The sequence below is a fragment of the Nonomuraea cavernae genome, from assembly GCF_014646355.1.
Lineage (GTDB): Bacteria > Actinomycetota > Actinomycetes > Streptosporangiales > Streptosporangiaceae > Nonomuraea > Nonomuraea cavernae.
The window spans coordinates 190,102-240,431 of the sequence record NZ_BMNH01000009.1; the positions used below are offsets into that span (position 1 = coordinate 190,102).

General features: G+C 70.8%; 44 protein-coding genes and 1 other RNA gene (1 of these 45 running past the window's edge). 27 read left to right on the forward strand and 18 right to left on the reverse strand.

Going from position 1 to position 50,330, the window contains the following annotated elements; all coding sequences use genetic code 11:
• The 4 genes in view from IEY82_RS17640 to IEY82_RS17650 are tightly spaced (at most 59 nt apart) and all read left to right on the forward strand, a layout consistent with a single transcriptional unit that may run on beyond the window.
• Positions 1-350, forward strand: partial view of a GntR family transcriptional regulator gene (locus IEY82_RS17640; protein ID WP_189125212.1) — the end only. 439 nt of this gene lie to the left of the window's left edge; 350 of the gene's 789 nt are visible here — the last part of the coding sequence; its start codon lies beyond the left edge, outside the window; its stop codon occupies positions 348-350.
• Positions 351-409: 59 nt separating this feature from the next.
• Positions 410-841: a replication initiator gene (locus IEY82_RS39180; protein WP_373291467.1), complete on the forward strand. Its 432-nt coding sequence runs from the start codon at positions 410-412 to the stop codon at positions 839-841.
• Entirely contained in the window at positions 838-1,014 is a 177-nt protein-coding gene (locus IEY82_RS17645; RefSeq protein WP_189125213.1) for a helix-turn-helix transcriptional regulator, read from the forward strand. Before IEY82_RS39180 ends, IEY82_RS17645 begins: the two co-directional genes overlap by 4 nt.
• Positions 1,011-2,162 (forward strand): tyrosine-type recombinase/integrase, encoded by a 1,152-nt coding sequence (locus IEY82_RS17650; RefSeq protein WP_189125214.1) that lies wholly within the window; start codon positions 1,011-1,013, stop codon positions 2,160-2,162. The genes IEY82_RS17645 and IEY82_RS17650 overlap by 4 nt, the downstream gene beginning before the upstream one ends.
• A gap of 54 nt (positions 2,163-2,216) precedes the next feature.
• On the opposite strand, the gene rnpB is transcribed toward IEY82_RS17650, so the two are convergent.
• The 4 genes from rnpB to IEY82_RS17670 all read right to left on the reverse strand — a co-directional run bounded on the left by rnpB (position 2,217) and on the right by IEY82_RS17670 (position 5,533).
• Positions 2,217-2,607, reverse strand: an RNA gene (gene rnpB, locus IEY82_RS17655) — RNase P RNA component class A.
• Positions 2,608-2,775: 168 nt separating this feature from the next.
• Complete coding sequence (locus IEY82_RS17660; RefSeq protein ID WP_225263286.1) at positions 2,776-3,993, reverse strand: bifunctional RNase H/acid phosphatase; 1,218 nt, start codon at positions 3,991-3,993, stop codon at positions 2,776-2,778.
• A complete protein-coding gene (locus IEY82_RS17665; protein ID WP_189125216.1) occupies positions 3,990-4,730 on the reverse strand; it encodes a zinc ribbon domain-containing protein in 741 nt (246 codons plus the stop codon). Before IEY82_RS17665 ends, IEY82_RS17660 begins: the two co-directional genes overlap by 4 nt.
• 2 nt (positions 4,731-4,732) lie before the next feature.
• A complete protein-coding gene (locus IEY82_RS17670; protein ID WP_189125217.1) occupies positions 4,733-5,533 on the reverse strand; it encodes a Nif3-like dinuclear metal center hexameric protein in 801 nt (266 codons plus the stop codon).
• 124 nt (positions 5,534-5,657) lie between these two features.
• Between IEY82_RS17670 and IEY82_RS17675 the strand changes: the two genes are divergently transcribed.
• The 6 genes from IEY82_RS17675 (at position 5,658) to IEY82_RS17700 (ending at position 12,604) form a co-directional block, all read left to right on the forward strand.
• A complete protein-coding gene (locus IEY82_RS17675; RefSeq protein WP_189125218.1) occupies positions 5,658-7,109 on the forward strand; it encodes a flavin-containing monooxygenase in 1,452 nt (483 codons plus the stop codon).
• Positions 7,110-7,184: 75 nt separating this feature from the next.
• Positions 7,185-8,213 carry a dipeptidase gene (locus IEY82_RS17680; RefSeq protein ID WP_189125219.1) on the forward strand — a complete coding sequence of 343 codons (1,029 nt, stop codon included), beginning with the start codon at positions 7,185-7,187 and terminating at the stop codon, positions 8,211-8,213.
• The gene (locus tag IEY82_RS17685) at positions 8,210-9,286 is read left to right on the forward strand and encodes a M20 family metallopeptidase (RefSeq protein ID WP_189125220.1); all 1,077 of its coding nucleotides are present in this window, start codon (positions 8,210-8,212) and stop codon (positions 9,284-9,286) included. Before IEY82_RS17680 ends, IEY82_RS17685 begins: the two co-directional genes overlap by 4 nt.
• Positions 9,287-9,296: 10 nt before the next feature.
• The gene (locus IEY82_RS17690) at positions 9,297-10,073 is read left to right on the forward strand and encodes a GNAT family N-acetyltransferase (RefSeq protein ID WP_189125221.1); all 777 of its coding nucleotides are present in this window, start codon (positions 9,297-9,299) and stop codon (positions 10,071-10,073) included.
• Between the two features lie 66 nt (positions 10,074-10,139).
• Positions 10,140-11,576: an Nramp family divalent metal transporter gene (locus tag IEY82_RS17695; RefSeq protein ID WP_189125222.1), complete on the forward strand. Its 1,437-nt coding sequence runs from the start codon at positions 10,140-10,142 to the stop codon at positions 11,574-11,576.
• Positions 11,577-11,635: 59 nt separating this feature from the next.
• A complete protein-coding gene (locus IEY82_RS17700; RefSeq protein WP_189125223.1) occupies positions 11,636-12,604 on the forward strand; it encodes a helix-turn-helix transcriptional regulator in 969 nt (322 codons plus the stop codon).
• A 60-nt stretch (positions 12,605-12,664) separates the two neighbouring features.
• Here the strand turns inward: IEY82_RS17700 and IEY82_RS17705 are convergent, their stop codons facing one another.
• The 3 genes from IEY82_RS17705 to IEY82_RS17715 are packed head-to-tail and all read right to left on the reverse strand — an operon-like array spanning position 12,665 to position 16,386.
• The gene (locus IEY82_RS17705) at positions 12,665-14,158 is read right to left on the reverse strand and encodes an AMP-binding protein (RefSeq protein WP_189125224.1); all 1,494 of its coding nucleotides are present in this window, start codon (positions 14,156-14,158) and stop codon (positions 12,665-12,667) included.
• Complete coding sequence (locus tag IEY82_RS17710) at positions 14,159-15,208, reverse strand: acyl-CoA dehydrogenase family protein (RefSeq protein ID WP_189125225.1); 1,050 nt, start codon at positions 15,206-15,208, stop codon at positions 14,159-14,161.
• On the reverse strand, positions 15,205-16,386 hold the full coding sequence (locus tag IEY82_RS17715; protein ID WP_225263285.1) for an acyl-CoA dehydrogenase family protein: 1,182 nt from the start codon (positions 16,384-16,386) through the stop codon (positions 15,205-15,207). The genes IEY82_RS17710 and IEY82_RS17715 overlap by 4 nt, the downstream gene beginning before the upstream one ends.
• Positions 16,387-16,543: 157 nt before the next feature.
• Here IEY82_RS17715 and IEY82_RS17720 point away from each other — a divergent pair, with 157 nt between their 5' ends.
• The 5 genes from IEY82_RS17720 (at position 16,544) to IEY82_RS17740 (ending at position 21,333) form a co-directional block, all read left to right on the forward strand.
• Positions 16,544-17,893, forward strand: coding sequence for a sensor histidine kinase (locus IEY82_RS17720; protein WP_189125226.1), 1,350 nt, complete (start codon positions 16,544-16,546; stop codon positions 17,891-17,893).
• 66 nt (positions 17,894-17,959) lie between these two features.
• Complete coding sequence (locus IEY82_RS17725) at positions 17,960-18,559, forward strand: TetR/AcrR family transcriptional regulator (protein ID WP_189125227.1); 600 nt, start codon at positions 17,960-17,962, stop codon at positions 18,557-18,559.
• 66 nt (positions 18,560-18,625) lie between these two features.
• The gene (locus IEY82_RS17730; RefSeq protein WP_189125228.1) at positions 18,626-19,570 is read left to right on the forward strand and encodes an AurF N-oxygenase family protein; all 945 of its coding nucleotides are present in this window, start codon (positions 18,626-18,628) and stop codon (positions 19,568-19,570) included.
• Between the two features lie 81 nt (positions 19,571-19,651).
• Complete coding sequence (locus tag IEY82_RS17735; RefSeq protein ID WP_189125229.1) at positions 19,652-20,299, forward strand: copper resistance CopC family protein; 648 nt, start codon at positions 19,652-19,654, stop codon at positions 20,297-20,299.
• Positions 20,296-21,333: a CopD family protein gene (locus tag IEY82_RS17740; RefSeq protein WP_189125230.1), complete on the forward strand. Its 1,038-nt coding sequence runs from the start codon at positions 20,296-20,298 to the stop codon at positions 21,331-21,333. The genes IEY82_RS17735 and IEY82_RS17740 overlap by 4 nt, the downstream gene beginning before the upstream one ends.
• On the opposite strand, the gene IEY82_RS17745 is transcribed toward IEY82_RS17740, so the two are convergent.
• On the reverse strand, positions 21,291-22,460 hold the full coding sequence (locus IEY82_RS17745; protein WP_225263283.1) for a hypothetical protein: 1,170 nt from the start codon (positions 22,458-22,460) through the stop codon (positions 21,291-21,293). The two genes, IEY82_RS17740 and IEY82_RS17745, sit on opposite strands and share 43 nt — an antisense overlap.
• A gap of 260 nt (positions 22,461-22,720) precedes the next feature.
• Between IEY82_RS17745 and IEY82_RS17750 the strand changes: the two genes are divergently transcribed.
• The 3 genes from IEY82_RS17750 (at position 22,721) to IEY82_RS17760 (ending at position 28,492) form a co-directional block, all read left to right on the forward strand.
• Positions 22,721-25,255, forward strand: coding sequence for an alpha/beta fold hydrolase (locus tag IEY82_RS17750; RefSeq protein WP_189125232.1), 2,535 nt, complete (start codon positions 22,721-22,723; stop codon positions 25,253-25,255).
• Positions 25,252-26,115 carry an ABC transporter permease gene (locus tag IEY82_RS17755; protein ID WP_189125233.1) on the forward strand — a complete coding sequence of 288 codons (864 nt, stop codon included), beginning with the start codon at positions 25,252-25,254 and terminating at the stop codon, positions 26,113-26,115. Before IEY82_RS17750 ends, IEY82_RS17755 begins: the two co-directional genes overlap by 4 nt.
• Before the next feature lie 331 nt (positions 26,116-26,446).
• Positions 26,447-28,492 (forward strand): ATP-binding protein, encoded by a 2,046-nt coding sequence (locus IEY82_RS17760; RefSeq protein WP_225263281.1) that lies wholly within the window; start codon positions 26,447-26,449, stop codon positions 28,490-28,492.
• Here the strand turns inward: IEY82_RS17760 and IEY82_RS17765 are convergent.
• Entirely contained in the window at positions 28,402-29,412 is a 1,011-nt protein-coding gene (locus tag IEY82_RS17765) for a terpene synthase family protein (protein ID WP_189125235.1), read from the reverse strand. The two genes, IEY82_RS17760 and IEY82_RS17765, sit on opposite strands and share 91 nt — an antisense overlap.
• Positions 29,413-30,044: 632 nt before the next feature.
• Here IEY82_RS17765 and IEY82_RS17770 point away from each other — a divergent pair.
• Positions 30,045-30,944: a proteasome assembly chaperone family protein gene (locus IEY82_RS17770; RefSeq protein ID WP_189125236.1), complete on the forward strand. Its 900-nt coding sequence runs from the start codon at positions 30,045-30,047 to the stop codon at positions 30,942-30,944.
• A gap of 21 nt (positions 30,945-30,965) precedes the next feature.
• A complete protein-coding gene (locus tag IEY82_RS17775) occupies positions 30,966-32,006 on the forward strand; it encodes a Gfo/Idh/MocA family protein (RefSeq protein ID WP_189125237.1) in 1,041 nt (346 codons plus the stop codon).
• 7 nt (positions 32,007-32,013) lie between these two features.
• On the opposite strand, the gene IEY82_RS17780 is transcribed toward IEY82_RS17775, so the two are convergent.
• Positions 32,014-32,853: a tyrosine-protein phosphatase gene (locus IEY82_RS17780; protein ID WP_308425840.1), complete on the reverse strand. Its 840-nt coding sequence runs from the start codon at positions 32,851-32,853 to the stop codon at positions 32,014-32,016.
• Between the two features lie 112 nt (positions 32,854-32,965).
• On the opposite strand from IEY82_RS17780, the gene IEY82_RS17785 reads away from it, so the two are divergent.
• The gene (locus tag IEY82_RS17785) at positions 32,966-33,742 is read left to right on the forward strand and encodes a hypothetical protein (RefSeq protein ID WP_189125239.1); all 777 of its coding nucleotides are present in this window, start codon (positions 32,966-32,968) and stop codon (positions 33,740-33,742) included.
• Here IEY82_RS17785 and IEY82_RS17790 read toward each other — a convergent pair.
• The 3 genes from IEY82_RS17790 to IEY82_RS17800 form a co-directional block, all read right to left on the reverse strand.
• Positions 33,723-35,000: a tetratricopeptide repeat protein gene (locus IEY82_RS17790; RefSeq protein ID WP_189125240.1), complete on the reverse strand. Its 1,278-nt coding sequence runs from the start codon at positions 34,998-35,000 to the stop codon at positions 33,723-33,725. The two genes, IEY82_RS17785 and IEY82_RS17790, sit on opposite strands and share 20 nt — an antisense overlap.
• A 32-nt stretch (positions 35,001-35,032) precedes the next feature.
• A complete protein-coding gene (locus IEY82_RS17795) occupies positions 35,033-35,536 on the reverse strand; it encodes an ATP-binding protein (protein ID WP_229697607.1) in 504 nt (167 codons plus the stop codon).
• A gap of 69 nt (positions 35,537-35,605) precedes the next feature.
• Positions 35,606-37,711, reverse strand: a complete 2,106-nt coding sequence (locus tag IEY82_RS17800) for a M6 family metalloprotease domain-containing protein (protein ID WP_225263279.1) — start codon at positions 37,709-37,711, stop codon at positions 35,606-35,608.
• Positions 37,712-37,811: 100 nt separating this feature from the next.
• Between IEY82_RS17800 and IEY82_RS17805 the strand changes: the two genes are divergently transcribed.
• A complete protein-coding gene (locus tag IEY82_RS17805) occupies positions 37,812-38,975 on the forward strand; it encodes a PucR family transcriptional regulator (protein WP_189125242.1) in 1,164 nt (387 codons plus the stop codon).
• On the opposite strand, the gene IEY82_RS17810 is transcribed toward IEY82_RS17805, so the two are convergent.
• Positions 38,936-39,409 (reverse strand): MarR family winged helix-turn-helix transcriptional regulator, encoded by a 474-nt coding sequence (locus IEY82_RS17810; protein ID WP_189125243.1) that lies wholly within the window; start codon positions 39,407-39,409, stop codon positions 38,936-38,938. The two genes, IEY82_RS17805 and IEY82_RS17810, sit on opposite strands and share 40 nt — an antisense overlap.
• Positions 39,410-39,480: 71 nt before the next feature.
• Between IEY82_RS17810 and IEY82_RS17815 the strand changes: the two genes are divergently transcribed.
• Positions 39,481-41,214 carry an ABC transporter ATP-binding protein gene (locus tag IEY82_RS17815; protein WP_225263277.1) on the forward strand — a complete coding sequence of 578 codons (1,734 nt, stop codon included), beginning with the start codon at positions 39,481-39,483 and terminating at the stop codon, positions 41,212-41,214.
• Positions 41,215-41,315: 101 nt separating this feature from the next.
• Positions 41,316-41,642: a DUF5709 domain-containing protein gene (locus IEY82_RS17820; RefSeq protein ID WP_189125244.1), complete on the forward strand. Its 327-nt coding sequence runs from the start codon at positions 41,316-41,318 to the stop codon at positions 41,640-41,642.
• On the opposite strand, the gene IEY82_RS17825 is transcribed toward IEY82_RS17820, so the two are convergent.
• Positions 41,635-42,288, reverse strand: a complete 654-nt coding sequence (locus IEY82_RS17825) for an HAD family hydrolase (protein WP_189125245.1) — start codon at positions 42,286-42,288, stop codon at positions 41,635-41,637. The two genes, IEY82_RS17820 and IEY82_RS17825, sit on opposite strands and share 8 nt — an antisense overlap.
• A 98-nt stretch (positions 42,289-42,386) precedes the next feature.
• Here IEY82_RS17825 and IEY82_RS17830 point away from each other — a divergent pair, with 98 nt between their 5' ends.
• A complete protein-coding gene (locus tag IEY82_RS17830) occupies positions 42,387-42,578 on the forward strand; it encodes a hypothetical protein (RefSeq protein WP_189125246.1) in 192 nt (63 codons plus the stop codon).
• 126 nt (positions 42,579-42,704) lie between these two features.
• Positions 42,705-43,313, forward strand: a complete 609-nt coding sequence (locus IEY82_RS17835) for a Uma2 family endonuclease (RefSeq protein WP_189125247.1) — start codon at positions 42,705-42,707, stop codon at positions 43,311-43,313.
• On the opposite strand, the gene hrpA is transcribed toward IEY82_RS17835, so the two are convergent.
• Both hrpA and ppgK read right to left on the reverse strand, forming a co-directional pair.
• Positions 43,303-47,184, reverse strand: coding sequence for an ATP-dependent RNA helicase HrpA (hrpA, locus tag IEY82_RS17840; protein WP_189125248.1), 3,882 nt, complete (start codon positions 47,182-47,184; stop codon positions 43,303-43,305). The two genes, IEY82_RS17835 and hrpA, sit on opposite strands and share 11 nt — an antisense overlap.
• Positions 47,185-47,457: 273 nt before the next feature.
• Positions 47,458-48,195, reverse strand: coding sequence for a polyphosphate--glucose phosphotransferase (gene ppgK, locus IEY82_RS17845; protein WP_189125249.1), 738 nt, complete (start codon positions 48,193-48,195; stop codon positions 47,458-47,460).
• A gap of 119 nt (positions 48,196-48,314) precedes the next feature.
• Between ppgK and IEY82_RS17850 the strand changes: the two genes are divergently transcribed.
• Positions 48,315-49,433: a TIGR03118 family protein gene (locus IEY82_RS17850; RefSeq protein ID WP_189125250.1), complete on the forward strand. Its 1,119-nt coding sequence runs from the start codon at positions 48,315-48,317 to the stop codon at positions 49,431-49,433.
• Positions 49,434-49,638: 205 nt separating this feature from the next.
• On the opposite strand, the gene IEY82_RS17855 is transcribed toward IEY82_RS17850, so the two are convergent.
• The gene (locus IEY82_RS17855; RefSeq protein ID WP_189125251.1) at positions 49,639-50,214 is read right to left on the reverse strand and encodes an HAD family hydrolase; all 576 of its coding nucleotides are present in this window, start codon (positions 50,212-50,214) and stop codon (positions 49,639-49,641) included.
• Positions 50,215-50,330 lie beyond the last annotated feature (116 nt).

A 50,330-nucleotide genomic window follows, 5' to 3' on the forward strand; every position in this document is an offset into this window, starting at 1 on the left:
TTCGACGATCTCGCCGCTACTTGATCAACGGACAACCGGTGGAAACGGCGATCTCGTACATCCCTGCAGAGATCGCCAAGGGCACTCAGATCATGCAGCCGGACAGTGGGCCGGGCGGGATCTACGCACGGATCGAGGAGAAGGGCTACCGGCTCGATCGCTTCGTAGAGGACATCAAGTCGCGGATGCCGCTGCGGGATGAGCTCCGAGCGCTCAAGCTCGCTCCAGGCGTGCCAGTGTTTCACCTGGTCCGTACGGCTTATACGACGGACGGCACGCCGGTAGAGGTGTGCGACACGGTGATGTCGAGCGACGCCTACGTACTTTCGTACGAACTTCCTGCGCGGTAGGGCTTTACAAACTCGTCTAGAGGAGTACAAAGGAGGTAGAGGAAATCTCCTCTACGGCGCTGCGCTACGAACCGTGTTCGCCGACCTGCTCGAACTGGCTGCGCTACGGCGTACAGCCCAAGAACGCCAAGCAGGGGCAGGCTCCCGGACGATGCCGGGGCAAGGCACACAAGCCCGAACACCTCGGCTACGCCGGCCGCCGCGTCACGGTCTCCCGCAAGTGGTCGAACAAGACCCTGACCGATCACCGCGCCGACCGCCGCGCCTGGGCACTGGAAGCGCTCGGCCTTTCGGCAACGGAGAACACCGACCGCGACCGCTACACCTGGCGGCCGATCCCTCCCGGTGACCCCGACCTTCCGCCACTCGGCCAACGCCTCCTCGCAGAGATCGCCAACCGCCAACGCTGGCGCGAACTCATGGCCGAACACCAGGCCAGAGCAGACGGGACGGATCTTCCGGCAACCCGAGACCAGGAGGTGGCGGCATGACACGGGATGAACGCCTGTGGACTCCTGAGGACGTGTCGGAGTTCCTCGGGATTCCAATCGGGACGCTCTACCAGTGGCGCACCCGGCGAACTGGTCCGCCTGGTCGGCGCGTCGGCAAGCACCTGCGGTACGTCCCTGGTGATGTCTTGGCGTGGGTCTTGGAGCAGTCGTGACGGTCTACGATCGCTGGCGCAAGTCACGGCCGAAGCCGGAAGAGGTCACGTGCTCCGAGCATCGGAAGGTCCCGACCTCGGATCATGGCGTCGGGGATCGCTGGCAGGTTCGGTATCGGGACGGCGGAGAGCAGCGCAAGAGGAACTTCACCAGGCGTGCCGACGCTGACCGTTTCGACGCCACACGAAAGGCTGACGAGTCTCGGGGAGAGTGGATCGACCCTCGCTCGGGCCGCACTCGCCTTGCCGACTACGCGCTGACGTGGATGGCCTCGCGCCTGCACAAGCCAGGGACGGCTGAGCGGTACGCGATCATCATCAAGAACCACATCAACCCGACTTTCGGCAACGCGGGTGTCGGCGCCATCCGTCCCACTGCGGTGCAGGCATGGGTCAAACAGTTGCAGGTGAACGGGCTCGCTCCCCGTACGATCGAGACCATTTATACGATCTTCGCGAGCATCATGCGCGGTGCCGTCCGTGACGAGCTGATCCGCAAGACGCCGTGTGTTGACATCCGCTTGCCTCATGCGCGCAAGACCGTGATCCGGCTCCTCACGCCTGACCAGGTCGCCTCACTGTTCAAGGCCATGCTCCCGGAGTACGCCGCGTTGGTGCTGGCCGGCTCTGGTTCCGGTCTCCGTCAGGGAGAGGCGTTCGGACTGGCCAGAGACCGGCTCGACTTCGACGCGGGCATGATCACGGTGAACCAACAGGTAGTCGTGATCAAGAGTCGGCCCACGCTCGGCACGCCGAAGAGTCCGGCGTCGGTGCGAGAGGTGCCCATGCCCGCGTTCCTCGCTGCTGCTCTGGCCAAACACATCGCCAAGTACGATCCCCCCGACGTGCTGTTCCGCACGGGCTTGCGAGACAACCTGATCCGCCGCGACTACTTCAACGCGAAGATCTGGAAGCCCGCGATCAAAGCCGCTGGGCTGCTCCCTGACACGACCTTTCATGACCTCCGGCATTCCTTCGCCAGTACGGCTCTCGCTGAGGGTGTCCCGATCTCTGAGGTCTCCAGGTGGTTGGGGCATGAGTCGATCACCACGACCGTGGACCTCTACGGCCATCTGGTTCCGGAAGCCTCCGCCAGGGCCAGAGACGCGCTCGATAAGGCGTTCCGGACGGCGCTGAATGTGCCCTGAGCGTGCCTTGATCTTCGAGCATGCCGGTTCCCGTCCTGGCCAGGGAGAGATTAGGGGACGAGTCGGCCTGTAGGCCGGGTTCTGTCCTTCGTGTGAAGGGGCGACCATCCATCTAGGGCCGTCGTTGCCGGCGGCCTCAAGCGGTCTACCCGCGCGGCTCGGGCGGGCAGCCCTCAGGCGCCGCGCGCGGAACGCTCCGGAGAGCGTCCCTTCTTGACCTTGCTCCGGGTGGGGTTTACCGAGCCGCCCACGTCACCGTGGGCGCTGGTGGTCTCTTACACCACCCTTTCACCCTTACCTCCCGCGTGAGCGGAAGGCGGTCTGCTTTCTGTGGCACTGTCCCGCGGGTCACCCCGGGTCGGTGTTGCCGACCACCCTGCCCTGTGGAGCCCGGACCTTCCTCGGCGGGCCTTTGCGGGCCCGACGCGGTCGCCCGGCCGACTCGTCCGCTCCGAAGGGTATCGCATCGCAAGCGATCTCCAACTCGGCGACAAGACGAAGCCGGTGGAATGGGCGGTGTCATCGCCTGAGGGGGACGGTGGCGAACGGCGGTCGCGCCGGGTGCCTCTGGCGGCATCCGGCGCGACCGGCACGGAGCGCCGCCGCGTCGGTGTCAGTGCAGGTGGGAAGTGTCGTTGAAGGACTTGACCACGCTCTGCCCGTCGGAATAATGCTCGATCAAGGACAGGCAGGCCAGGTCGAGGTGCATGCGGTAGAGCGCCTCCGGCGGCGCCATCAGGGCGAACCGCAGCAGCATCTTGATGGGCGTCACGTGCGAGACCGCCAGGATGGTCCTGCCTTCGTACTGGTCGAGCAGCCGTTCGCCGGCCCGCTGGACCCGGCGGGCCACGACGCCGAAACTCTCGCCGTCGGGGGGCGCGGCGTCGGGGTCGGCGAACCACGCGGCGAGCTCGCCGGGCCAGCGGCGCTGGACCTCGGTGAACGTGTGGCCCTCCCAGGCGCCGAAGTCGGCCTCCCTGAGCTCTTCGTCCACCAGCACCGGCAGGCCCGTGCGGTGCGCGACCGCCTCCGCGGTCTGCACGGCGCGCCTGAGGGGAGAGCTGACGATCACATCGATCTCGTACGGCTCGCGGGACAGCCTGGCGGCGGCGGCCGACGCCTGGGCCAGGCCGTTGGGCGTCAGCTCGGCGTCACCCAGGCCGGAGAACCTGCGCTCCACCGACAGCGGCGTCTCGCCGTGTCTGAGCAGCAGCAGCGACGTCGCCACCCGAGCCGGGGGCGCCCAGCCGGTGCCCTTGGCGGTGACGGTGGCCTTGGCGCGCTGCTGGGTGGTGGCCACCGAGGCGGCCGGGGCCGAGACCTCGGAGACGCCCGCCACGTCGAGCAGGTCGGTCTGCTCCACCAGGGCGGGAGGCGTCGCGGAGTCGGTGGATCCGCCCGCCTTCCAGTGCAGGCCCTTGGCCGCCGCGTCCATGGCCTCGTTGGCCAGGCGGTCGGCGTGGGAGTTGAGGTGGCGGGGGATCCAGGTCCACTCGGTCACCCGCAGCCGCCTGGCCAGTTGGCCGGCCTCCAGCGCGAGCGGGCGCAGGCCCTCGTTCTTGATCTTCCAGCGGCCGGCCATCTGCTCGACGACCAGCTTTGAGTCCATCCGGACCGCCACGGAGGCGCCCTCGCCGCCCACGTCGAGGACGGCACGGAGCCCGGCGATCAGCCCGCGGTACTCGGCCACGTTGTTGGTCGTGACGCCGATCGCCTCGGCGGCCTCGGCCAGCACCTGGCCGCCGGTGGCGTCCTTGACGACCGCGCCGTAGCCGGCGGGGCCCGGGTTGCCGCGTGAGCCGCCGTCGGCCTCGATGACGTAGGACGTCACAGGCCGGACTCCGCGGTGCGGACGAGGATGCGGCGGCATTCTTCGCAGCGGAGCACGTCGTCGTGGGGCGCGGACTTGATGTGGTTCATCTCGGCGATGGACAGCGCCACCTTGCAGCCCTGGCACCGGCCGCCGCGCAGCATCGCGGCGCCCACGCCGTACTGGTCCTTGAGCTTCTGGTAGAGCCCCAGCAGGTCGGCGGGGATGTCGGCGGCGACGGCGGTGCGGCGGCCCTCGGCCTCGGCCGCCTCCTTGTCGATCTCGGCGAGCGCGGCGTCACGGCGGTCCGCGGCGGTGTCGCGGGCGGCGGCGACCTCGTCGCGCCGCCCGCGCAGGTCGGCGACCTTGGCGTCGGCGGCCTCGCGGCGCTCCATGATCTCCAGCACGACCTCTTCGAGGTCACCCTGGCGCTTGTTCAGGGAGACGATCTCGGACTGGAGGCCGGCGAGGTCCTTGGGCGAGGTCACGGCGCCGGAGTCGAGCCGCTTCTGGTCGCGATCGGCGCGGAGGCGGACGGCGTCGACGTCGCTCTCGGCCTTGGTCTGCTCGCGCGCCAGGTCGCCGGCCTCGGTCTCGGCCTCGATCACCTCGGTGGCGAGCTTGGCGTAGCGCTTCGACGACTCGTCGATCTCGGCGTGCTCGGGCAGGGTGCGGCGGCGGTGGGCCAGCCGGTCGATCACGGAGTCGAGCTCAGCCAGGTCGAGCAGTCGCTTCTGGATCTCAGGGGCGGCTTTCATGATCAATATCCTCTTGTCCAAGCATCGGTGACCGCGGCGGAGACGCGTGTCTCAACGGTAACGCCACTCGTGTCCAGGATGGACGCGGCGCCGGCCAGCCAGGGCCACTCGGTGGCCCAGTGGGCGGCGTCGATCAGGGCGGGCCCGCCCTCCTCGGCGAACTCGCTGGCCGGGTGGTGGCGAAGGTCGGCGGTGAGGAACACGTCGACCCCGGCGGCGCGGGCGGCGCCGAGCAGCGAGTCGCCGGCTCCCCCGCTGACGGCCACCCGGAAGACGCGGCGGGCCGGGTCGCCCGCGACGCGGATGCCCCAGGCGGTCTTCGGCAGCCCGGCAGCGGCCCGCAGGGCGAACCGCTCCAGCGTGGTCTCCTCGGGCAGCTCGCCGACGCGGCCCAGGCCGCGCCACGGGTCGTCGGGGAACGGCTGGAGCGGCACCAGGTCGCCGACCAGCCCCACGGCGCGGGCCAGCGCGTCGGACACGCCCGGGTTGGCCACGTCGGCATTGGTGTGGGCGGTGTAGAGGGCGATGTCGTGCTTGATCAGTGTGTGGACGATCCGGCCCTTGGGGGTGTCGGCGGCGACGGTCGTGGTGCCGCGCAGGTAGAGCGGGTGATGGACGACGATCAGGTCGGCGCCCCACTCGACGGCCTCCTCCACGACGACCGAGACGGGGTCGACGGCGAACAGCACCCGCCGCACCGGCTGGGCCGGGTCACCGCAGACCAGGCCCACCGCGTCCCACGACTCGGCCCGGCCGGGCGGATAGGCCCTCTCGAGCTTCTTGATCACATCTGCCAGCGTCACAGCGACCACCTGCGCAGACTATCGGTCGGCGGCCGGAAAGGCGTGGTCGGCGCATGGAGCGGGGGCTGTTGCCCGAACATGGTTCGGCGTACTGTAAGTGAATCCTGACAGCTGGGAGGACGGCATGGCACCCAAGGTCGCGATCGTCGGAGCCGGATTCGGCGGGCTGTGCATGGCGATCCAGCTCGAACGGGCCGGGATCGACTCCTACACGGTGTTCGAGAAGGCCGGCGACCTGGGCGGCACCTGGCGCGACAACAGCTATCCCGGCGCGGGGTGCGACATCCCCTCGCACCTCTACTCGTACTCCTTCGAGAAGTACGGCAGTTGGACCCGCCGTTACCCCGAACAGCCGGAGATCCTCGGCTACTTAGCGCACTGCGCCGATAAATACGACGTCAGGCGAAAAATCCGCTTCAACAGTGCGGTGGTGAGCGCCGTCTTCGACGGTGCCGAGTGGCAGGTCACCACAGCGGCCCCGACGCCCGGCGCGGAGCCTCTCACGGAGTCGTTCGACATGGTGGTCATGAGCGTGGGCCAGCTCAATCGGCCCCACTTACCCGACTTCCCCGGAATGTCAGACTTCGAGGGCACGTCCTTCCACTCGGCCCGCTGGAACCACGACCACGACCTCACGGGCAGACGGGTGGCCGTCATCGGCAACGGCTCGTCCGCCGCGCAGTTCATCCCCCGCATCGCCCCGCAGGTCGAGCAGCTGACGGTCTTCCAGCGCACCCCGAACTGGGTCATCCCCAAGCCCGACGCGACGTTCGGCCCGCTCACCCGGCTCGCCTTCCACTACGTCCCCGGCCTCCAGCGCGCCTACCGCGAGTGGATCTACCGGTACGCCGAGGCGACCCTCTACCCCGCCCTCGCCCAGGGCTGGAGCGTGGGGCTGCTGAAGCAGCGGGCGCTGCGGCACCTGCGCGACCAGGTGCCGGACCCCGCCCTGCGGGCCAAGCTGACCCCCGACTACCCGCCGGGCTGCAAGCGGGTGGTCATCGACAGCACCTTCTATCCCGCGCTGACCAGGCCGAACGTGGACGTGGTGACGGAGAAGCCGATCCGGATCACCCCCCGGGGCATCGAGACCACGGAGTCCCTGCACGAGGTCGACACCATCATCTACGCCACCGGCTTCAAGACCACCGAGTTCGTCGCCCCGATCAGGGTCTCCGGCCGTCAGGGCCGTGACCTCGCCGAGCAGTGGAGCGGCGGCGCGGAGGCCTACCTGGGCATCTCGGTGCCGAACTTCCCCAATCTGTTCCTGCTCTACGGGCCCAACACCAACCTGGGGCACAACTCGATCATCTTCATGATCGAGTGTCAGGTGAACCACATCATGGCCTGCCTGCCGTACATCTCCACGCTGGGCCCGATGGAGGTGCGGCCCGAGGCGATGGCGGCGTGGACCAGGCAGATCGACGCGGCGATGTCCCGCATGGTGTGGGGCAACGGCTGCCAGAGCTGGTACAAGACGGCCGAGGGACGGGTCACGAACAACTGGCCCGGGCCTACCCCGCTCTATCGCAGGCTGACGGCGCTGCCGCCCCGGCGGGCCTACCGGCCGGTGTGACCGCCCAACCGGGGGCCGGGACTTCGTGCGCTCCGCCATTGGAGCGGGCAGGCGCCGGGCGGTAGCGTCCAGCGCATGACGACTCCTCTGCACCGGCGCGCTGTCGTGGCCGACACCCACAACGATCTGCTGATGGCGGTCTCCGCCCGGCCGCCGGAGCAGTGGGCCTCGTTCTTCCGCGAGCGCTGGCTGCCCCAGTTGGTCGAGGGCGGGGTCAATCTTCAGGTGCTGCCGGTCTTCATCGACGACCAGTACCTCCCGGAGGGGGCCCTCAGGCAGACGCTGCGCATGATCGAGTGCGCGCACGTGCTGGCCGAGGGCAACGCCGAGCACGTGCGGATCTGTCTCGACGCGTCCGACATCGACCAGGCGCTGGAGGCGGGCCGGATCGCGCTGGTCATCGCCCTGGAGAGCATGCCGGGCCTGGACGCGAGCGTGGAGCTGATCTCGACCGTCCATCGGCTGGGCGTCCGCATCGCCTCGATCGCGCACTGGGGCCGCACCCCGCTGGCGGACGGCAGCGGCGAGGACGCCACCGGCAGCGGCCTCACCTCGCACGGCGTGGCCGCGCTGCGCGAGATGGAGCGGCTCGGCGTCGTCTTCGACATCTCCCACCTGGGCGCGTCCGGCGTGGAGCACGTGCTGGAGCTGGCCACTCAACCGGTCATGGCCACCCACTCCTCGGCCCGCGCGCTGCGCGACCACCACCGCAACCTCACCGACGACCAACTGCGCGGCGTGGCCGCGACGGGCGGCGTGGTGTGCGTGAACTTCTTCGCGCCGTTCCTCGCGGAGCGTGAGGAGGACAGGACCCTCGACCGGCTGCTCGACCACATCGAGCACGTCGCCGAGGTGGCCGGCGTCGACCACGTCGGCCTCGGCCCCGACTTCATCCGTGAGGTGGTGGCGGACCTGACCCCGCCCTGCTGCGAGGACGTCAACACCAGGGGCGTCGACCCGAGGTCGGCCGTCCCCGGCCTGGAGGGGCCGGCGGGCCTGCCCATGGTGACCGAGGGCCTGCTCGGGCGCGGCGTCCCGGAGAAGGACGTCGAGAAGATCATCGGCGCCAACGTGCGCCGCTTCCTCGGCGAGCGGCTGGCATGATCGCCGACCTGGAGGAGCTCGTCTCCTGCGAGTCGTTCTCCAGCGATCTGGAGGCGGTGGCGCGCAGTGCCAAGGTCGTGGCCGACCTGGGAGCCCGCCACCTGGGCGTCCAGCCCGAGTTCATCGTGATCGACGGCGTGACGCACCTGCGCTGGACGTTCGGCACGCCCCGGGTGCTGCTGCTGGGCCACCACGACACCGTGTGGCCGATCGGCTCGCTGCTCACCCACCCGTGGTCGGTGCGCGACGGGGTGGCGCGCGGTCCCGGCGTGTTCGACATGAAGGCCGGGCTCGTGCAGACGTTCCACGCGCTGGCCGGGCTCGGTTCGCTCGACGGCGTCAGCGTGCTGATCACCGGCGACGAGGAGGTCGGCTCGCCCACCTCGGCCGGGCTCATCCAGGAGGCCGCGCGCGGGGCGCTCGCGGCGTTCGTGATGGAGGCCAGCGCCGACGGCGGCGCGCTCAAGACCGCGCGCAAGGGCACCTCTCTCTACACCCTCCAGGTGTACGGGAAGGCCGCGCACGCCGGGCTCGAACCCGAGAACGGTGCCAACGCGGGGGTGGAGCTGGCCCACCAGATCCTGGCCGTGGCCACCCTGGGGTCGGGCGACACCACGGTGACGCCGACGGTGCTGTCCGGCGGCACCACGCTCAACACGGTGCCCGCCGAGGCGGCGGTGGGCGTGGACGTGCGGGCCGGCTCGGTGGCCGAGCAGCGGCGGGTCGACGCGGCGATGCGCGCGCTGCGGCCGGCCGTGCCGGGCACCCGGCTGGAGGTGCGCGGCGGCCCCAACCGGCCGCCGCTGGAGGAGGCCATGTCGGCCGGCCTGTACGCGCTGGCCCAGGAGCTGGCCGACGGTCTGGGGCTGGCGCCGCTGACCTCAGCCGCGGTGGGCGGCGCCTCCGACGGCAACTTCACCGCCGGGGCCGGCTGCCCGACGCTCGACGGGCTCGGCGCGGTCGGGGGCGGCGCGCACGCCGACCACGAGCACGTGATCGTGTCCGAGCTGCCCCACCGCACTGCGCTGCTGCGGGCGCTGGTCGAAGCGGTCCGTCACGGGTCCGCGGGGTAGAGGGTCGGACGTGAGGACCGCGCACGAGGCCGCCGGCGAGGCGGCCGCGAAGGCCGGGGTGACGATCCGCGAGCTGCACGAGATCGGTGAGTTCGTGCAGGTCTACCGGCTGTTCGACGACATCTGGCATCCCGATCCGGGCAATCCGCCGGTGACGGTGGAGTTGATGGTGGGGTTCGCCCACGCGGGCGGCTACGTGGCCGGGGCCTTCGAGCGGGGCACGCTCGCAGGGGCGTCGGTCGGCTTCCGGGCCGACGGCACCACCCTCCACTCGCACGTCACCGGCGCCTCGATCGGGCGGGGCATCGGCCTCGCGCTCAAGCTGCACCAGCGCGCCTGGTGCCTGGAGCGGGGGCTGACCGAGATCAGCTGGACGTTCGATCCGCTGGTGCGCAGGAACGCCCGGTTCAACCTGACCAAGCTGGGCGCCCGGCCGGTCGAGTACCTGCCGAACTTCTACGGCGTCATGGGCGACGCCATCAACGAGGGCGACGAGTCCGACCGGCTGCTCGCGCTCTGGCGGCTGACGGAGCGGCCGGAGGAGCCGCCGCGCGAGCCGTACACGGTGGGGGTGAGTGTGCAGGGCGGGCGGCCGGTGATCGGGCGGGTGGACGGCGCGGTGGTGCTGGTCGCGACGCCGCCGGACATCGAGTCGCTGCGCCGGGCCGATCCCGGCGCGGGCCGGGCGTGGCGGCTGGCGCTGCGGGAGGTGCTCGGCGGGCTGATGGTACGGGGATCACAGGTGGCCGGATTCACGGAGAATGGTGAATATGTGGTGATTAACTGAATGATTCACCATCGTCAAGGATCTCGGTAATGTGACGCGTACGGCGAGCCGAACAAGGAGATCCGCATGACGGACTTCACTCCCACCGTTCCCGCACGAGTCCTGCCTGCCGTCGCCGTCCGCGACCTGCCCGAGCCTCCCCGGTCCCGCTGGCGCGTCATCGGCCCCGGCCTGGTCGGCGCCGGCGTCGGACTGGCGTCGGGTGAGTTCATCCTCTGGCCGTACATCGCCTCCCAGGTGGGCCTGGTCTTCATCTGGGGCGCGGCGATCGGGATCATCACGCAGTGGTTTCTCAACATGGAGATCGAGCGCTACACGCTGGCCACGGGCGAGACCGCGCTGACCGGTTTCAGCCGGTTATGGAGGCACTGGGGGCTCGTCTTCGTGCTGATGGCGCTGGCCTCCAACCTGTGGCCGGGGTGGGTGACGACGTCGGCCACCATGGTCACCTACCTCACCGGCGGCGGCGAGGGCAGCGTGCGGTGGATCGCGATCGGCATGCTGGTGGTCATCGCCCTCGGGCTGACCCTGGCGCCCGTCATCTACACCGCGCTGGAGCGGGTGATCTTCGTGAAGATCGGCCTGGTGCTCACGCTCGTGGTGATCGCGATCGTGTTCGCCATCACCGCCGAGAGCTGGGTCGAGCTGGGCAGGGGGCTCACCGTCGGCGCCGAGTTACCGGTGCCGGCGCTGGAGTTCGCGCTGCTCATGGGCGCGATCGCGTACGCCGGCGCGGGCGGCGGGCAGAACCTGTGCCAGAGCAACTGGATCCGCGACAAGGGCTTCGGCATGGGCCTGTACATTCCGCGCCTGGTCAGCCCGGTCACCGGGCACGAGGAGGCGGCGCCCTCGACCGGCTTCCAGTTCGCGCCGACCCCCGAGAACCTGGCCCGCTGGCGGCAGTGGTGGCGCTTCGCCAACGTCGAGCAGGCGGTGACGTTCGCGCTGGTGTCGTTCGTGACGATCGCGCTGATGTCGATGCTCGCCTACTCCACGGTGTTCGGTAAGCCGGGGCTGGCCAACGGCATCGGCTTCCTCCAGGTCGAGGGCGAGACGCTGCGGACGGTGGTCGGGCCCTGGTTCGGCGTGCTGTTCTGGGTGATCGGGGCGCTGGCGCTGTTCGCCTCGGCCATGGGCATCGTCGACTACAGCTCCCGGCTGGCCGCCGACACGATCAAGACGATCTACCTGCGCGACCGGGCCGTCTCGGAGAACCGGATCTACTTCGTCGTGGTGTGGGTCATGACGCTGACCGGCGTCACGATCCTGCTGCTCGGCTTCGACCAGCCGCTCCTGCTGCTCGTGCTCTCGGCGAGCTTCGCGGCGGTGATGATGTTCGTCTACTCGATCCTGCTGATCGTGCTCAACCGGCGGGCGTTACCCGGCGCCATCAGGGTGCGGACCTTCCGGCTCGGCGCGCTGGTGTGGTCGGTCGCCTTCTTCGGCTCGCTGACCGTGCTGACCGTGATCCAGCAGGCGGAGCGGCTGTTCGGCGGCCAGTGAGCCCGGCCCAGGCAGATCGCGGAACCTGTTCTTCCGCGATAGCGGGCAGACTGAACGGCATGCTGGACACCTCCGCCCGTCTGCTCAAGCTGCTCTCCCTGCTTCAGGCGCACCGTGACTGGTCGGGCCCGGAGCTGTCCGAGCGGCTCGGGGTCTCGACCAGGACGATCCGCAACGACGTCGAACGGCTGCGCAGCCTGGGCTACCCCGTGCACGCCACGCCCGGCGTCGCGGGCGGCTACCGGCTGGGCGCCGGGGCGGCTTTGCCACCGCTGCTGCTCGACGACGAGGAGGCCGTGGCGGTCGCGGTCGGCCTGGGCCGGGCCACGGGCGGCGGCGTCGAGGGCATCGAGGAGAGCTCGGTACGCGCCCTGGCCAAGCTGGAGCAGGTGCTGCCGTCGCGGCTGCGGAGCCGGATCAACGCGCTCAACACCTACACCGTGCAGATCCCCGGCAAGGCGCCGTCCGTGTCGCCCGGGGTGCTCACGGCGATCGCCGTCTCGGCCCGCGACCACGAACGGCTGCGTTTCGACTACACGGGGCACGACGGCTCCACCGGGGCGCGCGACGTGGAGCCGCACCGGCTGGTGCACCGGCGGGGTCGCTGGTATCTGGTCGGCTACGACGTCGAGCGGAAGGACTGGCGGACGTTCCGGGTCGACCGGATCACGCCGCGCACGCCGTCGGGGCCGCGTTTCGCGCCGCGCGAGCTGCCCGGCGACGGCGACGTGGCCGCGTACGTGGAGAAGGGCGTCAACACGGCGATGTGGCGCTACCGCGCGACGGTGTTGCTGCACGCGCCGATCGAGCGGATGAGCCACCTGCCGCAGGGGCTGGAGCTGGAGCCGGTGGACGACGCCACCTGCCTCGTCAGGGGCGGCGGCGACGACCTCGACGGGATGGCGGCCTGGATGGGGCTTCTCGGCGTCGACTTCGAGGTGCTCGACTCGCCCGAGCTGGCCGAGGCCGTGCTGAGACTGTCGGAACGCTTCCGCCGGGCGGCCGGCGGCGACCACCGGCCCGCGTGACCGGCCTGGACGCGGAACGGCAGGCGGCCGGCGCCGCGCCGCCGTTCCGCGAGGCGGTGCTCACATCGCGTCCAGATACTCCTGCCTGACCTTCGAGCGCGACAGCTTGCCCGTGGGGGTCCGGGGCAGCTCGTCGCGGTACTCGATCACCCTCGGATGCTTGAACCTGGCGATGCGTGGCGCGCAGTGCTCCAGGAGCCCGGCGGTGAGCTCGGGGCCCGCCTCGACGCCCTCGACCGGCTGCACGAGCGCGACCACGTTGTGGCCCCACTCCTCGTCGGGCACCCCGATGACGGCCACGTCGGCGACCGCCGGGTGCTCCAGCAGCGCCGCCTCGATCTCGGCGGGGTAGATGTTGACCCCGCCCGAGACGATCAGGTCGGTGCGCCGGTCGCAGAGGAACAGGAAGCCGTCCTCGTCCATGTAGCCGATGTCGCCGGGGGCGTACCACTCGCCGCGCATGCTGGCCGCCGTCTTAGCGGGGTCCTTGCGGTACTCGAAGGTGCCGAGGCCGGACTTGACGTAGATCATGCCCGGCTCGCCCGCGGGCAGCTCGTCGCCCTTCTCGTCGAGGATCTTGGCCTCGAACATGGGCGCCGGCTTGCCGACGGTGCCGGGGCGGGCCAGCCAGTCGTGCGGCTTGACCGAGAAGGCGATCGTGGACTCGGTGGAACCGTAGTACTCGTACAGCACCGGCCCCCACCAGTCCATGATCCCCTGCTTGACCGCGACCGGGCAGGCGGCGCCGGTGTGGATGACCTGCCGCAGGCTGGACAGGTCGTACCTGGTCCTGACCTCCTCGGGCAGTTGCAGCATCCGGTGGAACATGGTCGGCACCATCATCGCGTTGGTCACCCGGTGGCGCTCGATCAGCTCCAGGATGTTGACCGGCTCGAACCTGGGCGTGATCACCACCGTGTGGCCGAAGTGCAGCGCGAACTGCGTGTGCGCGCAGGGCGCCGAGTGGTACATCGGCGAGGTCACCAGGTGCACCTCGTCGCCGGGCACCAGGTCGACCACCTCGCCGAAGAACCACGCGTACAGCGGGGCGATCGCCTCGGGCTCGGTGCCGGGCAGCGGCCGCTGCACGCCCTTGGGAAAGCCGGTGGTGCCGGAGGTGTACCACATGACCGCCCCCGAGGAACGGTCGGCGGGCGCGGTGTCGGGCTGCCCCTCGGCGAGCGCGCCGGTGCCCACGTCGGCGGTGGGCACGACCTTCGCGTGGGGCTCGTGGACGACGACGACCTTGGCGTCGCAGTCGCTCAGGATGTAGGAGATCTCCGGCTCGGTGAGGTGCCAGTTGATCGGCACGTAGTACATGCCCACCTGGCCGGTCGCCATCAGCATGACCACCGCGTCGATGCCGTTCGGCAGCACCCCGGCCACCACGTCACCGTTGCCGAGCCCGCGGGCGCGCAGGCCGTGGGACACCTGGTTGACCCTGGCGAGCAGCTCTCCGTAGGTCGTCTCGGAGCCGTCGGTGTCGATCACCGCGAGGCGGCCGGGGTCGGCGGCCGCGATCGCGTAGAAGCCGGGCAACTGTTTGACGTCCATTCACAGCTCCAGGAGGTCGGCGAGGCGGGCGCGATGGATCCGGGGCGGGCCGAGCAGCACCTCGTCGGTCTTGGCCCGCTTGTAGAACAGGTGCGCGTCGTGCTCCCAGGTGAAGCCGATGCCGCCGTGCAGCAGGAGGTGGTCGCGGGCCACCTCGAAACAGGCCCGGCCGACGTACGCCTGGGCGAGCGCGGCGGCGGCGGGCAGCTCCTCGGGCGACTCGTCGGCGGCCCAGGCGGCGAAGCGGACGATGGACTCGGCCTGCTCCAGCTTGCAGTGCATGTCCGCGAGCTTGTGCTTGACGCCCTGGTAGGAGCCGATGTAGCGGCCGAAGGCGACGCGGATCTTGGCGTAGGCGACGATGGAGTCGAGCGAGGCGCGCAGCACCCCGAGCTGCTCGGCGGCCAGCGCCACGGCCAGCCGGTCGCCGATGCCGTCGTCCTGGGGCGACGCCCCGAGCACCCGGCCGCGCGCCCCGTCGAGCTCGATCCGCGCCTGGCCGCGGGTGATGTCGAGCGTCTCCAGCGGCGTGCGGGTGACGCCCTCGCCGGTCAGGTCAACGGCCACCAGGACCATGCCGTCGCCGGTGCGCGCGGGCACCAGCAGCACGCCGGCCTCCATGCCGCCGAGCACCCGGGCCAGCGTGCCGCGCACGGCCACACCGCCGTCGGCGCTCTCGGCGACCAGGCCGTCGTCTCCGGCGGGCTGGGCGAGGGTGGCCACGACGCGGCCCTCGGCGATGCCGGTCAGCAGCTCCTTGTCGGGCACGCGGGTGAGCGCGATCGCGGCGAACGTGGTGGCCAGGAAGGGGCCGGGCAGCAGCGCCGCGCCCGTCTCGGTGAGCACCACGGCCAGCTCGGCGAAGCCGGCGCCGGAGCCGCCGTACTCCTCGGGGACGATCAGGCCGGACAGGCCCAGCTCGCCGTTGAGGCGGGCGTAGACGTCCGGGTCGTAGCCCTCGCGGACCTTGGGCAGCGGCGACACCGTGCCCAGGAAGGAGCGGACGGTGTCGCGGAGCTCCTGCTGCTCCGGGCTGAGTACGAGGTTCACGCCTGGGTCCCCACCTTCAGGTCCTTGAACGGCACGGTCTTGTCCACACGCGGCTCGGGCGGCAGGTTGAGCACCCGGTCCCCGACGATGTTGCGCATGATCTCGTTGGTGCCACCGCCGAGCGCCATGCCGGGCGCCAGGGAGATGGCCTGGGACAGCGGGTTGTCCTCGCCGACGACCGCGGACGGGCCGGCCAGCCGGGTCGCGAGGTCGGCCTGGTACATGGTCAGCTCGGCGAGCAGCAGTTTGGCGGCGCTGCCGCGGGCGCCGGGGAACACGCCGGCCTTGGTCTCCTGGGCCAGGCGCTGGTTGAACAGGGCCAGCGCCCGGGACCGGATGTGCAGCTCGACGAGCTCGTCGCGGACCAGCGGGTCGGTGGTGTCGACCAGCCGGCGCAGCCCGTCGAGCGCGGTCGGGTCGTCCCTCCTGGTGCCCATGCCGACGCCGGACGAGATCGACAGCCGCTCGTGCAGCAGGGTGGTGACCGCGACGCTCCAGCCGTCGTTCACCTCGCCGACCCGGTGCTCGTCGGGGATCGTGACGTCGTCGAAGAAGATCTCGTTGAAGTTGGCCCTGCCCGACATGTCCTTGAGCGGCCGGACCGTCACCCCCGGATGCCGCATGTTCACCACGAACATGGTCAGGCCCTTGTGCTTGGGCACGTCGACGTCGGTGCGGGCCAGCAGCAGGCCCCAGTCGGCGTGGTGGGCCACCGAGGTCCACACCTTCTGCCCGTTGACCACCCAGTCGTCGCCATCGCGCACGGCCCTGGTCTGGAGGCTGGCGACGTCGCTGCCCGCGCCCGGCTCGGAGAAGAGCTGGCACCAGATCTCCTCGCCGCGCAGCAGCGGCCGGACGAAGCGCTCGCGCTGCGCGTCGGTGCCGCGGTCGACCAGGGTCGGTCCCGTCATGCCGAGGCCGATGGAGAAGACGTACGTGGGCAGGGTGAAGTCGCGCGACTCGGCGGCGAAGGCGCGCTCCTCGGCCTGGGTCAGGCCCTGGCCGCCCCACCGCGCCGGCCAGGTGATGCCGGAGTATCCGGCGTCGTAAAGCCTGGCCATGAATTCCTTGGCGCGGGCGATGCCGTCCGCCTCCTGGGCGTCGTCCGCCCTGGCGTTGGCTTCCAGCCACGTCCTGGCGGTCCGCCGATACTCAGCGAGGTTCACGTCAAGGTTCACATCGTCTCCTTGGCATCAGTGTTCACTTACTCTAACCACCTGGCCACGACCCGCATAGAGCGTTGTTCTGGGCGTTTTATCCGAATTTGGAACCGAATCTCCGCTAATTAGAGTCACGACAACCTAGTGTGATCATCTGATTACCAGGAGGAAAGGTGTGATCACACGGTTCGGGAGCTCCATCCGGGCGCGGCTGACCCTGTGGGCCGGCGTCGCCGCGGCGATCTTCTGCATCCTGATCAGCCTGCTGGTGATGTACGGCGCGCTGCAGACCGCCGACGAGTGGCGCAGGGCCTCGGCGGTGAACGCCGCGCTGCGCACGGTGCACCATCTCGAACGCGGCGAGCTGCCCACCGTGATCATCGAGCCCGACGTGCACGCGATCCAGGTGCTCAACGCCCGAGGACAGGTGATGGCCTCGACCGCCAACCTGGCCGGTAAGCCCCGGATCAGCGAACTGAAGCCGGTGAACACCGCCAGCCGCATGCTGATCACCTGCGACCTGCCGGAGTGGCCCGGCGACTGTCAGTACATGGCGATCTTCCGGGCGTACCAGGACGACGGCGACTGGCTCGTCTACTCAGTCGTGGAGGAGGTGCCGTGGTACGTCCATCCGGCGCTGATCGGGTCCCTCGCCGGTTTCACGGTGGTGATGGTGCTGCTGACCCGGTTCGGTGTCTCGCGGGTGGTGGCCAAGACGCTCGCCCCGGTCGACGGGATCCGCGCCGAACTGGCCGAGATCACCGCCACCGACCCGGGCAAACGGGTACGGATCCCGCGCAACGCGGACGAGATCCGGGAGCTGGCGCGTACCGTCAACCAGACCCTCGACCGGCTGCAGGACGCGGTGACGCAACAGCGCAGGTTCGTGTCGGACGCCTCGCACGACCTGCGCAGCCCCATCACCGCGATGCGCACCCAGATCGAGGAGGCCCTGCTGTATCCCGCCGACACCGACTGGGAGGAGACCGGGCGAGCCCTGGTGGCCAGCCTGGACCGGCTCCAGGCCCTCGTTGCCGACCTGCTGGCCCTGGCCAGGCTTGAGGCGGGCGCCCCCACGACCCACCAGCCGATCGACCTGTCGGAGCTGGTCTCGGCGGAGACGGCCAGGCCACGCTCGAAGAAGATCATCACCACCCTGCATCCCGGCGTGACCATCTCGGGCGACCGGCTGCAGCTGACCCGCCTGCTGACGAACCTGCTCGACAACGCCGAGCGTCATGCCGAGTCCACGATCATCGTCGCGGTGCGGCGTTCCAGGGACACGGCCTATGTCGAGGTCCTCGACGACGGCGCCGGCATCACGCCCGACCAGCGCGAGCTCGTCTTCCAGCGCTTCACCCGGCTGGACGCCTCGCGCAGCCGCGACGCCGGCGGCACCGGGCTGGGGCTGCCCATCGCCAGGGAGATCGCGGCGGCGCACCACGGGACGCTCACCATCGAGGATTCCGACTACGGCGCCCGCTTCGTCCTGCAGTTGCCGCTCCCGGAGAAGCCGCCCGGGTGATACTCCGATACCCGGCGCCCGATTTGTCCTACTGATCGTCCTGCTCACTGGTTAAAGTGGCCCGCTGTGACTCCAGGTTTCAGCCGATTAAGGCGCGAGGACTTACTCAAGACGGCCTGCGAGGTGATCGCCGAACGGGGGTTCGGTCACACCAGGACGCTCGACATCGCCCGGGCCGCCGGCGTGAGCCAGGCGCTGCTGTTCTACCACTTCGAGACCAAGGATCGGCTCTTCGCCCAGGCCTTCGACTACGCGGCCCGCCAGCATCGCGACACGCTGGAGGAGATCGAGCGCCTGGAACGGCCGCCTCTCGACCGCCTGCGGACACTGCTGCGACGCTGCTCGCCCAACGGCTCGCCGGACGGGTGGCGGCTCTGGATCGACGCCTGGGCCGAGGCGATGCGCAGCCGGGACCTCGAGGAGATCTCACGCAGCCTCGACGAGCAGGGCCGGACGGTGCTGTGCGGGATCATCCAGGACGGCGTCGACTCCGGCGACTTCGTCTGCGCCGATCCCGACGACGCCGCCTGGCGGATCTTCTCGCTCATCGACGGGCTAGCGATCCACAACAACGTGCATCCCCGCGCGCTGTCCCGGCGCCGGGTGAACCATCTGGTCCGTACGGCCGCCGCCGCGGAGCTCGGCCTGTCCGTCGCCGATCTGTGAAGCCCTCCCCCTTCCGCTCTTATTGGATGCTTCGTACAATTAGCGGCGAGGAGAGGAGCGCACGCGATGACACCCGCCCCGAGCTCTACCACCGCCAGCGAGCGGAGCGCCTACGAGACGGTCATCGAACGCCTGTCGAAGGCCTCGGTCGACAAGCACTGGGAGCCGTATCGGGACATCCCGTGGGACGACCCCGGCTTCCTCATCGACCGGACCGACCCGCGCTGGGAGCTGCCGGACGTCGACAAGCTGGGCGGTCATCCGTGGTACCGGCGCCAGCCCCCCGAGACGCGCGCGCTGATCGGGCTGTGGCGGGTCGCCACGGCCATGAAGATCGGGCTGCAGTTCGAGAACCTGCTCAAGAGGGGCCTGCTGAACTTCGCCTACCGGCTGCCCAACGGCTCACCCGAGTTCCGCTACGTCTACCACGAGACCATCGAAGAGGGACATCACGGGATGATGTTCCAGGAGTTCGTCAACCGTACGAAGCTCCCGATCCGCGGCATGCCCGGCCCTCTGTCGGCCATCGCTCAGGTGACGCCGTGGATCCCGCTGATCTCGACCGAGCTGTTCTTCGTGTTCGTGCTGGGCGGCGAGGACCCGATCGACCACGTCCAGCGCAGGGTGCTCAAGGACGACCGGCCGCACCATCCGCTGGAGGAGATCATCATGCGCATCCACATCGCGGAGGAGGCCAGGCACATCTCCTTCGCCCGGCACTACCTGCGCGATCGGGTGCCGAGGATGCCCCGGCACCGCCGCTTCCTGCTGAGCCTGATCTCGCCGGTGATCCTCGGCGTGATGGCCAGGATCATGCTGGCTCCGCCCGGGCCGATGATCAAGCGGTTCGGGATTCCGCTGAACGTCGTGACCGAGGTCTACGTGCGCAACCCGGCCGCCAGGCAGGAGATCCGCGACTCGGTGAGCCGGACCCGTGAGCTGTGCATGGAGGTCGGCCTGGTCAACGCCCTCAGCAGGCGCCTCTGGAAGCTGATGGGCATCTGGGCCTGACCGCCGCCGCACACGGGCGCCGCCGTCCGTCATGGGTGGGACCATGGATGTCGCATGACCTCCTACGGAAGGTGCTGATCGGTGAGGCGGCTACTCACGGTTCTGCTGCTCGTCTGCGCCGGGCTGTGGATCTCCCCCCCGGCCCTGGCGCACAACGTGCTGGTGAGCAGCGACCCCAAGGACGGGGCGACGCTGTCCGCCTCTCCCGAGCGGATCACGCTGGTGTTCGACCAGTCCGTACGCCGGGGCTACGCGCAGATCGGCGTGACCGGGGCCGACGGCTCGTCCTGGGCCGACGGCGCCGCCACGGTGGCCGCCGAGCGCGTGTCCGTCAAGGTCAGGCCGCTGCCTCCGGGAGGCGCGTACGTCGTCGGCTACCGGATCCTGTCGGCCGACGGGCACCCGGTCACCGGCAAGATCACCTTCACCCTGGCCTCCACCCCCACCGGCCCCGCACAGCAGGACGCCGCACAGCCTGACGCGGCGCAGACCGCCGCAGCGCAGGCGGACCCGGCACAGGCGGACCCGGCACAGGCCGGTCCGGCGCGGCAGGAGGTCGGGGCCGACGCCGCCGACGCCGCCGACGCCGCCGAGGCGGCGGCCAACGGCGGAGCGGGCATGGCCGTGGTGTGGATCGTGGGGGCGCTGCTGATCCTGGCCGTGGGCACGGCGGTCGCCCTGCGCCGGTCGGGTCCCGGCCCGGCGACGGATGGGGAGAGCCCGGCGTGACGGTCACGACCGCCGTTTCCAGGCGCGCGGAGGGCCGGGCGGGCGGATGGGCGGCGGCGGGGGCCTTCGCGGTGGGCGCGATCGTGGCGGCCGTGGTGGCCGGCACGCTGACCGCGCAGGAGGCGGTGCCGGGCATCCCGCTGCCGGGTGCCGTCGTGACCGTCGGGCTGCCGGTCGTCCGCGTGCTCCTGGACATCGCCGCGGTCGCCGTGGTCGGCCTCAGCCTGCTGTCCAAGCTGCTCGGCTACGACGATCCGGAGCGCACCGAGCCCGTCATGCGCCGGGTCCGGCCGCTCACGGTCACCGCCGCGTGGGCGTGGGCGGCGTGCGCGCTGCTCACGATCGTGTTCCAGACGGCCGAGCTCAACCCGGGCGGCGTGCCCACGCTCGGCATGATCGCGGGCTACGTCGACACCGTCGGCACCGGGCAGGGGTTGCTGTTCAGCGCCGCGTGCGCGCTGGCCGCGGCCGGCATCGGGCTGATGGCGGTGCGGTTCGGCGAGAAGGTGCCGGCCGAGCTGCGCATCGTGGTGGCCCTGTTCGGGCTGCTGCCCCTCCCGGTCACCGGTCACGCGGTCGACTCGGTCTGGCACGACCCCATCATGATCTCGATGGAGGCGCACGTGATGGGCGCGGCGGTCTGGACGGGCGGCCTGATCGCGGTCGTGGTGTTCGTCGCGCCGCGCAAGGAGCTGCTGGCCGTGGCCCTGCCCCGGTTCTCGCGGGTCGCCACCGGGTGCCTGCTCCTGGTGGGTCTGTCGGGACTGGTCAGCGGGCTCGGCACGATGGCGCTCACGCCCGGCGTCGAGCTGCCGGGCGCGATCGTCACCAGTGAGTACGGCCTGCTGGTCGTGGCCAAGGTGGCCCTGACCGCGCTGCTGGTGCCGCTGGCCGCGCACATCCGCTTCCGGCTGCTGCCCGGCATCCGCCGGGGCGCGACCACGGCCGTGGTCGCCTGGGCGACGGCCGAGCTGGCCGTGATGGGCCTGGCCTACGGCGTGGCCGTGGCGATCACCCGCGCCTCGATCGGCTGACGCCGGGCCAGCCACTCACAGACCAGCCAGACGGCCAGCAGCCCGGCCCCCGCCCAGACCGCCGACGACATGACCAGGGGCGGGGCGCCCAGCAGGCCCGACTGGCCGGTGAGCGTGCCGTACACCTGGCCCATGAGCGTGCTCTGCGCGGCCAGCGCGGCGTAGACGGCGGCCGTCACCATGGCCGACCCGAGCACCGCGCGCACGACCGGCATCCGCACCGCGAACGCGAGGTCGACGCAGAGCCCGCCGATCACCAGGAAGAACGGCACCGCCGACGGCGGGAAGCCGGTGAACGTGAGCAGCGGCCAGATCAGCGTGCGGAAAGCGACGTAACCGGCGGCCACCAGCGTCGCCGCGCCGAATCTGCCGATCATCATCCGGGCCACGACCAGCACGGCCAGACCGGCGACCACCGCGTAGACCGGATACAGCGCGTCCGGCACCGGCAGCGCGAACCCCGTCATCATCACCCGGTCGATCGGCCGGCCCATCTGGTCGGCGGCGAACCTCAGCAGGATCGGCTCGGCGTAGGTCGCGCCGTTGTCCCAGGCGCCGATCGACAGGATGCCGTACTCCTGATGCTGCTCGGGGAAGTGCACGTTCTCCAGGAAGAACGCGAAGAAGGCGCCGAGCACGACGGTGCGCTCCCTGCCCGCGGGCGCGCCCATGAACCAGCCGCGGATCACACCCGCGATCATGAGGAACGTCCCGGCGTAGAGCATGATGTGCGACGGGCTCCACGAGGTGATGTCGAGCCCGTTGACCCGGTGGTTGATCAGGTCGAGCGGCACCGCCACGAGGAACACCCCGGTGCCCCACTGGATCAGCCGGAGCGCCGCCTTGTCGACGCCGTAGCCGGTGTAGCCGTGGACGATCGTCAGCGCGAGGACCAGCACCGTGCCCGCCGAGTTGAGCAGGTGCGGCGGCGCGAGGTCGTCACGCAGCCACTTGAAGTGCCACGACACGTCCCAGGCCGAGCCGAGCAGCTTGAGGGTGAGCGCCACCAGCCAGCCGTAGTAGAGCACCCTGAACAGGTCGGGCGGGGTCTCGCGACCCGCCTGACCTCTGGTCCAGTGCGGGGCGGCCCAGGCGACGGCGTCGCTGACGATGGCTGGTGTTCTCACGGCGAGCATCCTATGGGCCGCCGCGGGATCTCAGCAGTGCCGTCTCAGGCGTACGGGGTCGTGGACCGTCGTCCACAGGCGGGCGGGGTGAAGCGGCGTTGTCCACAGGAGGCGCCGGAGTGTCCTCGTTCACGGGTTCCAGCGTGCATGATGAGCGCGTCACTCCAGAAGACGCCGAGGCGATTCCGCGTGACCTACGCGATCCTCGGCCGAGCCGGTCGTCTCAGGGATCTCTCAGGTGGGGAAAGTAGGCTCGCGCCATGAAACGTGTGGCCGCGCTCGTCGCGGTGCTTGCGCTCGTCGGGGTGGCGGTCTGGGGGATCTGGCCGTCCGCGCCCGAAGTGCGTGGCCAGGAGCAGAGGATCTCCGTCGTCGACGGGCCCGCCGACGACCAGCGAGTGGAGCTGGACACCACCTTCTTCGCTCCACCGGACGGTGGCAAGGCTCCGGCGGTCCTGCTCGCGCACGGTTTCGGGGGCAGCAAGCAGAGCGTCCGCCTCCAGGCGCAGCGGCTCGCGCAGGACGGCTACGCGGTGCTGACCTGGTCGGCGCGCGGGTTCGGCCGATCGACCGGCCAGATCGCGCTCAACTCCCCCGACTACGAGGTCAAGGACGTCAAGCAGCTGATCGACTGGCTGGCCAAGCGGCCCGAGGTCCGGCTCGACGCCGCGGGCGACCCGCGCGTCGGCATCGCGGGGGGCTCCTACGGCGGGTCGATCGCGCTGATGACGGCCGCCCACGACAGCCGGGTGGACGCGATCGTCCCCCAGATCACCTGGTCCGACCTGGCCGACGCGCTGTTCCCCGACGCCACCGGCCAGGGCCCGGAGAACGGCGTGTTCAAGCGCATGTGGGCGGGCTTCTTCTTCGGCAGGGGCGGCGGCCCGATCCAGGGCCTGGAGGCGCTGACCCGGCAGCCCGAGCCGCTCTCGGCGGAGGAGGCGCGCTGCGGCCGGTTCCTGCCCGCGATCTGCGACATCTACCAGCAGGTGGCCGAGACCGGCAAGGCCACTCCCGAGGCCGTGGCGCTGCTGCGGCAGTCCAGTCCCGTCACGGTGGCCGGCCGCGTGAAGGCGCCGACGCTGCTCATCCAGGGGCAGCGCGACTCGCTCTTCCCGCTCGGTCACGCCGACGCCAACGCCCGGGCGATCGCCGCCGCGGGCACGCCGGTGAGCCTGGCCTGGTTCGACGGCGGTCACGACGGCGGCAACGGCGAGGCCGACTGGCTGCACGACCAGACGACGGCCTGGTTCGGCCACTACCTCAAGGACGACGGCTCGGCCGTGGCCCGGCCGTTCACGGTGACCCGTGACGGCGGCCGCGACCCCGGCACCCGCCAGCGCATCCGCCTGCACCCCGAGGCCGCCTCCTACCCCGGTCTCGGCGGCACCGCCACGACCTCGGTCACGCTGTCGGGCCCGGAGCAGCCGGTGGTCAACCCGCCCGGCGGCGCGCCCGCCTCGATCTCGACGGTGCCGGGCGTCAGCGGCCTGCTGGGCGGCGGCGGCCAGAGCAACGTGAGCGTCTCGCTCGACATGCCGGGCCAGAGCGCCTCCTTCGAGTCGGCCCCGCTGACCACGCCCCTGCAGCTCACCGGCAGCCCGACCGCCACGGTCAAGGTCTCGGGCAAGGGGCAGGTGACGCTGTTCGCCAAGCTCTTCGACGTGTCCGACAGCGCCCAGCCGCCCACCCTGCCCGCCGGGCTGGTGGCGCCGTTCCGCGTGACCATTCCCGAGGGGCAGAGCAGCGTCGAGGCCACCGTGACGCTGCCCGCCGTCGACCACGCCTTCGCCGTCGGGCACCGGCTGCGGCTGACGGTGGCGACGACCGACATGGGATACGCCACTCCCGCCGAGCCGGCCTCCTACCAGATCGGCCTGGCCTCGCCCGCGCTGACCGTGCCCACGGTCAGCGCGCTCGCGGCACCCGCGACCGGGGTGGCCTGGTGGGTGTGGGCCCTGCCGCTGGCCTCCATCGTGGTGGCCGCCATCGTGCTGGCCACCGGCCGCGGGCGGAGCCGCTCCGGCGGCGACCCGGCCGAGCGGGCCGGCGAGCCCGGGGTGCCGCTGGAGATCATCGGGCTGACCAAGGCCTACCGCAACGGCGAGCTCGCCGTCGACGGGCTGTCGTTCCGGGTCGAGCAGGGCCAGGTGCTGGGGCTGCTCGGGCCCAACGGGGCCGGCAAGACCACCACGATGCGGATGATGATGGGCCTCATCCAGCCCGACGCGGGCGAGATCCGGATCTTCGGCGACCCGGTGTCGTCCGGGGCGCCGGTGCTGTCCCGGCTCGGGTCGTTCGTCGAGGGGCCCGGGTTCCTGCCTCACCTGTCCGGGAGGGAGAACCTCGAGCTCTACTGGGCCGCCACCGGCCGGCCCACCGCCGACGCCCGCTTCGACGAGGCGCTCGAGATCGCGGGGCTGGGCAAGGCGCTGGAGCGGGCGGTCCGCACCTACTCCCAGGGCATGCGCCAGCGGCTGGCCATCGCCCAGGCCATGCTCGGCCTCCCCGACCTGCTGGTGCTCGACGAGCCGACCAACGGCCTCGACCCGCCCCAGATCCGGGAGATGCGCGAGGTGCTCAAGCGCTACGCGCGCGACGGCCGCACGGTGATCGTGTCCAGCCACCTGCTGGCCGAGGTGGAGCAGACCTGCAGCCACGTGGTGGTCATGCACCGGGGCCGCCTGGTCTCCACCGGGCCGGTGTCCGTCCTGCTCAGCGAGGCCGTGCCGACCAACGGGCACGGCCCGCGCCTCGAAGACGTGTTCCTCGACCTCATCGGAGACAAGTCGTGACCGCCGCGACGGGCTACGCCCCCCGCCGGACCCTCCCGCTCAGGGTCGAGATCGTCAGGCAGTTCAAACGACGGCGCACCCTGGTCATGTTCGGGCTGCTGCTGGCGCTGCCGTGGATCTTGGTGATCGCGTTCCAGTTCGGCCCGCAGGGCGCCGGCCAGCAGGGCGCCGGCCAGCAGCAGGCGTCGCTGCGCATCTCCGACCTCGCCTCGGCGAGCGGGCTCAACTTCGCGGCGTTCGTGCTGTCGGTGTCGGCGAGCTTCCTGCTCGTGGTGGCCGTGGCGCTGTTCTGCGGCGACACGGTGGCCAGCGAGGCCAGCTGGTCGTCCCTGCGCTACCTGCTGGCCGCCCCGGTGCCGCGTGACCGGCTGCTGCGGCAGAAGCTCATCGTGGCGCTCGGCTACTCGGCGACGGCCGTCATCTGCCTGCCGTTGATGGCGCTGCTCGCGGGCACGCTCGCGTTCGGCTGGCACGACATCCAGGTGCCCGGCACGGGCGAGACGATCCCGGCGCTCGACGTGCTGCCGCGCTTCGGCATCGTGATCGGCTACGCGCTGGTCAGCCAGCTGGTGGTGGCGGCGCTGGCGTTCCTCATCTCCACGGTCACCGACTCTCCGCTCGGCGCGGTGGGCGGCGCGGTGGGCCTGTGGATCGTCAGCACGATCCTGCAGGCCGTGGAGGCGCTGGGGACGCTGCGGGAGTTTCTGCCCACGTTCTGGAACACCGCCTGGCTCGACGCGCTCGCGCCGGAGCTCGACTGGAGCGGGATGGCCAAGGGCGCCTCGGTGTCGGTGACCTACGCGGCCATCCTCATCGCGGTGGCCTTCCGGAGATTCCGCCGCAAGGACGTGGTCAGCTAGGTCTCGGGGCCCGATGCCGGGCCCCGGGTCAGGCCGCCCAGTGCGGGGGCTTGTCGTCCAGGTAGAACGAGTCGGAGTCGTCCTCCTGCCACTCGCCCCAGCCGAGGTCGGTGTCGTCGGTCGACTGCTCAGGGAGAAATTCACTCACGGTAGACATGCTACCGAGAGGAACAAAGTCGCTCCCGCGGGCCGCGTCGGCGTCCGGACAGCCCGGATCTCCAGAGGTACGATGCCTGGGCAGGTGTCCGCCTACCCCCTCGTGAGGCAGCCCATGGCCACCCCGACAGGCTGGCGGCGAGAAGGCAATCTTCCGACGGAGCTGACGAGCTTCGTGGGTCGCACGCGCTTGCTCGCCAACCTCAAGCGCCACCTCGGTGAGTCGCGCCTGGTCACGGTCACGGGGATCGGCGGGGTGGGCAAGTCCCGCACCGTGCTGCGGCTGGCCCACCAGATCAGGTCCCAGTACGAAGACGGCGTGTGGTTCGCCGATCTGGCGCGGCTGCAGGACGCGGGCATGGTCCGGCACACCATCGCGTCCGCCCTGGGCATCGCCGACCAGTCCTCGCGGGCCGAGTCCGAGTCGCTGGCGGAGTGGGTCGGCGACCGGCGGATGCTGCTGATCATCGACACCTGCGAGCATCTCGTCCAGGGCTGTGCCGAGCTGGTCCAGGAGCTGCTGGAGAGCAATCCCCATCTGAAGGTCCTGGCCACCAGCCGCCAGTCGCTGCACCTGCCGTACGAACACGTCGTGCCCGTGCCGCCGCTGCTGGTGCCGGGCGACGATCCGGCCGAGAGCCTGTTCACCAACGAGTCCGTCCAGCTGTTCGCCGCCCGGGCCGGCGCCGTGGTGCCCGACTTCACGCTCGACGAGCAGAACATCGGCGCGGTGGCCGAGCTGTGCCGCAGGCTCGACGGCATCCCGCTGGCCATCGAGCTGGCCGCGGTGCGCCTGCGGGCGCTGTCGGTCGACCAGATCCTCGGCTTGCTGACCGACAGGTTCAGCCTCCTCGCGGGGGCCAGCCGGACGGCGCTGCCGAGGCATCAGACGCTGCGCGCGGCCATCGGCTGGAGCCACGAGCTGTGCGATCCGGCCGAACGGCTGCTGTGGGCGCGGCTGTCCGTCTTCGCCGGCGACTTCGAGCTGGACGCGGCCAGGTCCGTCTGCTCCGACGACCGGCTGCCGTCCGAGGCGATCACCGATCTGGTGACCGGCCTGGTCGAGAAGTCCATCCTGCTGATCCGGAGCAACCATGCCGGGGTCCGCTACAAGCTGATCGACACGCTGGCCGAGTACGGCGAGGAGTGGCTGGACAAGCTCGGGCAGACCCAGCAGATGCGCCACAAGCATCTCGAGTACTACCTGGCCCTGGCGGGGCGCAGCGAGGACGCCTGGTCGGGTCCTCGGCAGATCTACTGGTTCGTCCGCATGCGGCAGGAGCACGACAACGTGCGCGTCGCGCTTGAGCACGCGCTGCGCACGCCCGGCGAGACCCTGCTGGCGCTCACCCTGCTGTCGTCGTTGTGGTTCATGTGGGTGTGCTGCGGCTTCGTCCGCGAGGGTCGCCTCTACCTGGAGCGGGCGCTCCAGGCCAACCCGGGCGTGAGCAAGGAGCGGTGCAAGGCGCTCTGGGTGCTCTCCTACGTCCGCAGCGCCCAGGGCGACAGCACGGGCGCGCTGCAGGCGGCCGAGCAGTGCAGCACCGAGGCCGTGCGGGTCGGCGACTCCAAGGCGGTGATCCTCGCCTCCAAGATGCAGGGCACCGCCGCTCTTTTGCAGGGCGACCTGCAGAAGGCCAGCGCGCTGCTGGGCGTGGCGATCGAGTTCAACACCGACAACAAGGAGCTCAACCCGGGGCTGCTGCCCGCCATCGTCGAGCTGTCCATCGTGCTGACGTCGCAGGGCGAGCTGTTCGAAGCCGAGTCGCTGCTGACCGACTGCCTGCAGGTGTGCAGGGAGCGGGGCGAGCTGTGGGTGAGCTCCTACGCGCAGTGGGCGCTGTCGATCACTCGTCTGGCCACGGCCCGTACCGAAGACGCCCTGCAGAGCGCGCGGGAGGCTCTGCGGATCAAACGCCACTTCCACGACACGCTCGGCACGCTGCTGGTGCTGGAGACCACGGCCAGGGTCTTCGCGGCGGCTGAGGAGATGACCCTGGCCGCCCGGCTGCTGGGCGCCCTGCACCAGAACTGGAAGACCGCCGGCCTGCCGATGCTCGGGGCTCCGTTCCTGACCACCGACCACGAGCAGTGCGTCAAGGAATGCCAGAAGGCGCTGGGCGAGTCGCGTTACAGAAACCTCTTCGACGAGGGTTGCAGGCTCGACCTCGACGAGGCGTCCTCGCTCGCCCTGGGCGAGCTGGACTCCCCCGGAGACTGACGGCCTCCGGCCTCCGGCCATCGGGTCCCGGCGGGCCAGGCGCGAATGTAGCGGGTGCTGCCGAGCGAGAACTGAATGTGCCCGCGCACCCAGTGTTCGAGGCCCCGCACGTATGCGCGGATCGGCGGCGTGGCCCATTGTTCGAGTGACCCGAGCCGGGCCTGGAACGCGGCGATCACGTCGTTGTGCATCCTCGACACCTCTTCCAGCGCCTCCTGCAGGGTGAAGGCCCGGTGCGTCGCGAGTACGGTGACGAGGTTATGCCTGGCGTTGTCCTTGCCGCGCTCCTTGGCGTACGACAGCAGGTCGTTGTCCCAGCCGATGAGGTCGCAGGCGAGCTCGGACAGCGCGCGCACGTCGGGGTGATGCCATTCCTCCGCTTCGAGCCGGTAGCCGCCGCCCACCTCGATCAGGGCGAAGCAGGTGTAGGTGGCTCCAGTGATGCGCCGCATCAGGACGTACTCGTCTGGGGTGGGGATGAGGTCGGCCTCGCGGTTGGCCGCCTCCCAGATCTGCGCGAAGAGATACTCCTTCACCGTGATGCGCCAGCGGTCCACCTGGGCCGGGGTGGCGGTCGCGGAGATGCGGTGGTAGAGCTCGTGCAGCGTACGGCCGAAGGGGTCGTCGCCGTCCGGCTTCCTGCGGCCGTCGAGGATCTCGAGGAGCGGCGGCAGCGCGCGGGCGAGCGCGGCGGCGCGGTGTCCCAATGCCCCCTCGCAGAAGGCGTCGTCGAACGCGAAGAGCCAGTTGTACCAGTCGTTGATCAATCTGAGGCTGTCGCGCGGGACGGTGGGGTTCGTCCGTGCGGCCAGCAGGCCGATTCTGGAGCGCCGGAAGTGCTCGATCATCTTGGGCCCGTCAAGCATCTTGGAGGCGGCCAGCCAGGCGTGGCTCTCCGCGTCGACCTCCGCGGCGTGCACGTTGATGTCACTGGGGAACGGGCATGGCAGCGGAGGGATCCGGAGAGGTCGTCCACCAAGGGAGGAATGCGCAGAAGTAGCCATTCACACAGCATGACGATGGAGCGTTTGAAAGGCCATGCTGGTTTAGTTCGCTACTATTTCCTGAAATGTCATATTATGAATGGTTTTGCCGTGTTACATGGCAGAACTAATTGTTCGCACATATCTTGAGGGTGTTCCGCCGGAGATGGATTCCCATCCTCGGGCCGGCTCCCGCGTCGGACAACGCTCTGACCACGTCAGGCTTCTTCTTGAACACGGCGCCCGTAAGCGATCTCTGGCCACGCTCGTCCGCGCCGCTCCGGTCGGCACCGCGCTCGATGGGTGTCCCGGCGTCACCGTGATAAGCCGCGGGCATCAGCAAAGTGTCACTTTGTCGTCGGTGAGTCGACGACCTTCCCACCGCCCCTCAGGCACGTGCACGATGCCGTCTCACCCCCCTCGCCAGGGCGATCACCCTGGTGGCGACCCCCTCCGGCTCCGGGTCACCGTCCGCGCCTCCCCTCAGGGATAGATAAGGTGCCCTGCACGGAATCGTTCCGGCTCGCCGTAGGTTCTGGAGAGAGTACCTAGGGAAAGGCTGTCCAACCGTGTTCGACCCGACGGATCTCTACAAGCTCGCAGACGACGTGCCCGAGCCGGCCGATCCGGTGCTGCTCTACCACTTCGACGGTTTCGTCGACGCTGGTGGTGCCGGACGCCTCGCGCTGGGCCACCTGCTGGCCGAGCTGGAGCACCGCGTCGTGGCGACATTCGATGTCGACCGCCTGCTCGACTACCGCTCGCGCCGCCCCATCATGACCTTCGACACCGACCGCTGGGTCGAAATCGAGACCCCCGCCCTGACCGTCCACACCCTGCGCGACACCACCGGCACGCCTTTCCTCGTCATGACCGGCCCCGAGCCCGACCGGGAGTGGGAGCTGTTCACCAGGGCGGTCGGCACCCTGCTCGACCGGTTGGGCGTCAGCAAGATCGTCACGATGCACGGCGTGCCGATGGCCGTGCCCCACACCCGCCCGCTCGGCATCACCATGCACGCCAGCCGGCCCGAGCTGATCAACTCACAGACCAGCTCGTTCGGGAGGGTTCAGGTGCCGGGCAGCGTGGCCGCCCTGCTCGAGTTCCGCCTCGGAGCCGAGGGCCACGACGCGGTGGGCTACGCGGTGCACGTGCCGCACTACCTGTCTCAGGCCGAGTACCCCCACGCCGCCGTCACCGCACTGGAGGCGGTCACCCGGGGCACCGGCCTGGTCTTCCCCATGGACGAGCTGCGCGAGGCCGCCCGGCGTACGACGACGGAGATCGAGGAACAGATCCAGGCGTCCACCGAGCTGTCGACCGCGATCAAGGGGCTGGAGCAGCAGTACGACGCGTTCGCCGGCGGCGCCGAGCGCGAGAACCTGATGGCCGAGCCCGGCCAGATGCCCACCGGCGACGAGCTGGCGGCGCAGTTCGAGCGCTTTCTGGCCGAGCGTGATGACGAGTGAGCGGCGCGCTAGCCTGACCAGATGAGCGCGATCGAGGTCGGTCTGGTCGGCTACGGCACCGCGGGAGCCCACTTCCACGCTCCGCTGATCGAGGCGACCGCGGGGCTGCGGCTGGCGGCCGTGGTGACCCGCGATCCGGCGCGGGCGGCCGAGGTCGCCGGCCGGTACGCCGCCGTCGCGGTGCCCGACGTGGAGCTGCTCTGGGACCGGTGCGATCTGGTGGTCGTCGCGTCGCCCAACCGCACCCACGGGCCGGTGGCGACCGAGGCGCTCACCCGGGGCAAGCCGGTCGTGGTCGACAAGCCGCTCGCGGGCGGCGCCGAGGAGGCCCGCTCGCTGGTCGCCCTCGCGCGCGAGCGGGGGCTCATGCTGACCGTGTTCCAGAACCGCCGCTGGGACGGCGACTTCCTGACCGTGCGCGAGCTGGTGGACGGCGGGGCGCTGGGCGAGGTGCTGCGGTTCGAGTCCCGGTTCGAGCGCTGGCGGCCGGCGCCCAAGGGCGGCTGGCGGGAGACCGGCGGCGCCGAGGAGCTCGGCGGCCTGCTCTACGACCTGGGCAGCCATCTCGTCGACCAGGCCATCCAGCTGTTCGGCCCGGTCCGCGAGGTCTACGCCGAGACCGACGTCCGGCGCGCGGGCGTCGCCTCCGACGACGACACGTTCCTGGCGCTCACCCACGCCGGCGGCGTTCGCTCCCACCTGTGGGCCGGCGCGATGGCCGCGCGGCCCGGTCCACGGTTCCGGGTGCTGGGCTCGGCCGCCGGCTACCTGAAGCACGGTCTCGACGTGCAGGAGGGGCGGCTGCGAGCCGGGATCTCGCCCGCCACGCCGGGGTTCGGCGAGGAGGACGAGGACCTGTGGGGCACCCTCGGCAGCGGCGAGCAGGCCGTCTCGGTCCCCACCCTGCCCGGCCGCTATCTCGACTTCTACCGGGGCGTGGTGGCCTGTCTGCGCGAGGGGGCGGCGCCGCCGGTCGACCCGGGCGGCGTCGTCGACGCGCTGGCCGTCCTCGACGCGGCCCGCGTCTCGGCCACCCAGCGCATCGTGACGCACCTGATCTGAGACCGGGTCAGTCGCGCAGGCGGGAGCGCACCGCGTCGGTGTCGTCGTCGGTCCAGCCGTGCAGGGCCAGCCAGCCGCGCGGCCCGCCGAAGCGGTCGTCGAGCACGCCCAGGAACTGCTCGATGTACCTCGGCCTCGGCATGTGGTCGTCGGCCGGCCGTGAGTCGAGGTCGTCGCGGTAGGTGGCGCTCCCCCGCAGCCGGCGCAGCACCAGCTCCAGCCGTTCCCCGGTGGCCGCGTAGTCCTCGACGATCGCCTGCCTGGTGGCGCCCGCCACCTCCAGTGCGAGCGCCGACAGCACGCCGGTGCGGTCCTTGCCGGCCGCGCAGTGGACCACGGCGGCTCCGTCGGTGAGCGCCATCGCGCGCAGCGCCGCGACGACCGCGTCCGGCCGGTCGCGCAGGTAGCCGTAGTAGAAGCCGGTCATCCGCAGGTCCTCGTCCAGCCGGCGCTCCTGCCAGGGCAGCACCCGGTCGAGGTCGACGGTGTCGGCCTCGACGTCGGTGTGCCTGCCGCCCTCGGCGAACAGGGTCAGATGGTGGTGGGTCACCTCGGGGACGCGGGCCAGCGGGCCGGGACCTTCGAGGGTGACCTCGGCGGTGGAGCGAAGGTCGACGACGTGGCGCAGCTTGAGTTCGCTGACCAGTCGTGACACGTCGCCATGCGTGAGCCCCTGGAGATTGTCTGCGCGAAAAATCCGGCCATAACGGGTGGTTCCACCATCAGTGGTGGGCAGCCCTCCCAGGTCACGGACGTTGACGGCGCCTTCCAGGTCTATCCATCTCGTCATCGCGTTCATCGATGCGACCCTATATGTCCGCTGAAAATGAGCGGATTCGAGGTTCATAACGCAGCATGAACCTATGGATCCGCGTGCTCTGCCCCCGCGGCTGGTGATAGATCCATCGCTGCCACCGGAGATATCGATCCAGCTGCGATCCAGTCCGGAGGTGCTCCGCATGGCCAGAACCGGCTGGCGGATCAAGCCCTCGTACCATCTCGAACTGCTCGTCTTCCTGCCCGGCTTCCTGCTGCTCGTCTGGATACTGACCGACACCACGGCCACGGTCGTGGCCGCCGCCGGCATCGGCCTCATCGCGCTGATGCGCTGGCTGGCCGTCGACGCCTCCAAGCGGACGAACCGGAAACTCCTGCGGCTCGCCACCGAGCACGCCGCGCGCTACGTGCTGCCCGAGGACCTCGACTACCCCTGCCAGATGCTGCTGAGCCGCGCCCAGGACGCGGTCGGCAGGGTCCTCGCCTCGCGGGTGCACCGGGCCGGGCTGATCGACACCATCGACAACCAGGTGACACTGCCGGAGGAGGTGTGGCAGATCGCCCAGCGGCTGTCGCGGCTGTCGGCCATGCACCATGAGCACCGCCGGCTGGTCCCGCGCGAGCTGCCGTCGGGCCTGGAGGACGCCTTCAAGCCCTACAGCACGGCGCTCGACGCCGCCTGGACGTCGCTGTCGAAACGGGTCCGCCGCCTGGAGGAGTACGCCAAACAGGTGATGCGGGCCGACCAGGTCTACCACGCGCACCAGCGGCTGGAGGCGCTGGCCGCGCGCACCCCCGACTACCAGGAGCTGATCGCCGACACCGTGCGCGACGAGGTGGCGGACGAGCGCATCAGGGAGCTGGGCGAGCAGGCCCGGCACGTGCGCAAGTTGTTCGAGGAGAGCATCGGCCAGGCCCGGCGGACCGCGGGCGAGCTGCTCAGGCCTCCGTCCGCTTGAGCAGCTCCAGGGTCCGGCGCAGGCCGGCGTTGTTGCCGAGGCTGCGATAGATCTCCCTGGCCTGCTCCAGCGGGTGGACGGCGGCGCTCGGGCCGCCCGCGTCGAGGTGGGCCTCGCCGAGGTGGCGCAGGCTCAGCGCCATCCACCACCGGTCGTCCAGCTCTTCGAAGGCGTGGACGGCTCGGCGCAGCTCGTGCTCGGACTCCTCGATCCGGCCCAGCCGGGCGAGCGCCCGGCCGGCGGACAGCGCGGTGCGGGCCACGCCCCACGAGTCGCCGAGGGCCGTCAGGAGCTCCTCGGCGCGCCGTACGAAGTCGAGCTCGCGCAGCCCGTTGGCCGGGTCGCCGACCTCGCCCGCAGCGCGCAGGCAGCGGGCCTCCTCCCACAGCTCGCCGCGCTGCCGGAACATGCCGGCCGCCCGGTCGAGGCTGAAGCCGGCCTTGGCGAAGCCGTCGAGCGCGGCGCGGTGGTCGCCGCCCCGTCGCAGGCCGCGGGCCTGCGCGGCGAGCACCTCACCGTAGGCGCGCAGCGTCTGCGCCTCGGAGTAGCGGTTGCCGTAGCGCTCGAACACCGCCAGTGCGTCCTCCAGGAGCTGCCGGGCCTCCTCGGGACGGCGTTCGGCCAGCCGCATCTCGGCGAGGTTGCGCTGGGTGCGGGCCATCCACCACAGGTCGTCCTCGCCCTTGAATGCGGTGATCGCGCCGATCAGGTAGTCCTGCGCGCGGTCGAGGTGACCGTCGGAGAACAGGGACATGCCGACCGTGCGCATCGCCCGGGCCGCCCACCACGACTCGCCCAGCTCGGTGAAGATCTCCAGCGCCGACTCGGCGCCGGCCCGCCCCTGCTCGTGCGCCCCGAGCCCACCTTGTACGGCGGCGCGGTCGAGCAGCGCGATGCCCAGGGCCCGCCGGTCACCGGTGCGCCGCGCGGCCTCGCAGCCGAGGATGGAGACCTCGTCCCAGTCGGCCCAGTAGGCGCGCAGCGAATGACACAGCGAGCAGAACGCGCGGGCCAGGCCCCCGGTCAGCTCCCACAGCTCCAGCCGGCTGGCCAGCTTGATCATGGCGATTTGGTCGGCGCCGGAGCACTCGGCGAGCTGGGCGTCGATCAGCGCCTCCAGCTGGTCGGCGCCGTCGAGCCCGGAGACGTCGAGCAGCTCGCCCGCCACCCAGCTCGGCACGTCGGGCGAGGTGAGCGTGGACAGCCGGCGCAGCAGGCGGCGCTGCATGCCGGTGCAGTCGTCGTAGCTGAGCTGCACGGACGCGCGGACGCTCTTGTCGAGGGTGGGCGCTACCTCTTCCGGGCGGACCGGAGCGTCGACGCCGCGCAGGTCGGCGTGCAGCCGCCCGTCGGGGAACCAGTCGCGACCTCCTGGCCGAAGCGGGCGACGAGCGCCGACTTGCCGACTCCGCCCCGGCCGTACACGGAGACGACGAGGGGCGGCGCCAGGTCGCCCGCCTTGCGGCGCGTGGCGAAGACGCCGCGTAGTTCGGCGAGCGCCTCGGCACGGCCGGTGAAGTGCTCGGGGGCGGGTGGCCACTGGTCGGGCGCGCGGGAGGAGGGCTCCTCCAGGGCGGCCCGCCTGGGCCGGACCTCGGTGGTGGCCCAGGTGGTGAGTCCCACGAGAATCGCGGCGACGGCCGTCACGCCGACCTTGGCGAGGGGCGGGATCTCCCACTCGACCGACGCCGCCAGGATGCTGGCGGCCGCCGCGGCGAGCCCCGCCGCCACGGGCGCGGCCAGTGGCACCTTGCGGCGCCGAGGTCGCGGGCGGTCTGGCGACTGCCCCGTCAACGCAACACCCCCTCCAGGGTGGTCGAAACGGCGGGGTACGGCCCGCGCCGGCCGTACCCCGTCGTTCGCCTACAGGCCGACCACGTGACAGGTGGCCGTCACCGTCTTGCTCGGGTCGCTCTCCGAGGTGGCGGTGAGTTCGATCTTCCCGAGCCGGGCGCCGCCCGCCTCGCGCACGGCGTTGACCGTGACCGTCGCGTGCTTGCCGAAGTCGACGGAGGCCAGCGCGTTGGGCAGCTGGGCGGTCCAGCCCTTGCCCCGGGCCTCGGCCTTGAGCCGGTAGACGTCGGTGTTGAGGTAGGCGCTGACGTCCTCGGGGTGCTGCCCCTGCGCGGGGGCCGCCCTACCGGTGTTGAACAGCGGGAACGTGCAGGTGGACACGCCCTTGCCGGCGGGGACTCCGGCGGCGGGCAGCAGCCGGACGCCGCGCTTCTGCGGGCCCGCCCCGTCGAGGGAGCGGACGGCGACCGTGTAGGACAGCGTGCCGTCGCGGCCACGCTTCAGGTCGGTGACGTAGAAGTGCAGGCGGTTGGCCTCGTCGACGTACTCGTACTCGCTGCCCGAGTCGGTGCCCGCGTGGAAGAGCGCGTCGGACAGCTGGCGGTAGTCGCCCATGGTGATGGGCACCTCGGTGCCGTCGGGCAGCACGTAGTCGGTCATCCCGATGTCCTGCGGGTTGGCGTCGACCACCCAGATGAACGGCGACCGGTCCTGGTCCTTGGTCTTGGCCAGCAGCACTCCGGAGTCGGGGGTGAAGGAGTCGGTGCCGACCCGGTCGACGACCTCGACGGTGTAGTTGTCGTAGCCGCCGCCGTCGCACAGCGGGTTGGTCGCCGTGTCGCAGGCGGGGCTCTTGTCACCGGAGCCGAAGGCGATGTTGAGGCCCATCAGCCCGTTCGGTCCCGGCTGCACCGCCCGGGCGGTCACCCTGGCGGTCACCAGGCCGGACTCGTCGAGCGCGTCACGGGAGAGGTTCAGCACGTTGGCCTGGTCGACCATCTGAAGTTTGATCTTGTTGCGCAGCATGTGCTGGGAGCCCATGGAGGAGCCGGCGGTGGGCGGGATGAGCCAGCGGCTGTGCGGGCCGCCGGGGCCGTTGAAGGTGCCGCGGCTGAGCATCTCCCAGATGCCGGAGTAGGCCCTGCGCAGTGGCACGCCGTACGGGTTGTTGTAGTTGTCGGCGATGCCCATGATGTGGCTCAGCTCGTGGGCGTACACCGACATCCCGGAGCTCTCGGCCTGCACCGAGTCGACGCCGAAGCGGGCGTTGGGCCAGAAGGTGGATCCGGCCTGCCACGAGGTCCAGTCGACGTAGCGGGTGGCGGACCAGTTGGGCAGCGCCGGGTCGGGCGGGCCGAACTCGTCGGTCACGTCCTCCTTGGTGGGGAACTTCATCATGCCGAACTCCTGCCAGGTGGACGACTCGTCCTGGCCGGCGCTGACGTAGAAGATGAAGTCGAACTGCGCGGCGACCTCCTCACCGACGGCGGCGATCCACGCCGCGTTGCCGTCGGTGCGCAGGTTGCGGTTGCAGGTGTCGCCGCTGGGGCAGGCGTTGCGCTGATACTCCATGGCGTACTCATGGTCCTTGCCCGGCATCGTGTACGGGCCGAAGCCGGTCAGGTCCACGCCGATGCGGCCGCCGGAGTCCTCCATCCAGTACTCATGGATGGTGTGCCCCTTGTTCAGCTCGTTCGGGGTGTTGAGGAAGTCCTGGTAGAACCGGGCGACCTGGTCGCGGGGGATGTCGTGGGCCTCGGCGCTCGGGTTGCCGAAGATCGTCGAGCCCTTGGGCTGGGTGACGACGAACTCCTGGTTGGGGTAGTCGAGCAGGACGAGCGCGCCCTTGAAGGTGCGCTGCGAGCCCTTGACCGACGGGTCGTTCCAGTTGGTGCCGGGCGGCTTCTTGTAGTCCGCCCACGTCATGTGGTCGGGGTTCTCCCAGTTCTGCGGGTCGATGGGCTTGATGTCCGCGACGGGGCGACCGCGCAGGGCCTGGGCGTCGGCGGGCGCGTCGCGCTGCCAGGGCTGGGTCTGCGGCCAGTGCTTCTGCCGCCAGGGGTGTTCGGGATCCTCCGCGGGGGGCGCTGCGGAAGCGGGTGTGGCCGTCAAACTCAGCGGGATCAGCACGAGGGCTGCCAGCAGGCCTTTCAACAGCTTCTTCGGGGCGTTCACCAATGGGACGGTATAGGCGATATTGACAGAGATCACCGGTCAGCTGTAGGGAAGACCCGTAGCTGTATCTCCGACATTTGTTGAAATAACCAGGTGAGTTGTGGCGGACCTCCAGCGGACCGTGGACGAGCTCGCGGCGCGCCTCGACCGGCCGCTGCTGCTCGAGGACCACCTGCAACGGGTCATCGCCTACAGCGAGCAGAGCGGCGCCATGGACGACATCCGCCGCGACTCGATCCTGCGCAGGCACACCACGCCGGAGGTGCGCCTGTGGCTGCGCGCCGCGGGCATCGACGGCGCGGCCCTCCCGCTGCGCACCCCGGGCGCGCCGCACCTCGGCCTGCTCCCCCGCGTCTGCGTCCCGGTACGCCACGAGGCCGGGCTGCTCGGATTCCTCTGGTTCATCGACGCCGAACCGGCGATGCCGGACGCGCAGGTCGCCGAGGCCGCGGCGGCGGCCCCCGCACTGGCCCTGGCGCTCTACCACGAGAGCCTGGCCATCGGCCTGGCCTCGCACCGGGAGCTGGAGGCGGTGACGGGGCTCCTGCTCGGCGAGCGCGACGCGGCCCGCCAGCTGATCGAGGCCGGCGCCTTCCCCCAGGCCCAGCCGGTGACCGTACTCGTGGCCAGGCCGCTGGCCCCCGAGCCGGACGAGGCCCTCAGACTGGCCCTGGAGCAGGGGCTGCTGGCGCTGCGGCGGCGGCTGAGCGGGCACCACCCGCTGCACCTCGTGCGCTACGACCACGCCGTGCTGCTCACCGCCGGGCCCGCCGTCTCGCCCGACGAGCTGCACGGGGCGATGTCCGTGCCGGTCACCGTGGGGGTCGGGCGGCCCCGGCCGGCGCTGACCGCGGCGGCCGCGTCCTACACCGAGGCCAGGCACGCGGCCGAGGTCGCCGCCCGGGTGCCCGGCCTCGGCCGCTCGCTGGAGTGGAGCCGGCTCGGCGTCTATCGGATGCTGACCCACCTGTCGCCGTACGAGCTGCACCCCGGCCTCGAACCGCTGCTCGCCGACGAGCACCACCTGCCGCTGCTGGAGACCCTGGAGACCTATCTGGACCTGGCCGGCAGCGCCGTCGCCACCTCGCGGGCGCTGCGGCTGCACCGCACCTCTCTGTATTACCGGCTGCGCCGCGTGGAGGAGCTGGCCCGTACGGATCTGAAGGACGGCGGTGAGCGGCTGGCCCTGCACCTCAGCCTCAAGCTGGCCCGGCTGTCCGGCCGCTACCTGCCCCGCGACTCGCGCCCGGTGACGCCCACCTGACCGGGCACCGGGGCCGGCCCGAACTGGGCGTCCACGACGGCCAGCAGCTCCTTGAGCTGGTCGCGCTGCTCGGCCGAGAGCACCGCGAAGAGCTCCTGGCCCGCCTGCCTGCGGGCCTCGCGGGCACGTTCGTGGACCTTGTGCCCCTCCGGCGTGACGACCAGCAGGGTCGAGCGCCGGTTGGCCGGATCGATCTCCCGGCGTACCAGCCCGGCCGCTTCGAGGGCGTCGACGACGGGGGTGACGGAGCGCGGCACGATCCTCAGCTCGTCGGCGAGCCGCACCATCCGCAGGGGCCGGTCGGCGTCGATGAGCACGCGCAGCGCCCGCGCCTGACCGGGGCTCAGGCCGAGCGGCTCCAGCCGATGCAGATAGCCATGCCGCAACCGGCGGCCGACCAGGTGCATGAGCTCGGAGAGCTCCACGTCGTCCATGGGCCAAGCCTAATGGCGGAACATATATGAGCTAACCTCTGTTAGAGCGAACATCTGAAAGGAGCGGCTGCTTGGCCGAGGAACCACGCGCCCCGTTGCGGCGCATCGTCCGCCTCTTCCGCGCCTACCGGGGCCGCCTGGCCGTGGTCGGCTGTCTCATCCTGCTGTCGTCGCTGGTGTCGCTGGCCTCGCCGTTCCTGCTGCGCGAGGTGCTGGACACAGCCATCCCGGCGCGCGACACCGGCCTGCTCGCGCTGCTCGCGCTGGGCATGATCCTGGTCGCGGTCACCACGAGCGTGTTCGACGTGATCCAGACGCTGGTGTCGACCACCGTCGGCCAGCGCGTCATGCACGACCTGCGCACCGCCGTCTACGGCCACCTGCAGCGCATGTCGCTGGCGTTCTTCACCCGCACCAGGACCGGCGAGGTGCAGTCGCGCATCGCCAACGACATCGGCGGCATGCAGGCGGTCGTCACCTCCACCGCCACCTCCCTCATCTCCAACCTCACCACCGTCCTGGCCACGGTCGTCGCCATGGTCGCGCTCGACTGGCGGCTGACCGCCATCTCACTGCTGCTGCTGCCGGTCTTCGTGTGGATCAGCCGCAAGGTCGGCGCCGAGCGCAAGCGGATCACCTCCGAGCGGCAGCGGAAGCTGGCCGTGATCTCCTCCATGGTCCAGGAGTCGCTGTCGATCAGCGGCATCCTGCTCGGCCGCACGATGGGCCGCTCCCCCGAGCTGTCCCGCCGCTTCGCCGCCGCCTCGGACGAACTCGCCGACCTGGGCGTCCGCGCCAGCATGGCCGGACGGTGGCGGCAGTCGTCGATCCAGATCGTCATGGCCGCGATGCCCGCGGTGATCTACTGGGCGGTCGGCCACACCGGCGCCATCTCCGTCGGCACCCTGGTGGCCTTCACCACGCTGCAGGCGGGCCTGTTCAGGCCCACCGTCTCGCTGCTGCGGCTCGGCGTCGAGGTGCAGAGCTCGCTGGCGCTGTTCGGCCGCATCTTCGAGTACCTCGACCTGCCCGTGGACATCCACCCCGGCCCGCGCACGCTGGCCGGCGTGCGCGGCGAGGTCCGCTACGAGAACGTCGACTTCGCCTACGGCGACGCGCCCACGCTCACCGGCGTGGACATCACCGTCCCGGCCGGCACCAGCCTGGCGGTCGTCGGCGAGACCGGGTCGGGCAAGACCACGCTCAGCTATCTGCTGCCCCGGCTGTACGACGTCACGGGCGGCCGGGTCACGATCGACGGCGTCGACGTCCGCGAGCTCACCTTCGAGTCACTGGCCCGCACGGTCGGCGTGGTCTCCCAGGAGACGTACCTCTTCCACGCCTCCATCGCCGACAACCTCCGCTTCGCCGACCCCTCGGCCACCGACGAGGAGCTCGAGGCGGCCGCCCGGGCCGCCCGCATCCACGACCACATCGCCTCGCTGCCCGACGGCTACGACACGCTGGTGGGCGAGCGCGGCTACCGCTTCTCCGGCGGCGAGAAGCAGCGCCTGGCCATCGCCCGGACCATCCTGCGCAACCCGCCGGTGCTCGTCCTCGACGAGGCCACCAGCGCCCTCGACACGCAGACCGAGCGGGCCGTACAGGAGGCACTGGACACGCTGGCGAAGGGCCGTACCACGATCACGATCGCGCACCGCCTGTCCACGATCCGCGACGCCGGCCAGATCGTCGTCCTGGACCACGGCCGGGTCGTGGAGCGCGGCACCCACGACGACCTGCTGGCCCTCGGCGGCCACTACGCCGCCCTGGTGAGCAGGGACCGCCCGCTCGAACTGGTGTGACGTCCCCGACCGCGCCCCGGATGGACAAGGAAGAGTCGTCGAAGATCCAGGGGGAGACCAAATCCTAGGTTTTCGGCAGGCTCCTGGGTAAGAGGACGGGTATGACCGAACAGCCTCCGGACAGACACGGCCTGGCGGACGAGCAGGAGATCGAGGTCGAGGAGTGGACCGACGACCTCGGCCGGGCGCATCGCATCGAGGGTGACGATCCGCGTCACGAGGACACCCTCGACGAGCGGCTGTGGCGGGAGAGGCCCGACAGGGAAAGGCCGGCGCCGCGGCCGGGACACCGGCTCACCCAGCCCGACGAGGGGCTGGGCCCCGACGAGGAGCCGGACGAGATCGGCCAGGACTGGGGCGACGACTCCGGCGACCTCTCAGCCGAGGAGCGCGCGATCTACGTCGAACCCGATGACGAGATCAGGTGAGACCCGCGAGGGCGGGCAGCAGGGCGGGCAGGTCGTCGACGATCAGGTCGGCGGCCTTGGCCTGCGGCCGTTCGGCGTGCAGATGACCCCACGGCCCCCGGCGCAGCAGCGCCGTCCGCATGCCCGCCCTGGCCGCGGGCAGCACGTCGTTGTCGAGCCGGTCGCCGACGTAGAGGATCTCGGCGGGCTCCCTGCCCGCGATCGCGGCGACCTTGGCGAAGAACTCGGCCGCGGGCTTGGACACGCCCCAGCCCTCGGAGGTGTGCACCGAGTCGACCGGAAGGTCCATGGCGACCAGCGCGTCGTAGGCCCGGACGGGCTGGTTGCCGGCGATGATCACCTGCTGCCCGGACGCGCGCAGCGCGGCCAGCGCCTCGCGGACGTCGGGGTAGAGGTCGTCGGCGTCGAAGTGGTTGCGCAGGCCGTCGGGCTCGTCGCGCTCCCAGGCCGCCAGCTCGGCGGTGATGTCGAGACCGGGCCGGACCAGCTCGAACGCCTCGCGGTGGGAACGATCAAGGGCGGCCATCCCGCCGAGCGCTCCCATCATCACGAACCTGCTCACTCCCAGGCGGTCGGCCCAGCGCGACCAGATGCGCGTCTCGTCGATGAGCGTCTCGCCGACGTCGAACACCACTGCCTTGATCATCAAACCCCCCACTCATGCGTCCCCCCACTGTACGGATCCGTACTGAATCACTCGACCGGGGATCCAATCGGTCGCTTGACCATGAAGGGGGATGTTCCATGCCACGAGAGGGCGACACCAAGGACGGACAGCTCGACGACCTGCCGGCGACCGCCGACGAGGACGTCTGGCACGACTACACCGCCGACCTGCTGAAGGTGATCAAGCGCGGCGTGAACCGGCGGCCGGGTGAGCGGATCCCGGAGACGCACGGCGAAGCGCTGCCCACCTGGTGGCCCACACCCAACTGACGCCGCCCCACATCCACGGCCGCCTCGTTGACAGCGAGGCGGCCGTTTCGCGCCGTAAGGGGGTCCGCTCGCAGGCGCTGAATGCGATACTCAGGGTACCCATTCGAGTACGGAGGGACAGTTTCGATGGTTGTCAGGGCGATCAGGCAGCACCACACCGAGCTGGTGCCGTCCAACGACAAGCGCCTGCCGGAGACCGCACGGGAGCTGTTCGACGCACTCCCCGAACTCCCCGGCTTCCGGGCCGACGTCATCGAAGGAAACCTCATCGTGAGCCTCGTAGGCACCCCCGAACACGCTGACTGCGCCATGGCGCTCTACCGTGTCCTCATTCCGGTCATGGACGAACACGGTTGGAAGGGGCGCGCGGGTAACGTCGATGTCTGCGTCGAAGGGCCGCGAGAGCCCGTCGAGCCCGACTTCGTGCTCGCGCCACCCGACTGCCCCAGGTGGGGGGAGCGTGAGCTGCGGTCGTCCGGGCTGATCATGGTCGCCGAGGTGGTCTCCGCCGGCAGCGCCCTCCGGGACCGCGTGGAGAAGCCGCCGCTCTACGCGACCGGCGGCGTGCCGATCTACCTGCTGATCGACCTCCTCGCCGAGCCGCCGTCGGTCACGGTGCACAGCGAGCCCCGCGACGGCGCCTATCTGGCGAGGGCCACGGTGCCGGTCGGGTCGCCGCTGCGGTTGCCCAGCCCGATCGACGTCGAGCTGGGCACATCCGTCTTCAAGGTGTGAGCTTCTCCATCGCCTTGGCGATGCGCTTCTCCGAGACCGGGGTCGGGGTGCCGAGGGTCTGGGCGAAGAAGCTGACCCGCAGCTCCTCGATCATCCAGCGGATCTCCACCACGTCGGGGTCGGAGCGCCGCGCGGGGGGCAGCTTGGCCAGCAGGTCGTGATAGTCGTCCTCGACCTTGTGCACGCGGTCCATCCACTCCTCGTCGCGCCATGGCTCCTCGGGGAGCTTGGTGAGGCGGCGTTCGACGGCCCGGATGTAGCGCAGCAGGTCGGGCAGCCGCCGGTGACCGGTGGCGGTGACGAAACCCGGGTAGACGAGCTTGGCGAGCTGGTCACGGATGTCGCCGGCCGAGGCGCCGGCGCGTACGGGCTCCAGCCCGGCGCCGACGGTGTGCCAGACGCCGAGGATCTGCTCGACCCGGGCCAGCACGTCGGCCGAGGTGGCGTGCAGCTCGGCCCGGACGTGCTGGTAGAGCCGGTCGTAGGAGACAGGGTCCCAGGCCGGGCCACCGCGGTCGAGCATCAGCTTGTCGACCGCGGCGTCGACCACGTCGTCGAAGAGCGCCACCGCGCCGCCGTGCGGGCTGCGCGACAGGGCCAGCTTGGCCTGGTTGGACAGACCGCCGAGCAGCGACCTGGCCGGGTTGGTGACGCCCAGCAACAGCAGCCGCCGGGTGCCGGTCCAGTGGGAGCGGCGCTGCTCCAGCTCGGTCTCGAAGATCTTGATGGAGACGGAGTCGCCGTCGTCGACCAGGGCCGGATAGCCCTTCATGCGGCCCTGCTCGAACACCTTGGGCAGGGTGCCGAAGCTCCACGTGTGGAGCCCCGACTGCTCCAGGTCGTCGGCCGCCGCCGAGAGCGTCTGGCGCAGCCGCGGGGCGAGCCGCCGCTTCAGCGCGTCGAGGTCCTTGTCCTCGGCGACCGTGCGGCGGCGCTCGTCGATCACCCGGTAGGTGATGCGCAGGTGGTCGGGCACCTGGTCGAGCTGCCAGGCCTCGCGCGGCACCCGGACGCCGGTCAGCCGCAGCAGCTCGCGCTCCACGGCCTCCAGCAGCGGCTCGCCGCCCTGGCGGGCGCCCTCCAGCACCTGCTTGGCGTAGTTGGGGGCGGGCACGAAGTTGCGCCGCAGGTGCTTGGGCAGCGACCGGATCAGCGCGGTGATCAGCTCCTCGCGCAGGCCGGGGATCTGCCAGTCGAACCCGTCGGAGTTGACCTGGTTGAGCACCTGGAGCGGGACGTGCACGGTCACGCCGTCGGCGTCGGCGCCGGGCTCGAACTGGTAGGTCAGCTTCATCCGCTGGCCGAGCTGCCGCCAGGTGTCGGGGTAGTCGCGGGCGCTGACGTCGGCGCCCTCGTTGACCAGCATCTCGGCCGAGTAGGTCAGCAGGTCGGGCTCGGTGGCCCGGGCCTTCTTCCACCACGAGTCGAAGTGCCGGGCCGAGACGACGTCGGCGGGCACCCGCTGGTCGTAGAAGTCGTACAGGGCCTCGTCGTCGACCATGATGTCGCGGCGGCGGGCGCGGTTCTCGAGCTCCTCGACCTCTTCGAGCAGCTTGCGGTTGGCGCGCAGGAAGGTGTGGTGGCTGTCCCAGTCGCCTTCGACGAGCGCGTGCCTGATGAACAGCTCGCGCGACAGCTCGGGGTCGATGCGGCCGTAGTTGACCTTGCGCCCGACCACGAGCGGCACGCCGTACAGCGTGACCTTCTCCAGCGCGATCACCGCGCCCTGGTTCTTCTCCCAGTGCGGCTCGGAGTAGGTGCGCTTGACCAGGTGCTGCGCGAGCGGCTCGACCCAGTCGGGCTCGATCTTGGCGTTGACCCGGGCCCACAGCCGCGAGGTCTCCACCAGCTCGGCCGACATCAGCCACTGCGGCTGTTTCTTGGCCAGCGCCGAGCCGGGGAAGACGGCGAAGCGGGCGTTGCGGGCGCCGAGGTATTCCTGGATCGGGCGGCGGCCGTCGGAGGCGCGCTGTTTGTCGACGACGTCCTTGACGCCCACGTGTGACAGCAGCCCGGCCAGCAGCGAGACGTGCACGCTCCGCGGGTCGGCGACCTGGCTGCCCGGCTGGGCGCCGAGCGACTGGCGCAGCTGGCTGTAGATGTCCTGCCACTCGCGCACGCGCAGGTAGTTGAGGAACTCGGCCTTGCACAGCCTGCGGAACGCGCTGGACGACAGCTCTCGCTGCTTGTCCTGGAGGTAGTGCCAGAGGTTGACGTAGGACAGGAAGTCGGATTCGGGGTCGGCGAAGCGGCGGTGCTTCTCGTCGGCCTGCTGCTGCTTGTCGGACGGGCGTTCGCGAGGGTCCTGGATCGACAGCGCGGCGGCGATCACCATGACCTCGCGCAGGCAGCCGTTCTTCTCCGCCTCCAGCACCATGCGGCCGAGGCGGGGGTCGACCGGCAGAGCGGCCAGCTTGCGGCCCACCGCGGTGAGGTCGCCCTGCGCGTCGAACGCGCCCAGCTCGTGCAGCAGGCTGACGCCGTCTCTGACCTGGCGGCGGTCGGGCGGCTCGACGAACGGGAACGCCTCGATGTCGCCCAGCCCGATCGAGGTCATCTGCAGGATGACCGAGGCCAGGTTGGTGCGCAGGATCTCGGGGTCGGTGAACTCCGGCCTGGCGAGGAAGTCCTCCTCCTCGTAGAGCCGGATGCAGACGCCGTCGGAGGTGCGGCCGGAGCGGCCCTTGCGCTGGTTGGCGCTGGCCTGGGAGATGGCCTCGATGGGCAGCCGCTGCACCTTGGTGCGGTGGCTGTAGCGGGAGACGCGGGCGTAGCCGGGGTCGACGACGTATTTGATGCCGGGGACGGTCAGCGACGTCTCGGCCACGTTGGTGGCCAGCACGATGCGGCGGCCGGTGTGGCGCTGGAACACGCGGTGCTGCTCGGCGGCGCTCAGGCGGGCGTAGAGCGGCAGGATCTCGGTGTTGCGGAACTCGGCCTTGGCCAGGGCGTCGGCGGCGTCGCGGATCTCCCGCTCGCCGCTCAGGAAGACGAGGATGTCGCCGGGCCCCTCGGTGACGAGCTCGCGGCAGGCGTCGACGATGCCCTGCGTCTGGTCGTCATCGTCGTCGAGCGGCCGGTAGCGGACCTCGACCGGGTAGGTGCGGCCGGACACCTCGATGATCGGAGCGTCGGAGAAGTGCCGCGAGAACCGCTCGGGGTCGATGGTGGCGCTGGTGATGACGACCTTGAGGTCGGGGCGCTTCGGCAGCAGTTGCTTGAGGTAGCCGAGGATGAAGTCGATGTTGAGGCTGCGCTCGTGGGCCTCATCGATGATCAGTGTGTCGTACTGCTCCAGCAGCCGGTCGTTCTGCAGCTCGGCGAGCAGGATGCCGTCGGTCATCAGCTTGACCAGGGTGCGGTCGCTCGCCTGGTCGGTGAAGCGCACCTTGTAGCCGACGACCTGGCCGAGGTCGGTGCCGAGCTCCTCGGCGATGCGCTCGGCGACCGTGCGGGCGGCGATGCGGCGGGGCTGGGTGTGGCCGATCAGCCCTCTGACGCCGCGCCCCAGCTCGATGCAGATCTTGGGGATCTGGGTGGTCTTGCCGGACCCGGTCTCGCCCGCGATGATCACGACCTGGTGGTCGCGGATGGCCGCGAGGATGTCGTCCTTGCGCTGGGCGACCGGCAGGTTGTCGGGGTAGCTCACCTCGGGCACGGCCTCGCGGCGGCGGGTCAGCCGCCGCTCGGCGCGCTCGACGTCGGCGAGGATCTCCGCGGCGATCTTCTCCCGGGCCTCACGGGAGCGCACCCGGCGCGCGCCGTCGAGGCGGCGCCGGAGCCGGCGCTGGTCACGGGGCATGAGCTCGGGCAGGCGTGACTGCAGCTCGCCGAGCTCAGGGTGAGAGGAGGACAACGCAGAGGTTCCCATACTGCTTTCAGGATATTTGAGCCCCGCGCGACCGGAGCCAACCACCCATGCTGCCCGATCACCACGGAGGCCCGCACCTCAATAACGCCGTGACCGTCCGCGGCGGGCCCACTCTCCCCAGAGTCGTCGTCGAGGACGGTCACGTCACCAGTGAGACTCCTGAGCGGCCGTTCCGGTTGCCTTGCCGGAGCCCCTTTCCGTCCGGGGATCCGGCGGCGCGCCGTTCGAGGGCGCGGGAGCCACTTCGCGGCGTCCTGGACGAGCGCCCCGGAGCTACCTCGCGGCGGCCGGGCGGGGGGCGGCGGCCATCTGGGCGGCGCCGATGATGCCCGCCTCGTTCTGCAGGAGGGCGGGGACGATCGGCGTGTCGAGGTGCACGTGCGGGAGCCACTTGCCGGCCTTCCTGCTGACGCCGCCGCCGACGACGATCAGCGAGGGAGAGAACAGCATCTCCACGTGCCGGAGATACTCCTCGACCCGCGCGGCCCACTTCTCCCAGCTGAGGTCGGACTCTTCGCGGGCTCGGTCGGAGGCGCGGTGCTCGGCGTCCTTGCCCTTCAGCTGGAGGTGGCCCAGCTCGGTGTTGGGCACCAGGACGCCCTCGGTGAACAGCGCGCTGCCGATGCCGGTGCCGAACGTCAACATGAGCACGGTGCCCCGCCGGCCGCGTCCCTCGCCGAAGGTCATCTCGGCCAGGCCCGCCGCGTCGGCGTCGTTCAGCACGGTGGCGACGCCGAACGTCTCGGCCGCGTCGACCCCGATCCAGGAGTGGTGAACGTTCGCGGCGGTCATGACCACCCCGTCGCGCACCACGCCGGGGAACGTCACCCCGACGGGGCCGGTCCAGGAGAAGTGGTCGACGATCCGCGCCACCACCTCGGCGACCGGACCGGGCCTGGCCGGCTGCGGGGTGGGGACGCGCAGGCGTTCCCGGGTGAGCTTGCCGGCCTCGATGTCGACGGGCGCCCCCTTGATCCCGGAACCACCGATATCAATCCCCAAAACATCCATGACACTCCCTCTCCCCTATCGGCGGCGAATAACGCCGAGCCGGATATTTCCGGACCTCACTGAACCCGTTCCGGGCCGCCCGCGTATCTCGCGTCACAAGCGCTAACAAGGAGGCACGGATGCGGTTACGCATCATCACACTCTGCGCTGTCGGAGTCGTTCTGGGAGCGACTCTCGCCACTCCCGCACAGGCCACCCCTCGCAACAGGTTCGACGTCGTCAACCTCGTCTCGGACGTCTCGGGCAAGGCTCCCGTCACCGATCCCAAGCTGGTCAACCCCTGGGGGCTGGCCATGGGCAAGACGTTGTGGGTATCCGGCACCGGCAGCGGCAGCGCCACCGTCTATTCCGGAAACGGCAAGAAGGAGCAGACCGAGGTCAACATCCCCGGCGGCGCCCCGACCGGCCAGGTCTTCAACCCCACCGAAGGCTTCACCGTCAAGGGCAAGCCCGCCACCTTCATCTTCGCCAGTCCGAGCGGCGCGATCACCGGCTGGAACGCCGAGGTCGACCCGAAGAACGCCGTCATCGCCGCCTTCACCCGCGGCGCCGACTACAAGGGTCTGGAGCTGGTCCGGACCGACGACGGCGACTTCCTGCTCGCCGCCGACTTCGCGCACGGCCGCATCCACGCCTTCGACTCCGACTTCCGGCGGATTCAGCTGTCGCGCTCACAGTTCAGGGACCGGGCCATCCCGTCCACCTACTCGCCGTTCAACGTGGCTGTCGTGAACGGCAACATCTGGATCGCCTACGCGCTGCGTGACGCGTCGACCGGCAAGTCCGTCCCGGGCGCCGGCAAGGGCTTCATCAGCCGCTTCGACGCCAACGGCCGCCTGACCGGCCGGATCGCGCGTACCGGGCTCAACGCCCCCTGGGCGATGACGGCCGCGCCGAAGTCCTTCGGGCGGTACGCCGGCGCGCTGCTGGTCGGCAACTTCGGCGACGGCACCATCCACGCCTTCCGCCGCGGGCGCCACCTGGGCGCGCTCACCAAGGCGGACGGCCGCAAGATCACGCTGCCCGGGCTCTGGGACCTGGAGCCGGGCACCTCGGCCAACGGCGGCGAGAACGCCCTGTGGTTCTCCGCCGGCTCCGACGGCGGCAAGCACGGGGTGCTGGGTGTGATCCGGCCTGCCGGGTCGCGTTCGACCGTGACGGCGCCGACCACGTCTCCGTCGCACTCGCCCAGCCACACCAAGAAGCCCAGCTCGTCCTCGCCGTACGGCGGGTACTGACAGCCGGAGCCGCTGACGTTTCCGGCGCGGCCGGCGCGGGCCGCGCCGGAAACGGGCGGCACACGGGTGACGGACCCGCCCGGCCCCACGGGGCGAAGGGCCCGCCCAGCACGGCGCAGGCGAAGGGCCCGCCCAGCACGGCGCAGGGGAAAGGCCCGCTCCGCACGGAGCGAAGAGCCTACTCGGCACGGAGCGAAGAGCCTGCTCAGGCCAGCGCCGCGGCGAGGTCGGCGACCGTGCGGAAGTGAACCCCGGTCATGCCAAGGGCGCGGGCGGCCTCGACGTTCGCCGGCCGGTCGTCGACGAACAGACAGCGCTCAGGAGCGGCCCCGGCCCGCTCGGCGGCGATCTCGTAGATGCGCCGGTCGGGCTTGGCCACGCCGACCCGCGCGCTGCTCACCACGTCGTCGGCGAAGTAGGTCAGCCCGAGCAACTCCAGGTGCGCCTCCAGGCTGTCCATGGCGTTGGTGACGAGCACCACGGGCATCCGCTCCTGGGCCCTGGCCAGCAGCCGCCTGACCTCCTCGTCGACCCGGAACGGCACCGCGACGAACTCCGCCACCGCCTGCCTGGCCCGCTCGTCTCCGCCGAGGGCGACCGCGATCGACTCGGCCCACTCCCGCTCGGTCACCCGTCCGAGCGTGGCGGGCAGGAGGAGGGCCGGATCGAAGGCGGTCTTCATCAGCGGCAGCCCGTATCGCGCCTCGATCTCGGCCTGGACGTCGTGGTCGAACTGGCGCAGCACGCCGTCGAGGTCGCACAGAACAGCGTCATAGGTCACAGCCGGCCATTGTGCCGTGCGGGCCGTGCGGGCCGTGCGGGCCGTGCGGGCCGTGCGGGCCGTGCGGGCCGTGCGGGCCGTGCGGGCCGTGCGGGCCGTGCGGGCCGTGCGGGCCG

What these genes read in the sequence shown, in the direction of transcription:
- IEY82_RS17675 (WP_189125218.1), top strand. Translation starts at nt 5,658, where the DNA reads ATGGCACCCAAGGTCGCGATCGTCGGAGCCGGATTCGGCGGGCTGTGC.
- IEY82_RS17680 (WP_189125219.1), top strand. Translation starts at nt 7,185, where the DNA reads ATGACGACTCCTCTGCACCGGCGCGCTGTCGTGGCCGACACCCACAAC.
- IEY82_RS17750 (WP_189125232.1), top strand. Translation starts at nt 22,721, where the DNA reads ATGAAACGTGTGGCCGCGCTCGTCGCGGTGCTTGCGCTCGTCGGGGTG.
- IEY82_RS17700 (WP_189125223.1), top strand. Translation starts at nt 11,636, where the DNA reads ATGCTGGACACCTCCGCCCGTCTGCTCAAGCTGCTCTCCCTGCTTCAG.
- IEY82_RS17665 (WP_189125216.1), bottom strand. Translation starts at nt 4,730, where the DNA reads ATGAAAGCCGCCCCTGAGATCCAGAAGCGACTGCTCGACCTGGCTGAG.
- IEY82_RS17830 (WP_189125246.1), top strand. Translation starts at nt 42,387, where the DNA reads ATGCCACGAGAGGGCGACACCAAGGACGGACAGCTCGACGACCTGCCG.
- hrpA (WP_189125248.1), bottom strand. Translation starts at nt 47,184, where the DNA reads ATGGGAACCTCTGCGTTGTCCTCCTCTCACCCTGAGCTCGGCGAGCTG.
- IEY82_RS17645 (WP_189125213.1), top strand. Translation starts at nt 838, where the DNA reads ATGACACGGGATGAACGCCTGTGGACTCCTGAGGACGTGTCGGAGTTC.
- IEY82_RS17835 (WP_189125247.1), top strand. Translation starts at nt 42,705, where the DNA reads ATGGTTGTCAGGGCGATCAGGCAGCACCACACCGAGCTGGTGCCGTCC.
- IEY82_RS17825 (WP_189125245.1), bottom strand. Translation starts at nt 42,288, where the DNA reads ATGATCAAGGCAGTGGTGTTCGACGTCGGCGAGACGCTCATCGACGAG.
- IEY82_RS17695 (WP_189125222.1), top strand. Translation starts at nt 10,140, where the DNA reads ATGACGGACTTCACTCCCACCGTTCCCGCACGAGTCCTGCCTGCCGTC.
- IEY82_RS17705 (WP_189125224.1), bottom strand. Translation starts at nt 14,158, where the DNA reads ATGGACGTCAAACAGTTGCCCGGCTTCTACGCGATCGCGGCCGCCGAC.
- IEY82_RS17775 (WP_189125237.1), top strand. Translation starts at nt 30,966, where the DNA reads ATGAGCGCGATCGAGGTCGGTCTGGTCGGCTACGGCACCGCGGGAGCC.
- IEY82_RS17785 (WP_189125239.1), top strand. Translation starts at nt 32,966, where the DNA reads ATGGCCAGAACCGGCTGGCGGATCAAGCCCTCGTACCATCTCGAACTG.
- IEY82_RS17820 (WP_189125244.1), top strand. Translation starts at nt 41,316, where the DNA reads ATGACCGAACAGCCTCCGGACAGACACGGCCTGGCGGACGAGCAGGAG.
- IEY82_RS17685 (WP_189125220.1), top strand. Translation starts at nt 8,210, where the DNA reads ATGATCGCCGACCTGGAGGAGCTCGTCTCCTGCGAGTCGTTCTCCAGC.
- ppgK (WP_189125249.1), bottom strand. Translation starts at nt 48,195, where the DNA reads ATGGATGTTTTGGGGATTGATATCGGTGGTTCCGGGATCAAGGGGGCG.
- IEY82_RS17780 (WP_308425840.1), bottom strand. Translation starts at nt 32,853, where the DNA reads ATGAACCTCGAATCCGCTCATTTTCAGCGGACATATAGGGTCGCATCG.
- IEY82_RS17810 (WP_189125243.1), bottom strand. Translation starts at nt 39,409, where the DNA reads ATGGACGACGTGGAGCTCTCCGAGCTCATGCACCTGGTCGGCCGCCGG.
- IEY82_RS17730 (WP_189125228.1), top strand. Translation starts at nt 18,626, where the DNA reads ATGACACCCGCCCCGAGCTCTACCACCGCCAGCGAGCGGAGCGCCTAC.
- IEY82_RS17850 (WP_189125250.1), top strand. Translation starts at nt 48,315, where the DNA reads ATGCGGTTACGCATCATCACACTCTGCGCTGTCGGAGTCGTTCTGGGA.